At 65.0% G+C, this 54,691-nt stretch carries 58 protein-coding genes and 1 pseudogene (2 of these 59 running past the window's edge); 20 read left to right on the top strand and 39 right to left on the bottom strand.

Annotation, left to right across the window (positions count from 1 at the left end):
- The 3 genes from GGD66_RS16245 to hemH form a co-directional block, all read right to left on the bottom strand.
- Positions 1 to 292: the 5' end (the start) of an SPFH domain-containing protein gene (locus tag GGD66_RS16245; protein WP_183258333.1), read on the bottom strand. Its footprint begins 713 nt before the window's first position; the window shows 292 of its 1,005 coding nt (coding positions 1-292); its start codon is at positions 290 to 292; its stop codon lies off the left edge, out of view.
- Positions 293 to 516: 224 nt separating this feature from the next.
- Positions 517 to 1,494: an ABC transporter substrate-binding protein gene (locus tag GGD66_RS16240; RefSeq protein WP_183258332.1), complete on the bottom strand. Its 978-nt coding sequence runs from the start codon at positions 1,492 to 1,494 to the stop codon at positions 517 to 519.
- 10 nt (positions 1,495 to 1,504) lie between these two features.
- Positions 1,505 to 2,542: a ferrochelatase gene (gene hemH / locus GGD66_RS16235; protein ID WP_183258331.1), complete on the bottom strand. Its 1,038-nt coding sequence runs from the start codon at positions 2,540 to 2,542 to the stop codon at positions 1,505 to 1,507.
- 83 nt (positions 2,543 to 2,625) lie between these two features.
- On the opposite strand from hemH, the gene GGD66_RS16230 reads away from it, so the two are divergent.
- Entirely contained in the window at positions 2,626 to 3,024 is a 399-nt protein-coding gene (locus GGD66_RS16230; RefSeq protein ID WP_018316180.1) for an MAPEG family protein, read from the top strand.
- 105 nt (positions 3,025 to 3,129) lie between these two features.
- On the opposite strand, the gene GGD66_RS16225 is transcribed toward GGD66_RS16230, so the two are convergent.
- Genes GGD66_RS16225 through GGD66_RS16215 form a run of 3 tightly spaced genes read right to left on the bottom strand, consistent with a single transcriptional unit; the run spans position 3,130 to position 6,901 of the window.
- Positions 3,130 to 4,191, bottom strand: a complete 1,062-nt coding sequence (locus GGD66_RS16225; RefSeq protein WP_210321583.1) for a nickel/cobalt transporter — start codon at positions 4,189 to 4,191, stop codon at positions 3,130 to 3,132.
- Positions 4,182 to 4,820, bottom strand: coding sequence for a DUF1007 family protein (locus GGD66_RS16220; RefSeq protein ID WP_018316182.1), 639 nt, complete (start codon positions 4,818 to 4,820; stop codon positions 4,182 to 4,184). The genes GGD66_RS16225 and GGD66_RS16220 overlap by 10 nt, the downstream gene beginning before the upstream one ends.
- On the bottom strand, positions 4,820 to 6,901 hold the full coding sequence (locus tag GGD66_RS16215) for a M3 family metallopeptidase (protein WP_092255533.1): 2,082 nt from the start codon (positions 6,899 to 6,901) through the stop codon (positions 4,820 to 4,822). Before GGD66_RS16215 ends, GGD66_RS16220 begins: the two co-directional genes overlap by 1 nt.
- A 138-nt stretch (positions 6,902 to 7,039) precedes the next feature.
- On the opposite strand from GGD66_RS16215, the gene GGD66_RS16210 reads away from it, so the two are divergent.
- From GGD66_RS16210 to GGD66_RS16190, 5 genes are all read left to right on the top strand, one after another.
- Positions 7,040 to 7,294, top strand: coding sequence for a hypothetical protein (locus GGD66_RS16210; RefSeq protein WP_018316184.1), 255 nt, complete (start codon positions 7,040 to 7,042; stop codon positions 7,292 to 7,294).
- Between the two features lie 690 nt (positions 7,295 to 7,984).
- Positions 7,985 to 9,127: a type III PLP-dependent enzyme gene (locus GGD66_RS16205; protein ID WP_018316185.1), complete on the top strand. Its 1,143-nt coding sequence runs from the start codon at positions 7,985 to 7,987 to the stop codon at positions 9,125 to 9,127.
- Positions 9,128 to 9,256: 129 nt separating this feature from the next.
- On the top strand, positions 9,257 to 9,844 hold the full coding sequence (locus GGD66_RS16200) for a GNAT family N-acetyltransferase (RefSeq protein WP_092255536.1): 588 nt from the start codon (positions 9,257 to 9,259) through the stop codon (positions 9,842 to 9,844).
- A gap of 146 nt (positions 9,845 to 9,990) precedes the next feature.
- Positions 9,991 to 10,380 (top strand): RidA family protein, encoded by a 390-nt coding sequence (locus tag GGD66_RS16195; protein WP_183258330.1) that lies wholly within the window; start codon positions 9,991 to 9,993, stop codon positions 10,378 to 10,380.
- Between the two features lie 68 nt (positions 10,381 to 10,448).
- The gene (locus GGD66_RS16190; protein WP_092255541.1) at positions 10,449 to 11,891 is read left to right on the top strand and encodes a homospermidine synthase; all 1,443 of its coding nucleotides are present in this window, start codon (positions 10,449 to 10,451) and stop codon (positions 11,889 to 11,891) included.
- A gap of 151 nt (positions 11,892 to 12,042) precedes the next feature.
- Here the strand turns inward: GGD66_RS16190 and GGD66_RS16185 are convergent, their stop codons facing one another.
- The 11 genes from GGD66_RS16185 to GGD66_RS16140 form a co-directional block, all read right to left on the bottom strand.
- Entirely contained in the window at positions 12,043 to 12,372 is a 330-nt protein-coding gene (locus GGD66_RS16185; RefSeq protein WP_026201622.1) for a hypothetical protein, read from the bottom strand.
- Between the two features lie 99 nt (positions 12,373 to 12,471).
- Positions 12,472 to 13,188: an MgtC/SapB family protein gene (locus GGD66_RS16180; RefSeq protein ID WP_018316190.1), complete on the bottom strand. Its 717-nt coding sequence runs from the start codon at positions 13,186 to 13,188 to the stop codon at positions 12,472 to 12,474.
- A 121-nt stretch (positions 13,189 to 13,309) separates the two neighbouring features.
- On the bottom strand, positions 13,310 to 14,329 hold the full coding sequence (locus tag GGD66_RS16175) for a WD40 repeat domain-containing protein (RefSeq protein ID WP_183258329.1): 1,020 nt from the start codon (positions 14,327 to 14,329) through the stop codon (positions 13,310 to 13,312).
- A complete protein-coding gene (locus GGD66_RS16170; protein ID WP_092255549.1) occupies positions 14,329 to 15,375 on the bottom strand; it encodes a GTP-binding protein in 1,047 nt (348 codons plus the stop codon). The genes GGD66_RS16175 and GGD66_RS16170 overlap by 1 nt, the downstream gene beginning before the upstream one ends.
- 54 nt (positions 15,376 to 15,429) lie before the next feature.
- Positions 15,430 to 16,293, bottom strand: a complete 864-nt coding sequence (locus GGD66_RS16165; RefSeq protein WP_183258328.1) for a metal ABC transporter solute-binding protein, Zn/Mn family — start codon at positions 16,291 to 16,293, stop codon at positions 15,430 to 15,432.
- Positions 16,294 to 16,299: 6 nt separating this feature from the next.
- On the bottom strand, positions 16,300 to 17,169 hold the full coding sequence (locus tag GGD66_RS16160; RefSeq protein ID WP_183258327.1) for a metal ABC transporter permease: 870 nt from the start codon (positions 17,167 to 17,169) through the stop codon (positions 16,300 to 16,302).
- Positions 17,170 to 17,175: 6 nt separating this feature from the next.
- Positions 17,176 to 17,931, bottom strand: a complete 756-nt coding sequence (locus GGD66_RS16155; protein WP_183236641.1) for a metal ABC transporter ATP-binding protein — start codon at positions 17,929 to 17,931, stop codon at positions 17,176 to 17,178.
- Between the two features lie 2 nt (positions 17,932 to 17,933).
- Entirely contained in the window at positions 17,934 to 18,170 is a 237-nt protein-coding gene (locus GGD66_RS41500; protein ID WP_092255557.1) for a hypothetical protein, read from the bottom strand.
- Positions 18,171 to 18,213: 43 nt separating this feature from the next.
- Complete coding sequence (locus GGD66_RS16150) at positions 18,214 to 18,714, bottom strand: hypothetical protein (RefSeq protein WP_092255560.1); 501 nt, start codon at positions 18,712 to 18,714, stop codon at positions 18,214 to 18,216.
- Entirely contained in the window at positions 18,711 to 19,322 is a 612-nt protein-coding gene (locus GGD66_RS16145) for a permease (protein WP_026201624.1), read from the bottom strand. Before GGD66_RS16145 ends, GGD66_RS16150 begins: the two co-directional genes overlap by 4 nt.
- A gap of 249 nt (positions 19,323 to 19,571) precedes the next feature.
- Entirely contained in the window at positions 19,572 to 20,168 is a 597-nt protein-coding gene (locus GGD66_RS16140; protein ID WP_018316199.1) for a superoxide dismutase, read from the bottom strand.
- A gap of 243 nt (positions 20,169 to 20,411) precedes the next feature.
- Here GGD66_RS16140 and GGD66_RS16135 point away from each other — a divergent pair, with 243 nt between their 5' ends.
- From GGD66_RS16135 to GGD66_RS16125, 3 genes are all read left to right on the top strand, one after another.
- A complete protein-coding gene (locus GGD66_RS16135) occupies positions 20,412 to 20,939 on the top strand; it encodes a GNAT family N-acetyltransferase (RefSeq protein WP_183258326.1) in 528 nt (175 codons plus the stop codon).
- An 83-nt stretch (positions 20,940 to 21,022) separates the two neighbouring features.
- Positions 21,023 to 22,408 (top strand): MATE family efflux transporter, encoded by a 1,386-nt coding sequence (locus tag GGD66_RS16130; protein WP_183258325.1) that lies wholly within the window; start codon positions 21,023 to 21,025, stop codon positions 22,406 to 22,408.
- A gap of 107 nt (positions 22,409 to 22,515) precedes the next feature.
- Entirely contained in the window at positions 22,516 to 22,950 is a 435-nt protein-coding gene (locus GGD66_RS16125) for a DUF2147 domain-containing protein (RefSeq protein ID WP_092255570.1), read from the top strand.
- Positions 22,951 to 22,954: 4 nt separating this feature from the next.
- On the opposite strand, the gene GGD66_RS16120 is transcribed toward GGD66_RS16125, so the two are convergent.
- A complete protein-coding gene (locus GGD66_RS16120; protein WP_183258324.1) occupies positions 22,955 to 24,100 on the bottom strand; it encodes a DUF3095 domain-containing protein in 1,146 nt (381 codons plus the stop codon).
- 223 nt (positions 24,101 to 24,323) lie between these two features.
- Here GGD66_RS16120 and GGD66_RS16115 point away from each other — a divergent pair, with 223 nt between their 5' ends.
- Positions 24,324 to 24,722 (top strand): hypothetical protein, encoded by a 399-nt coding sequence (locus tag GGD66_RS16115; RefSeq protein WP_183258380.1) that lies wholly within the window; start codon positions 24,324 to 24,326, stop codon positions 24,720 to 24,722.
- A gap of 4 nt (positions 24,723 to 24,726) precedes the next feature.
- Here the strand turns inward: GGD66_RS16115 and GGD66_RS41495 are convergent, their stop codons facing one another.
- The 11 genes and pseudogenes from GGD66_RS41495 to GGD66_RS16060 all read right to left on the bottom strand — a co-directional run bounded on the left by GGD66_RS41495 (position 24,727) and on the right by GGD66_RS16060 (position 34,476).
- Positions 24,727 to 24,936, bottom strand: coding sequence for a hypothetical protein (locus tag GGD66_RS41495; protein ID WP_092255578.1), 210 nt, complete (start codon positions 24,934 to 24,936; stop codon positions 24,727 to 24,729).
- 126 nt (positions 24,937 to 25,062) lie between these two features.
- Positions 25,063 to 25,785 carry an SDR family NAD(P)-dependent oxidoreductase gene (locus GGD66_RS16105; protein ID WP_183258323.1) on the bottom strand — a complete coding sequence of 241 codons (723 nt, stop codon included), beginning with the start codon at positions 25,783 to 25,785 and terminating at the stop codon, positions 25,063 to 25,065.
- Positions 25,778 to 27,160, bottom strand: coding sequence for a class I adenylate-forming enzyme family protein (locus GGD66_RS16100; RefSeq protein WP_183258322.1), 1,383 nt, complete (start codon positions 27,158 to 27,160; stop codon positions 25,778 to 25,780). The genes GGD66_RS16105 and GGD66_RS16100 overlap by 8 nt, the downstream gene beginning before the upstream one ends.
- Positions 27,147 to 27,392, bottom strand: coding sequence for an acyl carrier protein (locus GGD66_RS16095; protein ID WP_008543699.1), 246 nt, complete (start codon positions 27,390 to 27,392; stop codon positions 27,147 to 27,149). Before GGD66_RS16095 ends, GGD66_RS16100 begins: the two co-directional genes overlap by 14 nt.
- Before the next feature lie 141 nt (positions 27,393 to 27,533).
- Complete coding sequence (locus GGD66_RS16090) at positions 27,534 to 29,348, bottom strand: long-chain-acyl-CoA synthetase (RefSeq protein ID WP_183258379.1); 1,815 nt, start codon at positions 29,346 to 29,348, stop codon at positions 27,534 to 27,536.
- Positions 29,349 to 29,575: 227 nt separating this feature from the next.
- The gene (locus tag GGD66_RS16085; protein WP_092255584.1) at positions 29,576 to 29,845 is read right to left on the bottom strand and encodes a DUF3551 domain-containing protein; all 270 of its coding nucleotides are present in this window, start codon (positions 29,843 to 29,845) and stop codon (positions 29,576 to 29,578) included.
- A 34-nt stretch (positions 29,846 to 29,879) separates the two neighbouring features.
- Entirely contained in the window at positions 29,880 to 30,158 is a 279-nt protein-coding gene (locus tag GGD66_RS16080; protein WP_026201626.1) for a DUF3551 domain-containing protein, read from the bottom strand.
- 128 nt (positions 30,159 to 30,286) lie between these two features.
- Entirely contained in the window at positions 30,287 to 32,164 is a 1,878-nt protein-coding gene (htpG, locus tag GGD66_RS16075; protein ID WP_183258321.1) for a molecular chaperone HtpG, read from the bottom strand.
- A 123-nt stretch (positions 32,165 to 32,287) separates the two neighbouring features.
- The gene (locus tag GGD66_RS16070; protein WP_092255590.1) at positions 32,288 to 32,695 is read right to left on the bottom strand and encodes a hypothetical protein; all 408 of its coding nucleotides are present in this window, start codon (positions 32,693 to 32,695) and stop codon (positions 32,288 to 32,290) included.
- A 250-nt stretch (positions 32,696 to 32,945) separates the two neighbouring features.
- Positions 32,946 to 33,540 (bottom strand): annotated as a pseudogene (locus GGD66_RS16065) (nuclear transport factor 2 family protein).
- Positions 33,541 to 33,669: 129 nt separating this feature from the next.
- Positions 33,670 to 34,476: a response regulator gene (locus tag GGD66_RS16060; RefSeq protein WP_177237073.1), complete on the bottom strand. Its 807-nt coding sequence runs from the start codon at positions 34,474 to 34,476 to the stop codon at positions 33,670 to 33,672.
- 220 nt (positions 34,477 to 34,696) lie between these two features.
- Here GGD66_RS16060 and GGD66_RS16055 point away from each other — a divergent pair, with 220 nt between their 5' ends.
- Both GGD66_RS16055 and GGD66_RS16050 read left to right on the top strand, forming a co-directional pair.
- Positions 34,697 to 34,927: a NepR family anti-sigma factor gene (locus GGD66_RS16055; protein ID WP_026201628.1), complete on the top strand. Its 231-nt coding sequence runs from the start codon at positions 34,697 to 34,699 to the stop codon at positions 34,925 to 34,927.
- Positions 34,927 to 35,475, top strand: coding sequence for a sigma-70 family RNA polymerase sigma factor (locus GGD66_RS16050; RefSeq protein WP_018316216.1), 549 nt, complete (start codon positions 34,927 to 34,929; stop codon positions 35,473 to 35,475). Before GGD66_RS16055 ends, GGD66_RS16050 begins: the two co-directional genes overlap by 1 nt.
- Before the next feature lie 101 nt (positions 35,476 to 35,576).
- Here the strand turns inward: GGD66_RS16050 and GGD66_RS16045 are convergent, their stop codons facing one another.
- The 8 genes from GGD66_RS16045 to GGD66_RS16010 all read right to left on the bottom strand — a co-directional run bounded on the left by GGD66_RS16045 (position 35,577) and on the right by GGD66_RS16010 (position 44,712).
- Positions 35,577 to 36,275: a nitroreductase gene (locus tag GGD66_RS16045; RefSeq protein ID WP_179731828.1), complete on the bottom strand. Its 699-nt coding sequence runs from the start codon at positions 36,273 to 36,275 to the stop codon at positions 35,577 to 35,579.
- Positions 36,276 to 36,415: 140 nt separating this feature from the next.
- On the bottom strand, positions 36,416 to 37,660 hold the full coding sequence (locus GGD66_RS16040; protein WP_183258320.1) for an acyl-CoA dehydrogenase: 1,245 nt from the start codon (positions 37,658 to 37,660) through the stop codon (positions 36,416 to 36,418).
- Between the two features lie 119 nt (positions 37,661 to 37,779).
- Positions 37,780 to 39,024, bottom strand: coding sequence for an acyl-CoA dehydrogenase (locus GGD66_RS16035; protein ID WP_183258319.1), 1,245 nt, complete (start codon positions 39,022 to 39,024; stop codon positions 37,780 to 37,782).
- A gap of 141 nt (positions 39,025 to 39,165) precedes the next feature.
- A complete protein-coding gene (locus tag GGD66_RS16030; protein WP_183258318.1) occupies positions 39,166 to 40,293 on the bottom strand; it encodes an acyl-CoA dehydrogenase family protein in 1,128 nt (375 codons plus the stop codon).
- A 27-nt stretch (positions 40,294 to 40,320) separates the two neighbouring features.
- Entirely contained in the window at positions 40,321 to 42,192 is a 1,872-nt protein-coding gene (locus GGD66_RS16025; protein ID WP_183258317.1) for an AMP-binding protein, read from the bottom strand.
- A gap of 43 nt (positions 42,193 to 42,235) precedes the next feature.
- Positions 42,236 to 43,042, bottom strand: coding sequence for an enoyl-CoA hydratase/isomerase family protein (locus GGD66_RS16020; protein WP_183258316.1), 807 nt, complete (start codon positions 43,040 to 43,042; stop codon positions 42,236 to 42,238).
- 196 nt (positions 43,043 to 43,238) lie between these two features.
- Positions 43,239 to 43,997, bottom strand: a complete 759-nt coding sequence (locus tag GGD66_RS16015; RefSeq protein WP_183258315.1) for an SDR family NAD(P)-dependent oxidoreductase — start codon at positions 43,995 to 43,997, stop codon at positions 43,239 to 43,241.
- A 55-nt stretch (positions 43,998 to 44,052) separates the two neighbouring features.
- Positions 44,053 to 44,712 (bottom strand): TetR family transcriptional regulator, encoded by a 660-nt coding sequence (locus GGD66_RS16010; protein ID WP_183258314.1) that lies wholly within the window; start codon positions 44,710 to 44,712, stop codon positions 44,053 to 44,055.
- 150 nt (positions 44,713 to 44,862) lie between these two features.
- On the opposite strand from GGD66_RS16010, the gene GGD66_RS16005 reads away from it, so the two are divergent.
- Together GGD66_RS16005 and GGD66_RS16000 are read left to right on the top strand one after the other, a co-directional pair.
- Complete coding sequence (locus GGD66_RS16005; RefSeq protein ID WP_183236657.1) at positions 44,863 to 46,035, top strand: acetyl-CoA C-acetyltransferase; 1,173 nt, start codon at positions 44,863 to 44,865, stop codon at positions 46,033 to 46,035.
- A gap of 117 nt (positions 46,036 to 46,152) precedes the next feature.
- On the top strand, positions 46,153 to 47,697 hold the full coding sequence (locus tag GGD66_RS16000) for an acyl-CoA synthetase (RefSeq protein ID WP_183258313.1): 1,545 nt from the start codon (positions 46,153 to 46,155) through the stop codon (positions 47,695 to 47,697).
- Positions 47,698 to 47,814: 117 nt separating this feature from the next.
- Here GGD66_RS16000 and GGD66_RS15995 read toward each other — a convergent pair whose 3' ends face one another.
- Complete coding sequence (locus tag GGD66_RS15995) at positions 47,815 to 48,357, bottom strand: methylated-DNA--[protein]-cysteine S-methyltransferase (protein WP_179731842.1); 543 nt, start codon at positions 48,355 to 48,357, stop codon at positions 47,815 to 47,817.
- A 138-nt stretch (positions 48,358 to 48,495) separates the two neighbouring features.
- Here GGD66_RS15995 and GGD66_RS15990 point away from each other — a divergent pair, with 138 nt between their 5' ends.
- Complete coding sequence (locus GGD66_RS15990) at positions 48,496 to 49,314, top strand: alpha/beta fold hydrolase (RefSeq protein ID WP_183258312.1); 819 nt, start codon at positions 48,496 to 48,498, stop codon at positions 49,312 to 49,314.
- Between the two features lie 2 nt (positions 49,315 to 49,316).
- Positions 49,317 to 50,129, top strand: a complete 813-nt coding sequence (locus GGD66_RS15985) for an alpha/beta fold hydrolase (protein ID WP_183258311.1) — start codon at positions 49,317 to 49,319, stop codon at positions 50,127 to 50,129.
- A gap of 50 nt (positions 50,130 to 50,179) precedes the next feature.
- Here the strand turns inward: GGD66_RS15985 and GGD66_RS15980 are convergent, their stop codons facing one another.
- Positions 50,180 to 50,635, bottom strand: a complete 456-nt coding sequence (locus GGD66_RS15980; protein ID WP_092255952.1) for a carboxymuconolactone decarboxylase family protein — start codon at positions 50,633 to 50,635, stop codon at positions 50,180 to 50,182.
- A 99-nt stretch (positions 50,636 to 50,734) separates the two neighbouring features.
- Here GGD66_RS15980 and GGD66_RS15975 point away from each other — a divergent pair, with 99 nt between their 5' ends.
- The 4 genes from GGD66_RS15975 to GGD66_RS15960 all read left to right on the top strand — a co-directional run.
- Positions 50,735 to 51,604 carry a sigma-70 family RNA polymerase sigma factor gene (locus tag GGD66_RS15975; protein ID WP_092255632.1) on the top strand — a complete coding sequence of 290 codons (870 nt, stop codon included), beginning with the start codon at positions 50,735 to 50,737 and terminating at the stop codon, positions 51,602 to 51,604.
- Positions 51,605 to 51,782: 178 nt separating this feature from the next.
- Entirely contained in the window at positions 51,783 to 52,460 is a 678-nt protein-coding gene (locus GGD66_RS15970) for a GntR family transcriptional regulator (protein ID WP_183258310.1), read from the top strand.
- 126 nt (positions 52,461 to 52,586) lie between these two features.
- A complete protein-coding gene (locus tag GGD66_RS15965; RefSeq protein ID WP_018316233.1) occupies positions 52,587 to 53,387 on the top strand; it encodes a phytanoyl-CoA dioxygenase family protein in 801 nt (266 codons plus the stop codon).
- 163 nt (positions 53,388 to 53,550) lie between these two features.
- On the top strand, positions 53,551 to 54,691 hold the 5' portion of the coding sequence (locus tag GGD66_RS15960) for an NAD(P)H-dependent oxidoreductase (RefSeq protein ID WP_183258309.1). The gene runs 209 nt beyond the window's last position; the window shows 1,141 of its 1,350 coding nt (coding positions 1-1,141); it begins with the start codon at positions 53,551 to 53,553; its stop codon lies beyond the right edge, outside the window.

Here is a 54,691-nt window from a genome sequence, read left to right as displayed (position 1 = left end):
CGGCGTCGAATACCTGGTAGAAGGCAACGCCGTCCACCGTTACCGTGGCGTTGTCCTTGGTGATGACCTCCTGCTCGGGGATGTCGATCACCTGCTCCATCATGTTGATCTTGCGGCCGACGCGATCGAAATAGGGCACGATCAGATTGAGCCCGGGGCTCAGCGTCTGGGTGTATTTGCCGAACCGCTCGATGGTCCAGTCATAGCCCTGCGGCACCGTCTTCACGCCGGCAACCAGCGTGACGATGACGAGCAACACCAGAACAATCGCGAAAATGTCGAAACCGCTCATATTTCCTCCAAGGCAGGAAAATGCCTATTCCCGCGCTGTCATTGGTCGGGAGTGCAACCCTACCGGTTCAGCGGTCGCAATTCACGTCGGTATCGGGCTAATTCTGCACAAGTCATCCAGGCGGGGAAGGATCACGATATGTATTTGCGGCGGGACCTTGAAAGCGTGCAGCGGAAACCTAGCGGCGAAAATTAACGAATCTGAAAGCGCACGTTGGACCGACTTCATTCAATCACGTCATTCGCGAGTGCGATGAGGCCCGGGGGAAGTGTGACGCCGAACTCCCTCGCCGTCTTCAGGTTGACCGCGAGCTCGAACTTGGTGGGGTTCTGCACCGGCAGGTCGGCTGGCCGCGCGCCCTTCAGAATGCGGTCGATATAGTCCGCGGCGCGGCGGAGCTGCTCGGCGCTGTCGGTGCTGTAGGACATCAGCCCGCCCTCCTCGACGAAGGTGCGGCTCCAGAACACCGCCGGCACGCGCGCCTGCGCGATCGCCGCCAGAAGCTGGCCGCGATTGGCCATGGTGAAGAAGTCCGGCAGGATCAGAAGGCCGCCGTCCCTCCGCGACGCCACCGCTGCTATGGAGACGGCGTCATGCACCGGCGCGGGCTCGACCGTCACCTGAAGGGTCCGTGCGGCGTCCTCGATCGTGCGCAGCATCAGCGGCGCGAACGGGGCGGTGGCGGGATTGTAGACGACGAAGACGCGAGACACCTTTGGCGTGACCTGCGTCAGCATCTCCAGCCATTTGCCGGCCAACGGGCCGTCGTAATCGGTAAAGCCGGTGACGTTGCCGCCGGGATGCGCGAGGTTTTCGACAAAGCCCTGGCTGACGGGATCGGTGACGACGGCGAACACGATCGGGATCGTGGTGGTGCGCTGGCGCAGCTCCTCGACCGAAGGCGTGCCGACCGCCAGCAGGACGTCGGGCCTGAGCGCGATCAGCTCGTCGGCGAGCCGCGCGATGCGCGCGCGGTCCCCGCCACCACTGCGCCAGTCGATCTTGAGGTTGTCGCGCTCTTTCAGGCCATGTCCGGCGAGCGCCTCGAGCAGGACCATGCTGCGCGTCTGGCCGATCGCATCATCGGCAGCCGTGACCGAGAGCACGCCAAGCCGACGTGCCGCGTTCGGTTGTTGCGCCAGGACTGGGACCGGCAGCGCCGCGATCATCCCAAGAAACGCCAGACACTCTCGGCGGTTCATGGGACGCCCATCAGATCCAGCCCTGGAGCTCACGCAGCACCAGGGTGCGGATCACGTCCATGCCCGGGTCGCTGTCGTTGAGGCAGGGGATCGCAGAAAACTGCTCGCCACCATTGTGCTTGAAGATCTCGGCGTTCTCCTGCGCGATCTCCTCGAGCGTCTCCAGGCAGTCGGCGGAAAAGCCCGGCGTCACCACCGCGAGGCGGCGCACGCCTTCCTTCGCGAGCCGCTCCATGGTCTTGTCGGTGTAAGGCTGGAGCCACTCGGCATTGCCGAAGCGCGACTGGAAGGTCAGCAGCAGTTTGGTCTCGTCCATGCCGAGCCGGCGACGCAGCGCTTCGGTGGTGGCGATGCAGTGCTGCTGATAGGGGTCGCCCTTGTCGACATAGGATTTCGGCATGCCGTGGAACGACGCCACGATCAGCTCCGGCTTGAAGGACAGCGTTGCCAGATGCGTCTCGGTCGAGACGGCAAGCGCCTCGATATAGGCCGCATCCTCGTAATAAGGCGGCGTCACCCGCAGCGTCGGCTGGTTACGCAAACGGGCGAGCACGCGGAACACTTCGTCGCAGACCGTCGCCGAGGTCGAGGCGGAATATTGCGGATAGAGCGGGACCGCCAGGATGCGCTCGCAGCCTTTCGCGATCAGTGCGTCGATGCCCGACTTGATCGAGGGATTGCCGTAGCGCATCGCCCAGTCGACCACGACGTGGGCCCGGTCCGACAGGGCGGCGGCCAGCTTGTCGCTCTGCGACCGCGTGATGGTCTTCAGCGGCGACTCGTTCTTCTCGGTGTTCCAGATCTTCTGGTAGTCGAGCGCCTTGGTGCGGGGGCGGCTGCGCAGGATGATGCCGTTCAGCACGAACTTCCAGACCAGGCCCTGGTCCTCGATGACGCGGGCGTCCGAGAGGAACTCCTTCAGGTAGACCCGCACGCCGGGCGCATCGGCCGTGTCGGGCGTTCCGAGATTGATCAGGAGCACGCCAGCGCGCGGCAAGGCGGATTGGGCGGCCGGTCTCGCGGCCTCGATGGGGACGACACTGGTCATGGCTCTGTGGGTCGCGCGTTGGTCCGAACTTGTCAAGATGAGGCCGGTTTCGCTAGGGTCGCACCCAGGCAGGGGAGGCAAAGATGACACTCGCGGAATGGTGCGTCTTTGGAGCGCTGCTGCTCTATCTGTCGACGATCGGCTCGATCAAATGGATCAGGTTTCGCCGCTTCGACAATTCCCGGCCACGCGACCCCGCCTTCTACGAGGACGCGCTCTCGCAGCGCGCGCTCGGCGCGCACCAGAACGGCATCGAGACCTTCCCGTTCTTCGCCTTCGCGGTGCTGCTCGCCGAATTCAGGGATTCGCCGCAGCGGCTGATCGACGAGCTCGCGGCCCTCTTCCTCATCGTGCGCCTTGCCTATGTGCTGACCTATCTCGGCAACCGCCCGACGCTGCGCTCGATCCTCTGGAGCATCGGCTTTGCGATCAATCTTGGGATCTTCTTCATGCCGGCGCTGAAGCGGTTTCTGCCGGTGTGAGGTTTGCGACCGTAGCCCGGATGGAGCAAAGCGTAATCCGGGGTCTTTCCACGGCGGCACTGTCCCGGATTGCGCTGCGCTCCAGCCGGGCTACGAGACCTTCGCCTAGAAACACGTCGTCCGCTCGGCCGCGATGTAGCCGAACAACAGGCCCGCGCCAAACAGCAGCACGACGCCAGCAGCCGCGAATTCGATGCCGCGCATGAACAGCGCGCCGCCGCCGTCGCGCCCTGCGCTGAGGCGGGCGGCGATGTCCTTGGCGGAGACGGCGACGACCGCGATGGCCGCGACCGTGATCGCGGTGCCTAATCCCATCAGGAAGGTGGCGGCGATGCCGGCCCAGAACAGGCCCTGGGCGAGCGCGAACACCAGCACCAGGATCGCGCCCGAGCAGGGGCGGATGCCGACGGTCAGGATCGCAGCGAAGCCGCGCCGCCAGCCACCGGGGCCGGCGAGCTCGCTCGGCGTGGGGCCATGGGAATGACCGCAATGCTCGTCATGGACGTGGTCATGCCCGTGGTGGGCATGATCATAACCGTGATCGTGATGATGCGGCACGCCGGCGATCGCCGGCACCGGCTGGGCCGCCTGCAGCGCCCGGATGAAAATGCGGCCCTTGACCCAGACGAGGCGCAGCCCGAACAGCGCGATCAGGGCGTAACTCGCGATCTCGATCGCCCCTTCCGCCTTGCACATGGTCTTGGCCGTCGCATTCAGCACCCAGGCAGAAATGCCGACGATGAGGATCGCCACCAGCGACTGCATCAGCGCCGAGGCGAACGACAGCGCGATGCCGCGCCGCGCGGTCTCGCGGTTGGCGACGAGATAGGAGGCGATCACTGCCTTGCCGTGGCCGGGGCCGGCGGCGTGGAAGATGCCGTAGGCAAACGAGATGAAGAGCAGCGTCCACACCGCCGAGCCATCGGACTTGGCGGCGCGAATGGTTGCCGACATCTGGCGATAGAATTCCGACTGTTTGGCCAGCAGCCAGCCGATGAGGCCGCTGGCCTCGGGCTGGGCCGCCTGCGCCGGGCGCGGCGCGCCAAAGGGATTTTGCGCGAAGACATCGTGAAGCGCCGCATCAGCCACGCCCATGACGAGGAAGACGGCGGCGCAGACAAGAAGCCCGCAGGCGAGCGGAGAGCGAAGACGGCCGATCAAGGGCAATCCACCGTGATCTTGTTGGCGAACATCATGCCGAAATTCGAGTTCTCGCCGTTCATGAAGGTCTGCTCGTTGAGCTTCTGCGCGCTCGCGGTGCCGTCGCTCGGGCGCTCCAGCTTCATCTGGCAGCCGGCGGGCGCGCCCACCAGTTTCACCGGGCTCTCCTTGGCCATCTGGAAGTCGATGAAGAAAGAGCGGTCGAACACTTCGAGCACCAGCTGCTTGGACTTGACCGGGTTCTTCAGCGGCAGCGTGAAGTGCAGGGTCAGGACCGTATCCTTGTAGTCGAGGAAATAGTCGACCGGCTCCTGGAATCGCTCCTTCTTGCCGTCCGCTCGCGCGAAGGTGAAGTAGGCGTATTCCTTGAGCGACTCGACGTTGGTCTGCGCCAGCGGCCCAAGCTCCTCGCGCGTATAGGCGCCCTTGGTCTTGCTCTCGAGCCCCTGCACCGCATAGGACGAGAACATGTCATCAAACGTCCAGGCGTGGCGGACGCCGGTGATGGAGCCGTCGGCCGCGTAGAGCAGCTCGCTGGTCGCGGTGATCCAGACATGCGGATGGGCCTGCGCCGTGCCTGCCGCGAGCGACAGGCCGGCGGCAAGCAGCGATCCGAACAGGGCGCGCATGCCCATCAGGCCGCCTTCGCGTCATCGAGCAGGCCGCGCCGGCGCAGCAGCGCGTCGGGCTCCGGCGGGCGGCCGCGGAACGCCTCATAGGCGGCCTCGGGATCGACCGATCCGCCCGAGGCGTAGATGTCGTCGTGCAGGCGCTTGGCGACGGCGGGGTCGAAGATGTCACCGGCCTCCTCGAAGGCGCCGAAGGCGTCGGCGTCCATCACCTCCGACCACATGTAACTGTAATAGCCGGCGGCATAATGGTCGCCGGTGAAGATGTGACCGAACTGGGTGGGCCGGTGACGCAGCGCGATCTCCTCGGGCATGCCGATCTTCTCCAGCTCCTTCTTTTCGAAGGCGCGGACATCCTGCGCCGCTTCGGCCGGCTGGGTGTGGAATTCGAGATCGACCAGGGCCGAGGAGACGAATTCGACCGTGGCAAAGCCCTGGTTGAATTTTCGCGCGGCCAGGAACCGCTGCAACAGCTCGTCCGGCAGCGGCTCGCCGGTCTGGTAGTGGCGGGCGAACTTCTGCAGCACCTCGGGCCGCTCCTGCCAGTGCTCGTAGAGCTGCGACGGCAGCTCGACGAAATCGGTGAACACGGAGGTGCCCGACAGCGACGGATAGGTCACGTTGGAGAGCATGCCGTGCAGGCCGTGGCCGAACTCGTGGAACAGGGTGCGGGCATCGTCGGGCGACAGCAGCGAAGGCTCGCCGCCGGCGCCCTTGGCAAAATTGCAAATATTGAGAACCAGCGGCGCAACATCGCCGTCGAGCTTCTGCTGGTCGCGCAGCGAGGTCATCCAGGCGCCGGAGCGCTTCGACGGCCGGGCGAAGTAGTCGCCATAGAACAGCGCCTTGTGCTTGCCGTCGGGGCCCTTGACCTCCCAGACCCGGACGTCGGGATGCCAGACCGGAACGTCCTTGCGCTCCTTGAAGGTGATACCGAACAGGCGCGTGGCGCAGTCGAAGGCGGCGGCGATCATCTGGTCGAGCGACAGATACGGCTTGATCGCGGCATCGTCGAAATTGGCGCGCTGAAGGCGCAGCTTCTCGGCGTAGAAGCGCCAGTCCCAGGGAGCGAGCTTGAAATTGCCGCCCTCTTCCGTGATCAGCGCCTGCATGTCGTCGCGGTCGGCGAGCGCCCGCGCTCTGGCCGGCTTCCAGACCCGCTCCAAAAGGCTCCGGACCGCATCCGGCGTCTTGGCCATGGAGTCCTCCAGCCGGTAAGCGGCGAAGGTCGGATAGCCCAGCAGCTTGGCGCTCTCTTCACGCAGCTTGAGGACCTCGACGATGGTTCCATTGTTGTCGTTGGCATTGCCGTTGTCGCCCCGCGCGGTGAAAGCCTTGTAGACCTTCTCGCGCAGATCACGCCGGGCGGAGCTCTTCAGGAACTGTTCGACTGAGGAGCGCGACAGCGTGACGATGGCCTTGCCTTCCATGCCGCGCTCTTCTGCCGCAGCCTTGGCGCTGGCGACGAAGCTCTCCGGCAGGCCCTGGCGGTCGGCCTCTCCCAGCTCCATGACCCAGTCTTGCTCATCGCCGAGCAGATGATGGCTGAAGCTGGTGCCGAGTTGGGCGAGCCGCTCGTTGATCTCCGCCATCCGCATCTTGGCCTCCTCGGAGAGGCCGGCGCCGGCGCGGTGGAAGCGGGTGTAGGTGCGCTCCAGCAGGCGAAGCTGCTCCGGAGCCAGGTCCAGATTGGCGCGGTTCTCGTGCAGCTGGGCGATGCGGCCGAACAGCACGGCGTTCATCATGATCGGATTCCAGTGCCGTGCCATCCGCAGGGAGACCTCCTTGTCGATCTCCAGGATGGCCGGGTTGGAATGCGCCGAGACGAGGTCGTAGAACACGGCCGCCACCTTGCTCAGCAGCTTGCCCGAGCGCTCCAGCGCCGTGATGGTGTTAGCGAAGTCGACCGCCGCCGGATCGTTGGTGATCGCCGCGATCTCGGCGGAGTGGTCGGCGAAGGCCTGCTCGAAGGCCGGCAGGAAGTGCTCGGGCTTGATCTCGTCGAACGGCGGGGTCGCAAACGGCGTCACCCAGGCCTTCAGCAGCGGGTTGGTCTCGGAGTCCGTAATTTGGCGGGGTTCTGACATCACAAGTCCCGATTTCGTGGCTCAATTGTTGCGGCCAGCTATAGCACGCGATAGGGCTTTTTTGGGCCATTTGCCCTTGCTCCCGGCCGCCTTTTCGGGGAGATTGCGGCCCTCGACAGACTAGGGATCCCTGAGCTCATGAACGCGCCTTCCTCCTCGTCCCGTCAGATCGCCTGGCCAAGCGTCATCACCGTCATCAGCGCCGCCATCCTGATCGGTGCGGAGGTGTTCGGCGCGGCCTTCGCCGGCGGCTGGGCGCTCGCGATCCTGTTCGGCCTCGGCGACCAGGGCACGCACATCCTGCAGGCCGTGCTGTTCGCGCTCGGTGTGCTCGTGATGACCGCGTTCATCCGCGCGGCCCAGCGTGTCGAGCCCTTCACGAAGCGCCGCTGACGCTTCTCGCGCGCGAGAGACGCGCGCGCTGCCGCAGAAAACTTAACGCGTGTTCATCTTCCGCGTCGCTCGCGCAACACCGCGCAAGCAGATGTTAGGCAATTCTGTTCTCAGCCTAAAAAAATTCTTGCGAAGCTGATTCAAAACGCTTATGTGCGCTCTTGCCCAATTTCGCACGTGCCTGTGGTCGTGTGTCAGTCGGTAGGTATCCGGACAAGAGGCCGGACAGCCGCCAAGGGGTGAAGAAGCCGAGGGGCTCTTCGGAAGTGCGGAAGTCGGAAGACGGAAGGTCGCAAGGCCTGAAGGTCGGACGAAGAAGCAAACCCGGAGCGTCCAGCATCTCTCTCAAAGAGATGCCTTGTCGAAGGTGACTTCGCTCTTTGCAACCGTGACTGGCAGCCGGAGGCGAACCGGCGCACCCCGCTCTCAACGGGGGACGCGACTTAAAGCAACGACGGATCGGGCTTTTTTGGTCTCTACCGGCATTCCAACGCCGGCGCGGGCTACTGAAAAGGCTTGTCCTTCATTGCCAGGTGTGCGGGCGGGAAATTCCCAACCAATCCACGGCAGCACAATTCGGTCTAGGGGTCTTTGCCCTGTCGCGTCTCCATCGTGCGGCAGCGGCGTAGCACCCTCGTCCGAGAACCACTTTGAACGAGCTCCGTCGCTGGGGCCGCTTTGGAGAGTGCTATGACCGAACGTATCCAGGAATTCCTGCGCAACCGCCGCAAGGATGGCCTCGACACCGAGCCGTGCCTCGTCGTCGACCTCGAGGTCGTGCGCGACAATTACCAGACCTTCGCCAAGGCGCTGCCCGACAGCCGCGTGTTCTACGCCGTCAAGGCGAACCCGGCACCGGAAGTGCTGGCGCTGCTGGCATCCATGGGCTCCTGCTTCGACACCGCGACGGTCGCCGAGATCGAGATGGCGCTGGCCGCGGGTGCGACGCCCGACCGCATCTCCTTCGGCAACACGATCAAGAAGGAGCGCGACATCGCGCGCGCCTTCGCGCTCGGCATCCGGCTGTTCGCCGTGGATTGCGCCGCCGAAGTCGAGAAGGTCGCCCGTGCCGCACCCGGCGCGAAGGTGTTCTGCCGCATCCTCTATGACTGCGCCGGCGCCGAGTGGCCGCTGTCGCGCAAGTTCGGCTGCGACCCGGAAATGGCCGTCGAGGTGCTCGACGTTGCCAAGCGCCTGGGCCTGGAGCCGTGCGGCATCTCGTTCCATGTCGGCTCGCAGCAGCGCAAGGTGAAGGCGTGGGACCGTGCGCTGGCGATGGCCTCGCAGGTGTTCCGCGACTGCGCCGAGCGCGGCATCAACCTGTCCATGGTCAACATGGGCGGCGGCTTTCCGACCAAGTACCTGAAGGACGTGCCGCCGGTCGTGACCTACGGCCGCTCGATCTTCCGCGCGCTGCGCAAGCACTTCGGCAACCAGATTCCGGAGACCATCATCGAGCCGGGCCGCGGCATGGTGGGCAACGCCGGCATCATCGAATCCGAGGTCGTGCTCATCTCGAAGAAGAGCGACGAGGACGAGGTGCGCTGGGTCTATCTGGACATCGGCAAGTTCGGCGGTCTCGCCGAGACGATGGACGAGTCGATCCGCTACGCCATCCGTACCCGTCATGACGGCGCGGACATGACGCCGTGCGTGCTCGCGGGTCCGACCTGCGACAGCGCCGACGTGCTGTACGAGAAGAGCCCGTATCCGCTCCCCGTCACGCTCGAGATCGGCGACAAGGTGCTGATCGAAGGCACCGGGGCCTATACGTCGACCTACTCGTCGGTGGCGTTCAACGGCATCCCGCCGCTGCGGACGTACCATATCTGATCCGCCTCTTTCTCTGAGGCCTGACGAACCCGGGAGCCGGCTTGCCGGCTCCTCCCTGACAGTTCGATCTGACGACGTCTTGGACAGGCGTGCTGCGCGCACGCCGGTTCAAGCGGGGACTGACGCGCCATGACTGCTTTTCGGAAGCCACAGATCGCCCTCACCTCGAAAGCCGCTCCGTTCGCGATCCGTGCGGAACGTGCTGTCGACGTCGCCGCCCGTGAAGCGCTGCTGGATGCCTGCTTTGGCGAGAACCGCCATGACCGCACCTGCCAGCGCCTGCGCGACGGACGCGCGCCCGCCACAGGCCTTGCCCTGTCGGCGGTGCGCGAGGGCAAGCTCGTGGGAACCGTGCGGCTGTGGCACGTCAGCGCCGGAGGCAGGCCCGCTCTGGTCCTCGGACCGCTGGCGGTGGACCCTGCCTGCCGCGAGCTCGGGATCGGCGCCGCGCTGATGCATCAAGCGCTGGCCGCCGCCCGAGCGCGCGGGCATGAAGCCGTCATCCTGCTCGGCGATGCCCCCTATTATGCCCGCTTCGGCTTCTCGGGCGAGAAGACCGGCGCGCTGGCGCTGCCCGGCCCGTTCGAGCGCGACCGGCTGCTCGCGATCGAATTCCAGGCGGGTGCGCTCGATGGCGCCGAGGGGATGATCGTCCCGACCGGCGCGCCCCTGTCCAAACGGAGGATCCTTCGCGCCCTCCATGCGCACGCGGCCTGAGGGATTGCCATGATGGCGACGACCGAAGCCGCGTAAAGCGGCAACGCTTGGCTGCGCCGTCCTGACGCCTGATCTTTCGGGGTTGCGCAGGCTCGAGAAACGCCCTTTAACCCCGCGAAACACCCCTTTCAGTCGAGGTCCGAAGCATGTCCCGTCGCCTCATCTCCACCGGCTCTCCCCTCGAGAAGACGGTCGGCTACAGCCGCGCCGTGATCGACGGCGATTTCGCCTTCGTCGCGGGAACCACGGGCTTTGACTACACCACGATGACGATGCCGGCCGATGTCACGAGCCAGTCACGCAACTGCTTCAAGACCATCGAAGCTGCCCTGAAAGAGGGCGGATTCGAGATGGCCGATATTGTCCGTGCGACCTACTACGTCACCGACGCCAGCTACATCGACGCCCACTTCGCCGTCTGCGGCGAGGTCCTCGGTGACATCAGGCCGGCGGCGACGTTGCTGGTCGTCAGCGCCCTCGCCAAGCCCGAGATGAAGGTCGAGATCGAAGTCACCGCCAAGCGCCGCAGCGTCTGACAAGCGCCGCAGCGCCTGATCCACCCCTCACCATTTGTTTGCCAGCACGTTCCGGAGAAAACCATCCCATGAGCCCCGCCTCGCAGATCTACGCGAAGATCACCGGTCCCATCGTCATGGTCGGCTTCGGCTCCATCGGCAAAGGCACGTTGCCGCTGATCGAGCGGCATCTCGACTACGACAAGTCCCGCGTCACCGTGATTGATCCCAAGGACGAGGGCCGCAAGGCGCATTGCGAAAAGCACAATGTGCGCTTCATCCAGAAGGCCGTGACCCGGGACAATTACCGCGAGTTGCTGACCCCGCTGCTCACCGAAGGCGGCGGCCAGGGCTTTTGCGTCAATCTCTCGGTCGACACCGGCTCCACCGACATCATGGAGCTCTGCAACGAGCTCGGCGCGCTCTACATCGACACCGTCAACGAGCCCTGGCTGGGCTTCTATTTCGACTCCTCGAAGGGTCCGGAAGCGCGCTCCAATTACGCCCTGCGCGAAGCCACGCTGGCGGCCAAGCGCGCGCGTCCCGCGGGCTCGACCACGGCGGTCTCCTGCTGCGGCGCCAATCCCGGTATGGTCTCCTTTTTCGTCAAGCAGGCGCTCCTCAACGTCGCCGCCGATCTGAAGCTCAATGCCCCCAAGCCGAAGACCAAGGCCGAATGGGCGGATTTGATGCGGCAGGCCGGCATCAAGGGCATTCACATTGCCGAACGCGACACCCAGCGCTCGAAGAAGCCGAAAGAGCCCGACGTGTTCGTCAACACCTGGTCGGTCGAAGGCTTCCTGTCGGAAGGCGTGCAGCCGTCAGAGCTCGGCTGGGGCACCCATGAAAAATGGATGCCCGAGAACGCGCGGACCCATGAAGCCGGCTGCGGCGCCGCCATCTACCTGATGCAGCCCGGCGCCAACACGCGCGTGCGTACCTGGTGCCCGACCCGCGGTGCGCAATATGGCTTCCTCGTCACCCACAACGAGTCGATCTCGATCGCCGACTACTTCACGGTGCGCGACGCATCGGGCAAGGCGATCTACCGGCCGACCTGCCACTATGCCTATCACCCCGCCGACGATGCCGTGCTGTCACTGCACGAGATGTTCGGCCGCGCCGCGAAGATGCAGGAGAAGCACCACATCCTCGACGAGAACGAGATCGTGGACGGCATCGACGAGCTCGGCGTGCTCCTGTTCGGCCACGACAACAATGCCTACTGGTACGGCTCGCAGCTCTCCATCGAAGAGACCCGCGCGCTCGCACCCTATCAGAATGCCACCGGCCTGCAGGTGACCTCTGCCGTGCTCGGCGGCATGGTGTGGGCGCTGGAGAACCCGAAGGAAGGCATCGTCGAAGCCGACGAGATGGATTTCGATCGCCTGCTGGAAATCCAGCTGCCCTATCTCGGCCCAGTGAAGGGGTTCTACACCGACTGGACGCCGCTGACGGATCGTCCGGGACTGTTTCCGGAAGACATCGACACCAGCGATCCCTGGCAGTTCAAGAACATTCTGGTGCGGTGAGGGGCGCGGGCTTCGGCCCCACCCACAGCTGTCATGCCCCGCGAAGGCGGGGCATCCAGTACGCCGCGGCGTCTCGGTTCAATCACTACGGTCTCTGAAATACTGGATCGTCCGCCTTCGCGGACGATGACACCGTTGGTCTATCAGACAGCTACTTCTTCTCGATCGGCGGCGCGATCTTCTCGGCCGGTGCCGGCGGCAGTGCCGGTTTGGTCGCCGCGCCTTGTGTCTGCGGCTCAGGCCGCGCCGGCTCGGGGGCCGGCGTGGTCGGCCGGTCGCCGCCGGGCTTGGCTTCCGCGGGCACCTTGCTCTGCTCGTCAGAGGGCGTGCCCTGAAGCGGCGGTGTCGCCTGCGCCAGCTGCATCCGGCTCTCGGCACGGATCTGCGCGATCGATATGCCCGATATAACGACACCTGCTGCGAACAGCGAACAGGCGATCAGAAGGTCGAGTTTCAGTCTGCGCTTGTCATTGACTGTCATGTCGATCACCGCCTTTGTCCGCGGGATCAACGAAATTGCCGGACCAGGGTTCCGTTCCCGGCGAGGGGGAACTGCAGCCTGCGCGCCAAAACGCCGCGCTCACTCCGTCGTGCTGACTTCCCACGTCGCGTGGCGGACGCCGGGCAGATGCTGGAGGTCGGTCGCCGCCGCGTTCAGCTCGTTCGGGTCGACCGCGCTGGCGACGAGCTTGGCGACAATCTCCAGCATGTCCTCGCCGAGCTCGACGACCTCGATGCCCGCCACCGGATATTTCGCACCCTCGAGCTTGTCGACGAGGCGGTCGCGCATGTCGGGCAGGGCGTCGGCGGCAACCGCGAGCTTGAAATAATAGGTCGCCTCCAGCGCCTTCTCGTTCAGCGGGATGCGGTTGATGGCGTTGACCAGGGGGCGCAGCATGGTGTTGCCGGCGATGACGAAGACGGTCAGCGCCGCCGCCTGCGCTATCATGTCGGCACCGGCGCAGGAGCCGACCGCGGCCGAAGCCCATAGCGTCGCAGCGGTGTTGAGCCCGCGCACGTCCATGCCTTGCTTCATGATGACACCGGCGCCGAGGAAGCCGATGCCCGAGACGACATAGGCGATGACCCGCACCGCGCCGTCGGCGCCGTCCAGCTGCATGGCGAGATCGACGAAGGCGGCCGCGCCGACCGCGACCAGCACATTGGTGCGCAGGCCCGCGGTACGCTGGCGATATTGCCGCTCGGCACCGATCAGCGTGCCCAGCACGAAGGCCGTGGTCAGGCTGATTAGCGTGTCGAGGAAATCAGCAAGCTGGAAGGTCGTCAGAAATCGCATGAATGTCAGTCGCGGTAGGGTGGGCAAAGCGAAGCGTGCCCACGGCTCCCGTCAATGCAAAAAGATCGTGGGCACGGCGCAAGGGCGCCTTTGCCCACCCTACGGCCTAAAGGATGACCGTTTAAAGCTCCAGCATTCCGCCGTCCCCATTTTCATCGGCGAAAGCGAGCAGCGTGCCTTTCGCATTCCAGGCGATCGCGGCCACGGGCGGCGTGCCGTTGCGGCGGACCAGGATCTCGGCGCCATCCTCCAGCCGCACCATCAGCACGGTGCCGTCGCTGTAGCCGGCGGCGAGGATGTCGTTCTTCGGATGGCAGGCGACCACCGACACCCGCGCCTGCAGCGGCGCGAGCATCGCGGGCTCCTTGCCCATCGGACCGTCCTTGCTGGCGAACGGCCAAATGATGACGGTGTCGGCGCCCGAGGTCGCGAGCCCCTTGCCGCCCGCGCTCCAGGACATCGAGCGGACGCGGCCGGGATAGCCGGTCATCCGCATATGCCTGTTGTCGGCAAGCCGCCAGCCATGCAGCGCCGCCTCGTGCATGGTGGTGACCAGGAATTTGTTGTCCGGGCTGAAGGTGACGCCGAGATGCGAGCCGGCCCAGGGCAGGAATTCGGCTGATCCCGCCATGTTCGGAAACCACAGCGTCGCGCCATTGTAATGGGCGATTGCGAGCCGGAGTCCCTTGGGCGCGAACGCAAGCCCACCGACGGTCGAGGGCACCTCGAGCGACTTCTCTTCGGACTTGCCGCTCTTGACGAAAGCCGTCTTGCCGGCCGACCAGGCGTAGGAGCCGTCCGCGTGCAGCGCCACCGCATCGATCCAGCGTCGCTTGGGATCGGTGGCGAGCAGCGTCACCTCGCCCTTGGCGTCGAGCGAGACGACCTTGCCGTCGTCGCCGCCCATCACCAGGCGCTTGCCGTCGCAAGCGGTGGAGAGAATGCCGCCGCTGTGAACAGTGACCGTGCTGATCTCACCTTTGTCATCGACGAACGCGACATTCTCCTCGCCGCCGACGAAGGCGGCGCGATCCCTGAGGAAATGCACCGAGGTCACGCCCATGCCGAGCATAACCGGCTTGACGCGATCGCTGACGGAGACGATCGAGGCGGAATCGGGGGCCGGCGAAAACTCTTTCATCACGAGACGATGCAGCTCTCAAAACCCTTGCGGATGGTCTCTTCCGGCAATTCGCGGCCGATGAAGACGAGGCGGCTCTCGCGCGGCTCGCCCTCCTTCCACTTCCGCTGGTGGTCACCCTCCAGCATCATGTGGACGCCCTGGAAGACGTAGCGGTCGTCGTCGTCGTGGAAGGCGAGGATGCCCTTGGAGCGCAGGATCTTGCCGCCTTCGACCTGCACCAAATTCTGGAGCCAGGGCATGAACACGTTCGGATCGAGCGGCTTGTCGGTCTTGAGCGACAGCGACTGCATGTCCTCGTCGTGATAATGCTTCAGGCCGTGGCCGTGATCATGGTGGTGATGATCGTGGCCGTGATGGTGGTGATCATGGTCGTGGTCATGATCGTCGGCCTCCAGGAAGTCCGGCTCGATGTCGAGGATGCGGTCGAGATCGAAGGCGCCGCGGTCGAGCACGTCGGCCAGGGCCACCGAGCAGCGCTCGGTGCGGTGGAGTTTCGCATAGGGATTGATGCCGCGGATGCGGGCTTCGACCTCGGCAAGCTCGCCCTTGCTGACGAGATCGGTCTTGTTCAGCACGATGACGTCGGCAAAGGCGATCTGGTTCTTGGCCTCGGGCGCGTCCTTGAGCCGATCGGACAGCCATTTGGCGTCGGCCACCGTGACCACGGCATCGAGCCGCGCATTCTTCTGCACGTCCTCGTCGACGAAGAAGGTCTGGGCGACCGGCGCCGGATCGGCAAGGCCGGTGGTCTCGACGATGATGGCGTCGAACTTGCCCTTGCGCTTCATCAGGCCGTCCATGATGCGCACGAGGTCACCGCGCACGGTGCAGCAGATGCAGCCATTGTTCATCTCGAACACTTCCTCATCGGCGCCGATGATGAGGTCGTTGTCGATGCCGATCTCGCCGAATTCGTTGACGATGACGGCGTATTTCTTACCGTGATTCTCCGACAGGATGCGGTTCAGGAGCGTGGTCTTGCCGGCACCGAGATAGCCGGTCAGGACGGTCACGGGAATTTTCTGAGAGGTCGCTTCAGACATAACAACTCCGGACTTCGGGCTTTTCGCGCGACGCGAGGCGGGGTGGCCCCTGCCCTAGTGGTCAAGCGCGCTGGTCAGCGCCTTTATATTGTGCCTGACCATATCAATGTAAGTGGGTGCCGGCCCCTTTTCGCCGGTCAAACCGTCCGAAATCAGGGTCCCGCCGACTTTTGAGCCGGTCTCGGCCGCGATCCGCCGGATCAGCCGGTCGTCGCTGATATTTTCCAGGAACACGGCCGGTATTTTTTGGGCCTTGATCTGGCCGATGATGGCCGCGATGTCGCGTGCGCTCGGCTCGGTTTCGGTGGAGACCCCCAGGGGGGCGATGAACTGGATACCGTATTCGGCGGAAAAATAGCCGAAGGCGTCATGGGTCGAGATCACCTTGCGCCGCTCTGGCGGGATTTTCGCCACGGCCTCGCGGACCTCGCGGTCGAGCGTTTCGAGCTTTTCCAGATAGGCTTTTGCCTGGACCCGGAAGAACTCCGCATCATCCGGGGCGGCCGCCGCCAGCGCATTGGCGATATCGGTCACGTAGACCTTGGCGTTGGGGACCGACTGCCAGGCATGGGGGTCGGCGGCCGAACCGAGCTTCAGCGGCACGATGCCGGCGCTCGCGGTGACCACCACGGCCTTGCTCCCTGCGGACTGCACGAGACGCGGCAGCCAACCCTCCAGCCCGAGCCCATTGACGATGACGAGCTTCGCCTCCGCGATCCGCTTCGCATCGGCTGGCGCCGGCGTATAGACGTGGACGTCGCTGTCGGGGCCGACCAGCGTCGTAACGTTGGCCCGATCTCCCCCGACGTTACGGACGAAGTCGCCGAGGATCGAGAAGCTCGCAATGACGTTGAGCCGTTCCGCGGCCTGCAACGGCGAGGCGATGGTCAGCAAGGCAAGGAGCAGAAGGAAGCGCATCGCCCGTCACGCTTCCAGATGCCGGCCGGGAAACATCTGCCGGACGATGCCGCCGACGCGGCCGAACAGCACGGAGACGATGTAGAGCACCGTCGCCACGAGAATGACCGCAGGGCCTGACGGCACGCGAGTCTGGAACGACAGCACGAGGCCGGCATAGCCGGAAGCCGCGGCAGCGACCACCGCGATGCAGATCATGACGGTGAGATCGCGTGACCAGAACCGCGCGATACCCGCCGGCAGGATCATCAGGCCGACCGCAAGCAGCGTGCCAAGGGCCTGAAAGCCATTGACGAGGTTGATCACGACCAGCGCCAGGAAGGCGAGATGCGCGGGACCACCGGCGCGGCTGACTGTGCGCAAGAACAAGGGATCGACGCTCTCGATCACCAGCGGGCGGTAGATCACGGCGAGCACCAGCAGCGTCACGGTGGCGTTGAAGGCCACCACCAGCAGGGTCTGGTCGTCCATCGCGAGGATGTTGCCGAACAGCACGTGGAGCAGGTCGATATTGGTGCCCTTGATCGAGACGATGGTGACGCCGAGCGCCAGCGAGGCCAGATAGAAGGTCGCGAGCGAAGCGTCCTCCTTCAGCCCGGTCGAGCGCGCGACGACGCCGGCGAGGATCGCGACGGCAAAGCCTGCGATCAGCCCGCCGGCCGTCATCGCGAACAGATTGAGCCCGGAGAGCAGGAAGCCGACCGCCGCGCCGGGCAGGATCGCATGCGCCATGGCATCGCCGACGAGGCTCATCCGCCGCAGCATCAGGAAGACGCCGATCGGCGCACCGGCCAGCGACAATGCGATCACGGCGGCCAGCGCCCGCCGCATGAACTCGAATTCGGTGAAGGGACCGACCAGCGTGTCGTAGAGCATCGGTGATCACGCCGCCCGCGAGCGGGTATCGTCGGCGGCGCAGGCCGCGGCGCTGTCGTCGAACGCCTCGCACATCCGCATCGCCACCAGAAGGTTTTCCGGCGTCAGCACCTCCACCGTCGGTCCCCACGCCACGGGGCCGCGCGCCAGCACCAGCGTCTCGGTGAAATGGTTGCGCACCATCTCCATGTCGTGCAGCGCGGCGAGCACGGTGCGGCCCTCACCGTGCCAGTGCTTGACCAGCGCGAGCAGGTCGGCCGTGGTCTTGCTGTCAATGGCGTTGAAGGGCTCGTCCAGCACGATCAGGCTTGCGTCCTGGAGCAACACGCGCGCGAACAGCACACGCTGCATCTGGCCGCCCGAGAGCGTGCCGATCGGGCGGTTCTCGAAGCCATTGAGGCCGACGGAGGCGATCGCGCGCAAGATCTTCCCGCGCGCCGCCTTGCCGATGCCGCCGAACAGGCCGGTCCCGCGCCACAGCCCGGTGCCGACGAAGTCGAACACCGAGATCGGGAAGCTGCGGTCGATCTCCGCACTCTGCGGCAGATAGGCGATATCGCGAGAGTCGAGCCCGCCGAGATGGATGCTGCCGTCGAGCGGCCGGAGAATGCCGACGATGCCGCGCAGCAGGGTCGACTTGCCCGCGCCATTCGGGCCGATCACGGCGACCAGCGCACCCCGCGCAACCTCGCCGTTGAGATGGTGCACGGCCGGATGCCGGTCATAGCCGAGCGTCACATTGTGAAAGTGGAGCGCCGCCATCGTCACCTCATCGCCAGGAAGACCACGCCCCAGAGCACGGCACAGACGGCGAGCGCGGCCCCAAGGCGCGCGGCCATGGTCATGCGCAGGATCGACCAGGGCGCCGCTTGGGCCGGATGCGGCGAGGCCGCGTCGTGGACATGGGCGTGGGTGTGGTCGTGCCCATGCGAATGCGCGTGGTCATGAGAATGGCCATGGGCATGGTCGTGATGGTGGGCGTGGGACGCGGCGGGAACCATTTCGGAACGTTATATTATAACATAACCCCTGTCCACGCTGGGCTCACGGCTTGCCGATCACCATCGCGATGGCAGCTGCCACGAAAGGAAACGGCACCGACACGGCGCAGCGGAACCAGACGAAACGGGCCGGCATGAACGGGATTTCCCACAAGATCACCCGCTGGAAGGCGAACAGGGCCCAGGCTACGACATAGGCCACCACCTGCGGCACCCCGCCACCCGACTTCAGCGCCACCGTGCCGATGGAGAAGCCGATCACGGGCCCGCCCGGCGTGGCGGCGCCGGCGACCACGGCGGTCGCAACCCCGAGCCAGCCGCTGTCCGGCCCGAGCCAGCCGGTGATCACCTCCTGCGGGATGATCGCGGCGATGTAGCCGGAGCCGATCACGCCCAGCGCGATGCGCGGCACGATGTTGATGAAATCCATCGCGCCTTCGCGCAGCGAGGCCTTGAACACAGGCGGGCCGCGGCGAAAGGCGATCAGGCCGACGCCGAACACCGAGCCCCACAACAGGATGTCGATGAAAAGCGCGGCGCTCATGCCGCGTCCTCGTCGCTTTCGCGCTTCGGATAGAGCCGGACATAGACGAAGCGGCCGAGCGCACCGGCGAGTACCGGCAGCGGCAGCGAGATCAGAATCCGCCACAGCGTGAAGTCGGTGCCCATGATCGGGATTTCCCAGGCCACCGCCCGGCCATAGCCGATCAGGGTCCAGCTCACGACCATGGCGATGGTGGCGCCGAAATCGGCGCCGACTGCGAGCAGCGCACTCGCCACGGGATAGGCGGTGAAGGGACCGCCCGGCAGGATCGCGCCGAAGGCGGTGCCGATCAGCAGCCCCATCAGGCCGGATTTCGGTCCGAGCGAGCGCGAGACCTTTTCGTGCGGCAGGATCTCCGAGATGAAGGCCCCGAGCAGGCAGCCGGCGAGCACGCGCGGCAGGATGCCTGAGAACAGCGACAGATCGTGGGTCAGAATGTCGAGAACGCCGTCGGTGCCGTCACGCCGCCAGACCAAGGTCGCACTCACCGCGACCAGCGCGGCGATGATGATCGTCGACCAGCCGATCGGCTTGCGGACCCGCCCCGGCCGCGGTTCGGACTCCGCGTCCTCGGCAGGCGCCGGGTTCTTCGGGGAAGGTTCTGACAACGGGCTCGGTCGCTCGAGGGTGATGCCGTTCCTGATTAAGGGCGGCGTCCATTCGATGCAAACAGTACGATGACAGACCGGTGCGCGCGCCACGCAGGGCAATTCCGCACAGCAAAAAGGCGGCCGCGCGAGCGACCGCCTTTTGTTTTCTGTCATTCCGGGGCGCACGAAGTGCGAGCCCGGAATCTCGCGCCACAACTTCTGGATTCCGGGTTCGCCCTGCGGGCGCCCCGGAATGACAACGAGGCCTTACGCCTTCTCGAGCAGGGACTCGACGTATTCCCAGTTCACGAGGTTCTCGACGAACGCCTTGAGATAATCGGGGCGGCGGTTGCGGTAGTCGATGTAATAGGAGTGCTCCCAGACGTCGCAGCCGAGGATCGGGGTGGCGCCATGCACCAGCGGATTCTCGCCGTTCGGGGTCTTGGAGATCTCGAGCTTGCCGTTCTTGACCTGGAGCCAGCACCAGCCGGAGCCGAACTGGCCGACGCCGGCCGCCTGGAAGTCGGTCTTGAACTTCTCGAAGCCGCCGAGGTCCTCGTTGATCTTCTTCTCGATCTTGCCCGGCAGCTTGGTGCCGCCGCCATTGGGCTTCATCCAGCTCCAGAAGTGGATGTGGTTGTAGTGCTGGCCGGCATTGTTGAACACCGCGGGGTTCTTGCCGAACGAGCCCTTGACGATCTCTTCAAGGGACTTGCCTTCCCATTCGGTCCCCTTGAGCGCGTTGTTGCCGTTGGTGACGTAGGCCTGATGATGCTTGTCGTGGTGGAATTCCAGCGTCTCCTTCGACATGAACTGGCCGAGGGCGTCATAGGCGTAAGGGAGGGGGGGCAGCGTAAAGGTCATGGGATGTTGTCCGCGACTGATGGGGAACTGGCTTAACGGGGACTCTTATAGAAGGTTCCACCGCCGTTAAATACCTCAGAATTTGCGAAAAGACGTGATGCCACGGCTTGGCCGGATTGCATAACTTCGCAGCACCGAGGGACATTCAACCCGGGCCGATCGCCGGCCGCAGAATATCGTTGCCTTTGAACCGGTTATGACAGAACGAATGAACCGCGCAGCCGCGTTGCGAGAGACAAAGCCATGAGCATCGAGATCGACATTTTGAACGGCGACGCCTCGTTGCCGATCGCAAAGCCGCTGCTCAGCGCGGTCTGGGATCAAGACGCCGCGGAGAAGCCGGCCTGGGCTCACGTCAAATGGGCCAATGCGGACCTGCGCGTGCTGATCGAGACGCCCGAGGACGGTCTCGTCTGCCATGTCGGCATCTACTTCCGCACCGTTATCTGGAACGGGCAGAAGGTCCATATCGGCGGCATCGGTGGGGTCTGCACCCGCGAGGACCGGCGCGGTCGCGGCTATGCGACCGTAGCGATCGACGCGGCGGTTCACACCATTCGCGCCAACGAGGCCGTTCGCTTCGCGCTGCTCTTCTGCGAACCACACAATTTTTCGTTCTACGAGACCCGGAGCTGGCTGCCCTTCAAGGGCGAAGTCTATTGCGAGCAGCCGGAGGGGCGGATCCGCTTCACCGCCATGGCGCCCTACGTCTTCAACATCGTCCGCGCGCCGACGCTGGGCACCATCGACCTATGCGGCCTGCCGTGGTGACCCCTGCGTAGAGTGAGGGCTGCCGCAGGGGCTCGGCCGCCCTATAATATGTCGAGCATCATCTAAAATTCCGCCCGGTGAACATGACGATCGACGCCCCTGCAGACGCCGTCCCGCCGCTTGCGCCGGTCGCCTCCCCGATCGCCAGCCTGCTGACTGCGCCGATCCTGCCGACGCTGCTGCGGCTCGCGATCCCCAACATGATCGCGATGGTCGGCAGCACTTTGGTTGCGATCGCCGAGACCTCCTATATCGGCCGGCTCGGCACCATTCCGCTCGCCGCGATCGCGCTGGTGTTTCCGTTCGCGATGCTGACGCAGATGATGAGCGCGGGCGCGATGGGCGGCGGCGTTTCGTCCGCGATCAGCCGCGCGCTCGGCGCCGGGGATCGTGACCGCGCCGCGACGCTGGCGCTGCATGCCGCCATCATCGGCCTCTGCGGCGGGCTGTTCTTCACGGTGATGATGCTCGTCTTCGGCCGCTCCTTCTTCACCCTGCTCGGCGGGCGCGATCGCGTGCTCGAGGAGGCCAGCGGCTATTCGCAGGTGCTGTTCTCCGGCGCGGTCGCGATCTGGCTCGTCAACACGCTCGCCTCGGTGATCCGCGGCACCGGCGACATGCGCCTGCCCTCGATGACGCTGATCGGCGCCAGCGTGCTCCAGATCGCGCTCGGCGGCACGTTGGGGCTCGGCCTGTTCGGCGTGAAGCCCTTCGGCATGCCGGGGGTCGCCAGCGGCCAGTTGATCGCGTTCACCTGCGCCGCGATCTTCTTCCTCTGGTATCTCGCGTCCGGCCGCAGCCGGCTGCCGCTGAATATTCGCGCGTTTCATTTCGAGCGCGCGATGTTCCTGGACATCCTCAAGGTTGGTGCGGTGGCCTGCCTGTCGCCGCTCCAGACCGTGCTCACCATTTTGATCTTCACGAAGATCCTGGCCACGTTCGGCACCGAGATGCTGGCCGGCTACGGCATCGGCTCGCGGCTGGAATTCTTGCTAATCCCGATCACCTTCGCCTTCGGCATCGCATCGGTACCGATGGTCGGCATGGCGATGGGCGCCGGACAGGTGAAGCGCGCGCGGCGTGTGGCCTGGACCGCCGCTGCAGCTTCCGGATTGACGGTCGGCCTGATCGGCCTCGCCGTCGCGCTCGCTCCATCGCTATGGGTCGCACTCTTCACGCGCGATCCCGGCGTCACCGCCGCCGCGCACAGCTATTTCCACTGGGCCGGCCCGACCTTCGTGTTCTTCGGCATCGGCGTGTCGCTCTACTTCTCCTCGCAAGGCGCGGCGCGCGTCGGCGGCCCCGTGCTCGCTTCCACCGCGCGGCTTCTGATCGTCGCGATCGGCGGCGTCGTCCTCATGATGACGCAGGCGCCGGCCTGGACCTTGTTCGCGCTGGTCGGCGGCGCCATGGCGGTGTTCGGCCTGTCGACTGCGGCCTCGGTCGCCTTCGCGCGCTGGGACAAATGATCGCAGGACATCAACGCAGGCAAATGAACGCAGGAATGTGATTCCAGCCAGCGTTGCACTATCCCGCCGGGCTGCTATGGAGGCGCTCCATTTTCGGGGCCTCTTCCATGACTTCCAGATTCGCTGCTCTCATCGTCCTTCTCGCTGCGCTGCTCGGCGCGCCGGCCGCGCATGCGCAGAGCGCCGATGGGACATGGCTGACCCAGGCGGGTGATGCGCGCGTCAAGATCAGCAAGTGCGGCGGCGGCATCTGCGGCGTCGTCGCCTGGCTGCGCGAGCCCTACGACACCGCGACCGGCCAGCCCGCCACCGACAGCAAGAACCCCAATCGCGAGCTCGCCAGGCGCCCGATGATCGGCCTGCCATTGTTCAGCGGCATGCAGCCGTCAGGTCCGAACAAATGGTCCGGCCAGATCTACAATGCCGACGACGGCAGTACCTATGCCAGCAGCATCTCCGTGACGGGAGCGGATTCGCTGCGGGTCGAAGGCTGCGTCGGCGCGCTCTGCGGCGGCGAGACCTGGACGCGGGCGGGACGCTGACGCTTCACGCCACCATCGCCTTCAGCGCCGTCGCCGCCGAGGCGTAGCCGCCCCGCGCGCCATCGATGAAATGGACGTGATCACTGCGCAACGCCGACGGCGTGAAGCAGGTCATCATGGCGGCGTCCTGCTGGTAGAGACCGTAGCGCACGATACCCTCGCGCGCAGCCGCCGCCAGTCGGTCGCTCAGCGCGCGCTCGAGCTGCGGCGTGCAGTCGAGGATCATGCGCAGGCCGTCGTCAAATTTCCTGAAGTCCGAGTTCTCGACCACCTGACGCCTGTAGACGTTGGGCACGAAACCGCCGACGTTGAGGTCGAAGCGCATGATCAGATAGACGAACAGCGTATAGGCCAGCACGCTGGCGCGGCGCGCGAGCAGCGGACCACCGCGCCTGGTGCGGGCTTCGTATTCCAGCCCCTGCGGCGGCCATTTCAGCGGCGGTCCCTGCGGCGGCACCGGGCGGGCGCCGTCCGGGCTGCGCTCGACGAGATGGATAATGTCCTCGATCACCTTGCGGAAGGCATGCGGGTCGGCGCCGCGCGCCGGCATCACCAGAACCGAGAGGATCAGCCCACGTGAGGCCGGTATCACCTCGAAGCGGCAGGACAGGCCCGAGAGATCGGGCTGCGTGCCCGCCGGCGCTGCCGGCACGGCAAATTCCCCGCGCTTCATTGCGGCATCGGCGAAGGCGAGCCCGCCGCCCGAGAACATCGCATAGGACAGGTTAGCCGACGGCCCGAAGCGCGCGACGCGCACGTCGAGGCCCTGCGCGCGGATGGCGCTGACCGGCACCAGCGCGACCCGCATCGTCAGATCGAGATCTTCCCGCACCCAGGTCGCGGTTGCCGCCAGCGCCTCTCGGGCAGGTTCGAGGTCGCCTGGCGCAACCGCAAAGCTCGCGCCATCGCCGCCGAACACGAAGGGGAATTCGCGCCCCTCCAATGCGTTCATCACCGCCGCGATCACGGCGGCGCCGGCCATGTTCACCGCCTTGTAGCGCTGCGCCGCGATCGCCTTGGTGGAATCGACGATATCGGCGACGCCGATGCTCCAATCGTCCGGCAGCGGCACATAGAGCGCAGGGTCCATCAGGCTGGTGAAGCCGCGGAAGACGGGAATGCCGCCATAGAAGGATTCGCCTGAGGTCATCGGGGATGCCGGATGGTTGGAATGCGAAACAAATACGTGGCAGGATCGATCCGGGTTCGCCGGCCGGCGGCCCTTTCAATCATTGGCCGAAACGGTTCCAGACAACAAGATAGGGCAGCAACAAGATGAGGCCGCGTTGCAATGCCGTAGCGTGTCATTGATCGGCATCAAGCGGCCGGCCGGGAAGAACGGCTATTGTCCTCAGCTCCAAGGGTTGCATGGGATGATCGAGGTGTCCGACTTCGGCAGCAAGGACTCCACCTCTCCGGTCCGCCGGCGCACGGGCATCGACCCGATCAGCGCGGTGAAGATGCCCGAAAGACTGACAGCAGCCGTCGATGCCTGGGCTGAAGCCCATCAACTGACCCGCTCGGATGCGATCTGCAAACTGATCGAGCTGGGCCTGAAGATCGCGCCCCCGGTCCACTCCTCGGCGCATCCGATCGCATCGGACGCCACCAGGATCGAAGAGATCGCGGTCCACGAGATCGAGACGCTGCTCGATCCGGCATTGCCCGTGGACGAACGCGACCGCCGCATCCGCCGCCTCACCGAAGGGCCGCCGGAATTTTCACATGAGCGGATTGACCTGCCGAAAGACCCGCCGAAGCACCGGACGTGAGCTGCTAATGCAGCTTCTCGTCCTGACGCTTGCGCAAGCTATCGAGAGACGCATCATGGCAGCCGACCAGGCGCACGAATTGCTGCGGGTACATTTCGTGGCCATGACCGCCGGAATTCTGGTGCGTCATCGGCGGGCAACGGGCATCGTCCTGCTTCGCGCGGGATTGCTCGGTCCGGCCCTGATTTGAAGCGGTCATGCTGGGCATGGTCATGGACTGCTCCTTGTCGATTAGGGCAGATCGATTGACGTAACCCAATCGATTGCGGGGCATCTTACGACCAAATCCGGCTGGATGTCATTGTGCCGGATCAACGCAATCATGACGGCGGAGTTCCGCCTAGGCCGTATTCCCCGCGTCGACAGTAAACACCGTCCCGGTGACGTTGCGGCCGCCTTCGCCCAAGAGATATTCTACCATGCGCGCGACGTCGTCCGTCTCCGGCAGGCGGCGCAGCGCGCTGCGGCCGGCGATGCGCTTGCGCGCCTCGTCGGACAGATTGTGCGTGAGCTCGGTGTTGATGAAACCCGGCGCGATCGCGTTCACGGTGATGCCGAGCTTGCCGACCTCGCGCGCCAGCGAGCGGGTGAAGCCGGTGGCAGCCGCCTTGGTCGCACCATAGACGGACAGGCCGTTATAGCCGGTGGTCGCGATGATCGAGGAGATGTTGACGATGCGGCCGGCGCCATCGGCCATCATCTGCCGTGCCACATATTTGGTGAGGATGATCGGCGACAGCACGTTGAGCTGCACCAGCGCCTCGATCTCGGAATTATGCATGGTGGCGAGCAGGCCTTCGGTGCCGAGGCCGGCATTGTTGACGAGGCCGTAGGTCGGGCCGAACTCGTCGCGCACGAGTTTTGCAAAAGCCGGAATGGCGTCGATCACGGCAAGGTCGCAGGCGCGGAAATGCAGGCGCCCTTCGGAGCCCGCAATCGCGGCCTTGAGCTCTTCGCTCTCGCGCCGGGCGGCCGCGACCACGTTGTAGCCGGCGCCGGAGAGGCGCTTGCCGATCGCAAGGCCGATGCCGCGGCTGCCGCCGGTGACGAGGACATTATGCATCGGTGCGCGCCAGTTTTCCGGCCGGGGTGACGTCGAGCGCCTCGACGAAGCGGATCACCGCCGGCACCTTGTGGGACGCGAGCTGCGCGCGGCACCGCTCCAGGATCTGGTCGCGGATCTCCTTCGCCCGGGCGGGATCGGTGCCCTCGGTGAGGATCACATCGGCGACCACGATGCCGCCGGTGATCGGGCTCTTGCGCGATTTGGCCCGCGACATCCGCACGTCGGGATGGCGGTTGATGACCGCCTCGATTTCTTCGGGGTGGACCTTCAGTCCGCCGATATTGATGATGCCGCCGCGGCGGCCGACGAAATAGTAGCGCTCGCCGCGCAGCTCGACGATGTCGCCGCTGTCGACAAATCCGTCGTCATCGGTGAGCGCGGCAGCATTGCGGCCGACATAGGCATGCGCGGTGCGCGTCGAACGGATACGCAGCGACCCCTCGACCACTTTCATCTCGACGCCGTTGCGATTGCCGAGATAGTCGGCCGGAAAGCCTTCCAACCCGTCATTGACGGCAAAGCCGACGCCGGCTTCGGTCGAGGCATAGGCGTGACCGACGGAGGAATTGGGGAATGCCGCCTTCAGCCCGTCGAGCACCGCCTGGTCGGCGATTTCACCGGAGAGGCGGACGTAGCGAGGGGCGAACTGCGCGGCCGAACCGCTCATCAGAAGCTTGCGCCAGTGCGAGGGCGTGCCGGAGATGTGCGAGACGCCGCGCGCCTTCAGCCGCGCGACGTGATCACCGAGCGTCTCATGGGGATCGGACAGCACCATCGAGCCGCCGGAAAGGACGGCGCGGAGGAAGATTTGCAGGCCGCCATAGCGGCGGATGTCATAGAAGGTCGCCCAGACCGGCGCCGGGCCGCGCGCGGTGCCTTCGGCAACGATCGCACCGGTCAGCGCCTCCAGCGTGTGGCCGGCGATCTTCGGCACGCCTGAAGTGCCCGAGGTGAGCATCAGCCATTCCGTCGCGCGTTCGGTCTTGGCCGGCGCGGTGGCTTCGAGCGGCAATTGCGCGGTGACGATGAGCGGGACGCCAGTCCCGGCCCAGCGATCGGATTCGTCGGTCACGACGGCGTCGATCTCGGCATCGGCGATCAATGCCTCGAGATGCGACGGATTGAGATCGGGCGGGCACAGCAGCATGCGACGGGCGATGCCGTCGAGCTCGATCATGGCAAGACCCGACCGGAGCTGGTCGGACAATTTGAGCAGCACGGAGCGGCCGGACAATTCGCGCAGGCGGCCGCCCAGGACCGACTGCGACAGGATATCGGTCAGCGACACGCAGGTTTGCGCGTCCGACAGCGTACGGCCGGTCAGCTCCGCGCCGAGATGGTCGCGAAGCGCAAAGATCTCACGCGGGGACATTTTCGTAGGCCCGCACGAAATCGCCCACCGTGGCGGGAAACGCTGCGTCCTCGGAGATGGTGAAGGGGTCGACGCCGGTCTCGTCCTCGAGGCGCGCGACCAGGATGGCGAAGGCGAGCGAGTCGAAACCCGTCTCGTGCAGCGACAGATCGTCCGAGAGCGCGGGAAGCGTGACGTGCTGCTCTTTGGCGATCTGCTGGATCGCGTCAATGACCTTAGACCTTACCGACATGGCTGGCTCGCTTTGTTATCGTTGGTGTTGCGGCGGCTCTTGCTGGCCGCCTCCCCATGGCCGCCTGTTTACCCGACAGAAGTAAATGGCTTCTTGGACAATTCAGATAAAATTGGACCTATCTGCGGATTTTGGCGGGATTTACAGCCTGATCGAGCCGTCCACGATTCGCGCATGGGCCTCGGTATCGAGCGCCACATAGGCCCCGGACTTCGGGTCTGCCATGAAAAGTGGATCGGAGATCGCGGCGGGATCGAAGCCTTCCCGCGACAGATCGCCCTTCTTCTGCTTGAACGTCTCGGTCGCATCAATCTCGCTGGAGATGCGAATGAAGACGGGACGCGCATAGGCCGGTAGGCGTTGCGCCAGATGTGCGGGCAATGCCGCGATGTCGAAGCCTTCGTTGACGACGATCGCGCTCATGCCGGCGCGGCCGTCCGCGCCGGGGATGCTGACGCCGTAAGTTGTGGCATCGACCACGCCGGTGAAATCGCGCATCGCGTCATTCACCTCCGAGGTCGCGACATTCTCGCCCTTCCAGCGGAAAGTATCCCCGATCCGATCGACGAAATGGAAGAAGCCCTTGTCGTCGATCCGCATCAGGTCGCCGGTGCGGAACCAAGCGTCGCCCCTGGTAAAGACATCGCGAAGAATCTTCTTCTCGGTCTCGCCGGTGTCGGTGTAGCCCTCGAAGCGCCCGCCGCCTTCATCGGCGGTGCCGATGCGGCCGATGGCTTCGCCGGCCTCACCACGGGCGCAGGCGAGGCAAAACCCCTCTTCGTTGCGCAGCGGCACGCCGCTGTCGGGGTCGAGCTTGACGAGATTGGCAGGGAAGCGATGCGCCAGCAGCGGTGGGATGCGACCGATCGCGCCGGGCTGCCCCTCGACGTTGAACAGCGAGAAATTGCCTTCCGTCGCCGCATAGAATTCGAGGATGCGCGGAATGGCGAAACGCGCCTGAAAGTCTTCCCAGATGTCACCGCGCAGGCCGTTGCCGCAGACGAGGCGGAGACGATGCCGGTTCTCATATTCCGACGGCGCCGCCTTGAGCAGATAACGGCAGAGCTCGCCGATATATTGAAACAGCGTGCAGTCATGGCGCACGATGTCGGACCAGAAATGCGAGGCCGAGAATTTCTCCGCGATCACCACCGAGCCGCCCGCAGCGAGCATGCTACAGGGCGCGACGATGCCGCCGACCGAGTGGAACAGCGGCAGGCAATCGTAGAGCCGGTCTTGCGGGCTCGCGCCGGTGAGGCCGGCGAACCAAAAGCCCCAATTGAGAATGCGGCGGTGGCTGATGCTGGCAGCCTTCGGCAGGCCGGTGGTGCCCGAGGTGTAGATCAGCAGCGCACGGTCATCGATGGTGACCTCGCCGTGCTCCTCCGGCGACAAAGGAGCGTCGTCCAGCGCCGCGAGGGCGACGTCGATGGCGCGCTCGCTGCGGGCATCGCCATGCGTCCAGACCTTGGCCTGCGTCTTCAGGTGCGGCGTTGCGCTCTCCAGCATCTGCGTCAGCTCCTGCGCAACGATGATATGCGAGGGCTTTGCGACATCGAGGCAATGCGCGAGCGAGGGTCCCACCAGCCTGGTGTTGAGCAGCGCCGCCACACCGCCGATCCGGCTGATGCCGAGCCAGGCCGCGACATAATCGATGCCGTTCGGCATGATCAACGCGACCGTATCACCCTTGGCCACGCCGGCCGAGCGCGCCCAGCGCGCGTAGCGGTTGATGCGCTTCGACAAGCCTTCATAGTCGAGGCTTGCTTCGTCGGTGATCAGCGCGACGCGGTCGGGCTGGCGCTGCGCCCAATCGTCGATGACGTCGGCGAACAGACGCCCCGGCAGCGTCTCGATCCGCGCCGTGAGCTCGATGGCCTTCAGCCATATCTTTGAAGCCGAAGGCGCGCGCGCGACTTTTTGTCGTTCGATGACACCGGGGGTCATGCCGTTGATTCTTTCGGGCCGCCTGCTGACATCAGGCAATCTAGCCCCCGCGCCCTGCCCAGGTGTTAAGAGACAAGGTAAAACTCTGTTAGGGCGCGGTTAACTCTAGTGATCCTTACCGCCGCACGGCAACGCCGGTGAGTTCGGCGGCGTGGTGACGGTCGAGACCGATCGCGCTGGCGCAAGGTGGTCGAGCTGTGGGGGCAGGAAGGAGTAGCGCGCAGCACCTGCCGACGCTAGCCGCTACGCCTGTAGCGCAAGTACGGCGGCGGCGCGTGAACCGGATAATACGGATTGAGATCGCAGATCGCGGATCGGCCATAAGCCGTGGCGCGGCACTGCGGCAACGAGGTGAAGGAGCAGTCGTACCACTCCCCACCTCCCCCGTTTGCACCTGAATAAACGTGCATGCAGACGGGATAGCGCGGATCAAAAGTCTGCGCATGCGACGGCGCGGCTGCGAGCACCGCGCCGGCGGTCACGATCATTCCGAACGAGAAACGCATGAACTGTGTTCCGGTACGAGGCATCGCGGATTCGCTATTGCACCTTCTTGTGACGCCGGCGCGGCTGCGGCGGCTGGTCGAAGGCGTAGTACGGGTTGACGTCGCAGCTGGCCGCGCGGCCCGACGCGCTCGCGCGGCACTGCGGCAGCGAGGTGAAGGAGCAGTCGAAATAATCGCCGCCACCACCGGTAAAGCCGCCGGGCGTATAAACGTGCATGCACACCGGGTAGCGCGGATCGTAGGTCTGGGCGCTGGCATCTGCCGCGACGAACAGCGCGGCAATCGCGGTGAGGGTCAAAATCGACAGGCGCATGGACTTAATCCTCGAATCGACGGCCTCGGCGGATCTGATGCCGGCAGCCTCGTATGGCATAACACCAGGCCGGAGGCGACTGTTCCTAGGGACAGATGACGGCAAGGTGAGCGCTGCGGGCTGCGGCGCTAGGCGCCGAGCCCCTGCAGCACGAGCCGGTTCAGCCTTGCGGCAAACGCAGCCGGATCCTCCGGCAATTCGCCGTCCAGGATCTGCGCCTGCTCGAGCAGGAGCAGGCTGAGATCGTCGACCGCCTTCGAGCCGGCCTGCGCCTTGGTGATCGCGCCCACCATCGGATGGCGCAGATTGATCTCCAGGATCGGCTTGGTCTTCATGCCGCGGTTTTGCTGCGACAGGATGCGCTCGAGCTCGCGGCTCGGGCCCTGGCTGTCGGCGACGAGGCAGGAGGCCGAACTGGTGAGGCGCGTCGAGGCCTTGACGTCGCTGACCCGCTCGCCGAGCGCGGCCTTGATCACGGCGATGGTGGCCGCTTCATCCGCCTCGGGCTCGTCCTTCTTTGCCTCGTCCTTGTCGTCGACGCGCGGAATCAGGTCGAGATTGAGATCGCCCTGGCTCAGCGACTTCAGCGGCTTGCCGTCGAACTCCGACGGCATCGAGGTCCAGAACGCATCGACGGGATCGGACAGCAGCAGCACCTCGATGCCGCGCGCGGTCGCAGCCTCCAGCCGCGGATTGGATTTCAGCCGCTCGATACTGTCGCCGACGAGATAATAGATCTCGGTCTGGTTCGGCTTGAAATCGGCGATGACCTGCTTCAGCGACCGCTTCTCGCCCGATGTCGTGGTGAAGCGCGACAGTGCCAGCAGCTTTTCGCGCCGCTCGAAATCCTCGTAAATGCCTTCCTTGAGCACCGCGCCGAACGCGTCCCAGATCCTGGCGAAGTTCTCCGGATCCTTCTCGGCCAGGCTTTCGAGCTCCGACACGACCCGGGTCGCCACGGCCTTGCGGATCTGCGCCAGCTGCGGATTGTTCTGCAGCATCTCGCGCGAGATGTTGAGCGGGAGATCCTCGCTGTCGACGACGCCGCGGATGAAGCGCAGATACCCCGGCAACAGATCGGCATCATCGGTGATGAAGACGCGGCGGACGTAAAGCTTCACCCGGCCCTTGCGGTTCGGCTCGAACAGGTCGAACGGCTTGGTCGAGGGCGCGAACAGCAGCACCGCGTAGGAGTAGCGGCCTTCGGCGCGGTAATGCAGCGTCATCGCGGGATCGTCGAAGGCGGACGCGATCTGCTGATAGGCCTTCTTGTAGTCCTCCGGCGTCAGCTCGGATTTCGAGCGTTGCCACAGCGCGCTGGCCGAATTGATCTGACGGGGCTCGCCTTCTTCCGGCACCAGCTCGATCGGGAACAGGATGTTGTCGGAATAGGCACCGACGATGCGCTCGATCTCGAAGCTCTCGAGATATTTCTTGGCGTCCTCCTTCAGGTGCAGGACGATCTCGGTACCGCGCGCCAGGCGCGCCGCCTCCTCGTCGCCGGCACGGGCGATTTCGAAGCCGGAGCCGCCGGAGGACGTCCAGGTCCAGACGTCGCTCTCGCCGGCACGGCGGCTGACCACGACGATCCTGTCGGCGACCATGAAGGCGGAATAGAAGCCGACGCCGAACTGGCCGATCAGGCCGAGGCCGTCCTTGGCCTCCTTCAGCTTCGACACGAATGCCTTGGTGCCGGAGCGGGCGATGGTGCCGAGATGGTCGATCAGCTCCTGCCGCTCCATGCCGATGCCGTTGTCGGCGATCGTGAGCGTCCCGGCCGCCTTGTTCGGGATGATGCGGATCGTGAGCGCGTCACCCTCGCCGAGCAGCGAAGGACTTGCGATTGCCTCATAGCGCAGCTTGTCGCAGGCGTCCGACGCGTTGGAGATGAGCTCGCGCAGAAAGATGTCGGTCTCGGAATAGACGGAGTGCACCATGAGGTGCAAAAGCTCGGAAACCTCGGCCTGGAAGGGCTGCGTATGCACAGCCGTGTCTGACGTCGTCATGCGTTTACCCGGTCAAAACGAAAGGGAAGAAACCCGGGATATAACGCGAGCGTAGAGGGGATCAAGTGGACGTGAAGAATCGTCCTCCAAACGGGAGAGCGATCTATCCGGCGCCCGGGCGGATCAGGTCACGCAGCGGCCGGGCTGGAGCAGCTTTGCGACCTCGGTCAGGGAGCTGACCATCGGCTCGCAGGCGATCGTCGGCCTGTTGCGCACCTTCTTCTGGTTCTGGAGCAGCCCCGGCGGCTTGGCATTACCGGTCTCGATCACCGCGGGGACCCGCAGCAGCACCGAGGTGTCGGCGAGGTCATTCAGCCGCATCGAGACGGTGCGGGTCGGAACAGCTGCCTGTTTGATCTCGGCGAGCCGGTCGGCCTTGCCGGTCCGATTGACATTGTGGCCGGGCTTGTCGGCCTTGTCGGCGACCGCCTGCCAGCGGTCTGCCAGATCATGACCCGAGGCCAGTTGCACGGCACCGAGCGTCGCAGCAGCGGCAACGACGCTCAAAAATACCTTATGAATCTGTGACATGGCTGTCGATCCCTCGCCCCATGGCGATCGCGGGAACAACGCCGGTGAAGGATCAGGGGTTCTTAGCGGTTACGATCACTTAACCGTGTGCGACAAATACGACAGCGTGCGCAAAATATTTCGCGAGGGGTGGAACGACTTTCGCAGACTGGAGTCGTCTCAACAGCCGGCTATTCCCCCCTGCCCCATAAGCCGGTGACGTAGGGCGCGACTGTGGTGATGCCAGTCGCGCCTTACTTTTGTCTGGGGTTCACTTCCCCGCCAGCCAGTCGCGCCCTTCGCCATAGAGCTTCTCGACCTCGGGTCCGATCAGGCCCGGCATGTCGCGCTTGACCTTTGTAGCCGATCAGCTCCTGCATGTAGGCGAGGTGGCGATAGCCTTCGGGCAATGCGGCCAGCGCGGTCTGGTCGAGGCGGAGCTCTGCTGCGGGATCGACCGGGTCGATCCGGTCCTTCTCGTAGATCGGCTGGCGGCGGACGATGCCCCACTTCCCCTGCCGCTTCTCCAGGAAATCGTAGAAGCGCCCGGTGCAGACGACGTCGCAGACCACGTCATGCACCGGGGCACGCTGCGAGATCGTCATCTTGCTCTGCGCGATGGCCCGCTCGCCTGCGAGATCGATGCTGGTGCCGCCAAGGAAATGCAGGATGCGCACGCCCCTGGCAAAGCCCTCCTGGCTGACGCGCATGAAATCCCGCGCCGGCCCCTGAAACCAGGTGGCGGACATCCAGCCCTCTTCATGCCAGACCGTGGCAAAGCGCTCCCAGTCACCGGCATCGCGCCAGACCGCCCAGTTCTCGACGAGGTCGCGAATGGCGAGGCGATCGAGGAGTTGCTGGTCCATGGGCACATCTCCGGCTGGGATCAATGCAGGAGGTATGAGCGGCGAAGCCGACGCACGTCAAGCACGGCAGGCGACACGAAAAATCCGGCGTGCCTTGCAGCACGCCGGATCAATTTCGCTTCGCAAATATCAGGCCGCCGGCGCCTTCGGCGTGCGGTTGCGCGAGTTGCGCTGGAAGAACAGCGCCTGGCTCGCCACCGCCGACACCATCGCGGGCTGGAACGGTTTTGAGATCAGGAATGCCGGCTCGGGCCGCTCGCCGGTGAGGAAGCGCTCCGGGTACGCGGTGATGAACACCACGGGCACCTCGAAGGTGCGGAGCAGCTCGTTGACGGCGTCCAGGCCCGACGAGCCGTCGGCGAGCTGGATGTCGGCGAGGATCAGGCCGGGCCGCCTGTTCTTGGCCAGCGCCACCGCATCGGCATGGGTGCGGGCAACGCCGACGACGTTGTGGCCGAGATTCTTCACCAGGCTCTCGAGGTCCATGGCGATGAAGGTCTCGTCCTCGATGATCAGCACGTCGGTGGCGATCTCGGCGGCCATCTCGCGTCCGGCGGCATCCGCAAGCCGCCGCGTCTCGGCGACGTCGGTGCCGAGGATGTAGCCGACTTCCTCTTCCGAGAATCCCTCCAGCGAAAGCAGCAGGAAGGCCTGGCGCGGCAGCGGCGTGATGTTCGACAGCCGCCGCTCCGGCGGCATCGGCAAGGTCGTCACCTCGGAATCATCGTTGACGGAGACCGAATTCCAGATCTGGGTGAACAGCCTGAACAGGCCGGCCCGCGGTCCATGGCTCTCGTCGAGCACCGACGGATCCCCCAGCATGGCTTCCAACATGGCTGCGACATAGGCGTCACCGGAGGCCTGGCTGCCCGTCAGGGCGCGTGCGTACCGGCGCAACAACGGCAAGTGTTCAGCAACAAGCTGTGAACGGGACATCCCCACTCCATTCATCTTCGGGGCCAACCTTGACGTCCAGGCAATCCGAGGGGGGCCCGGGTTCCCCTGCTGGGCTGATTACGCCTCAGGCCAAGAAAAGTTCCGTCTGAGCGGGAACTTTTTATCGAACCTGGAATTGAGCCTATCCAGGGAACGGCTCCCGGTTGAGAAAACCTCTCGATTTTACAGTCACTTAACTCGGGGAAACGTGGAACAGGTCATGAAAGATCTCAAGTCTCAAGCCAGCAGAAGCACGACCCCCGGCAAGGGAGGCCTCACTCCGGAGATTCAATCCCGGATCGGGCACCAGTTGCGCGCCATGTATGATGATGTGGTGCGACAAGGGGTTCCAGATCGGTTCGCAGAACTGATCAAGAAGCTTGATGCGCCGGGAGCGACACCCCACGTGGGACATGAAGGCGGATCCAACGACAACAATGGGAGGGATTAATGCCTCTCACGGACTCCCTGCGTAACGACATCCTGGCGGCCGTGCCCAGTCTGCGCGCGTTCGCCATTTCGCTCAGCGGCAATGCGGACCGCGCCGATGATTTGGTCCAGGAGACGCTGCTCCGCGCGCTCGCCAACATCGACTCGTTCCAGCCTGGCTCCAATCTGCCGGCATGGCTGTTCACGATCCTGCGCAACCTTTTCCGCTCCGACTATCGCAAGCGGCGGCGCGAGGTCGAGGATGCCGAAGGCAACTACGCCAAGACGCTGAAGACACAGCCGTCGCAGAACGCGCATCTCGAGTTCGAGGAGTTTCGCACGGCGCTCGATAAGCTTCCGCAGGACCAGCGCGAAGCGCTGATTCTGGTCGGCGCCTCCGGCTTCTCCTACGAAGACGCGGCCTCGATCTGCGGCTGCGCAGTCGGCACGATCAAGAGCCGCGTCAACCGCGCGCGCTCGAAGCTCGCCGCGCTGCTCTATGTCGATGGCGCCGAGGATTTTGGCCCGGACGAGACCGTTCGGGCCGTGATCGGCGGCAGCGGCGGCTGACGGCCGGCGTCCTCAAGGACTTAGATGAAGATGAAGGCGGCCGTTTCCACGGCCGTCTTCGCGCGCGTCCGACAGCGATAGCGGAAGCTATCGCCGCTTGATCACTCGTCCGCGAAGGTCACGGTCTCGGCCACGCTGGCGCGCGAGGTGCGGTAGCTGTTGACCTTGTGAGCGTCGTCGGCATAGCCGAACGAAATGCCGCAGACGACGCGGCGATCGTCGGGCAGATTGAAATGGCGGCGGATCAGTCCGGAATGCCGCGCGAGTGCCGCCTGCGGAATCGTGCCGAGCCCGAGCGCCTGCGCGGCCAGCATGAAATTGGAGACATAGGCGCCGCAATCGATCGCACCGTAGATGCCGAGAGGCTCGTTGGTGTGGATGATGGCGACATGCGGCGCGCCGAAGAAATTGTAGTTCTCCAGCGCCTGCCTGGCGTAGGCGCCCCTGTCGCCGCGGGCGATGCCGAGCGTGTTGTAGAGCTGAAAGCCGCTTTCGCGGCGGCGTTCGAGATAGACACCGACATATTCGCGCGGCGGGGTGAAATCGTAATCGTCGCCGAGACCGCCTGAGGCCTCCGTGTAGATCAGCTTCCGGAAGCGCTCCTTGGCCTCCCCACTGGCGATGATCACCTGCCAGGGCTGACTGTTGCACCAGGACGCGGTGCGCTGCGCGGTGGTCAGCACATGCTCGATGGTCGCGCGGTCGACCTCTTTGGGAAGGAAGGCGCGGACGGAGTAGCGCTCGTTGAGGAGCTCTTCGAGCACGCCGATGCGATCGTTCTGTTTGACTGTAGCGTCCATGGTTCAGCTCGCGTCGCTTTCTTCGTAGGGTGGGCAAAGGCGCATCGCGCCGTGCCCACCGACAGGCTTGCTCCGGAGCATCTGCATATGGTGGGCACGCTTCGCTTTGCCCACCCTACGAGATACAGCGAGAGGTGAGATCATCGCCCCTTGGTCGGGATCTTGTTATACGGCACGTCCTTGTCGACGCGGATGTCGCCGGGCAGGCCCAGCACGCGCTCGGCGATGATGTTGCGCAGGATCTCGTCGGTGCCGCCGGCGATGCGCATCGAGGGCGAGGACAGCAGCATCTGCTGGAACTGGCCCTGCACCGTCTCCTCGTCATTGCCGGCGAGAACACCGGCCGCCCCCTGCAGGTCCATGGCGTAGGTCGCGATGTCCTGCAGCATCATGCCCGACACCAGCTTGCCGATCGAGTTCTCCGGACCCGGCCGCTCGCCCTTCGACAGCGCCGAGATCGTGCGATAGCTGGTATATTTCAGCCCGCTCGACTTCGCCGCCCAGCTCGCCAGCTTCGAGCGCACCGCGGGATCGTCAATCGCGAGGCCATCTTCCAGCATCAGGTTGGAGCAGAACTCGAACATTTCAGGCACGCCGGTCGCAAGGCGCGAGCCGATCGACATGCGCTCGTTCATCAGCGTGGTCAGCGAGACGCTCCAGCCCTCGCCGACGGCCCCTAACCGCTGGCTGTCGGGGATGACGACGTCGGTGAAATAGACCTCGTTGAACTCCTGCATGCCATTGGCCTGCCTGATCGGACGCACCTCGACGCCGGGGCTCTTCATGTCCAGGAAGAACATGGTGAGGCCCTTGTGCTTGGGCACGTTCGGATCGGTCCGCGCGATCAACAGACCATAGTCGGAGTAATGCGCGCCAGAGGTCCAGATCTTCTGGCCGTTGACGACCCAATTGTCGCCCTTCTTCTCCGCGCGGGTGCGCAAGCCGGCGACGTCCGAGCCGGCAGACGGCTCGGAGAACAGCTGGCACCAGATCTCCTCGCCCGAAGCCAGCTTCGGCAGATAGCGGCGCTTGGCATCCTCGCTGCCGAACGCCATCACGGTCGGGCCGCACATGCCTTCGCCGATCTGGAACGGCTGCGTCAGCTTGCCGTAGACCCCCTCCTCCTGCTGCCAGATCACCTTCTCGATCGGCGTCGCGCCGCGGCCACCATATTCCTTCGGCCAGTGCAGGCAGGCCCAATTGCCCTCGAACTTCTTCTTCTGCCAGGCTTTGCCGACCTCGACGATATCTTGCTTGGCAAGCCGAATGCGCCCGAGCGAGGATTTTGACAGCTCGGCGTACAACTCCCTAGGCGCATTGGCCTCGACCCATTGGCGCGCGGTCTGGCGGAATGCGGCTTCCTGCGGGGTGTCGTCGAAATTCATAACGGCCCTCTCGATCCTTGATCAGTGCGTAGGGTGGACAAAGCGAAGCGTGCCCACCACTTTCCCTCGATAGAATTCGTGGGCACGGCGCGTGCCGCGCCTTTGCCCACTCTATGATTCTAGCCTCTTCCCTTCGTCGGGATCTTGTTGAAGGGCACGTCCTTGTCGACACGGATATCACCGGGCAGGCCCAGCACCCGCTCGGCGATGATGTTGCGCATGATCTCGTCGGTGCCGCCTTCGACACGCGTGCCGGGCGCACGCAGCAGCATCGCCTGGAAACGGCCGGCGAGCTCGCCATCCTCGCCGCTGACGACGCCGCTCGCACCCTGCAAATCCAGCGCGTAGGTCGCAACGTCCTGGATCATCGAGCCCGCCACCAGCTTGCCGATGGAATTCTCCGGCCCCGGCCGCTCGCCTTTCGACAGCGCCGAGATCGCGCGCATGCTGGTGTATTTCAGCCCGCTCGCCTTCACCGCCCAATTCGCCAATTTCGAGCGCACCGCGCGATCCTCGATCGCGGGGCCGTCGTCGAGCATCAGGCTGGAGCAATATTCGAACAATTCAGGAAAGCCGGTCGAGACGGCCGCGCCGATCGCGCTGCGCTCATTCATCAGCGTGGTCAGCGAGACGTTCCAGCCGTCACCGACCTCGCCGAGGCGCTGATGATCGGGAATGCGGACATTGGTGAAATAGACCTCGTTGAAGTCGGAGGCGCCGCTGGCCTGCTTGATCGGCCGCACCTCGACGCCGGGGCTCTTCATGTCCAGGAAGAACATGGTGAGGCCCTTGTGCTTGGGCACGGTGGGATCGGTGCGCGTCAGCAGGATGCCGTAGTCGGAATAATGCGCGCCCGAGGTCCAGATCTTCTGCCCGTTGATGACCCAGTCGTCGCCGTCCTTCTCGGCGCGCGTGCGCAAGCCCGCGACGTCGGAGCCGCCGGCCGGCTCGGAGAACAGCTGGCACCAGACTTTTTCGCCGGAAGCCAGCGGCGGCAGATAGGTCCGCTTATGCTCCTCGCGCGCGAACGCCATCATGGTCGGCCCGCACATGCCGTGGCCGATGATGAACATGCGGGAGAGTTGGCCAAAGGGCCCTTCCTCCTGCTGCCAGATCACCCGCTCGATCGGCGAGGCGCCGCGCCCGCCATACTCCTTCGGCCAGTGCAGGCAGGCCCAACCGGAGTCGGCCTTCTTCTTCTGCCAGGCTTTTGCGACCTCAAGAATGTTGGCGTTCTTGAGCACGGTGCGGCCGAGCGAGGATTTGCGCAGCTCTTCCTCATATTGCGTGGGCGCATTCGCGCTGATCCAGGCGCGGGCGGTGGCGCGAAATTCGGCTTCCTGCGGGGTGTCGTCGAAGTTCATGGTCGTCTTCTTACCTTCGTAGGGTGGGTTAGCCGAAGGCGTAACTCACCTCTTTGGTTTCCTCGTCGACGGAAGTGGTGGGTTACGCCCAGCGGATCGCGCTTCGCGCATCCGCAGGACTAACCCACCCTACGAACCTAATTACGCCGCGTTCTTCTTCCGCATGCGGTCGATCAACTGGTCTTCCCAATAGGACAGGCTCCCCAGCCCCAGCGCCATCGCGTTGGCGCGGCGGTAGTACATGTGGCAGTCGAACTCCCAGGTGAAGCCCATGCCGCCGTGAACCTGGATGTTGTTCTTGGCGCAGTGCTGGAATGCCTGCGTCGCGCTGATGCGTGCGGCAGCAGCGGCTTCCGGCAATTCAGCCGCGTTGGTCGAGAGCGCCCAGGCGCCGTAATAGCTGTTCGAGCGCGCCAGCGTGGCCGAGACATACATGTCGGCGAGCATGTGCTTCACCGCCTGGAACGAGCCGATCTGGCGACCGAAGGCGATGCGGTCGAGCGCGTAGTCGCGGCCCATCTCCAGCGCGCGGTCGGAGCCGCCGACCTGCTCGAACGCACACAATACCGCGGCGCGGTCGAGCACCTGGGTGAGGATGCTCCAGCCTTCGCCGGCGGCACCCAGTGGCTCGGCCTTGCAGTCTTTGAAGGTGATCTCGGCCTGCCCGCGGGTCGGATCGAGATTGGTGAGACTTTTCACCTCGACGCCGCCGGCTTTGAGATCAACCAGGAACAGCGAGATATCACCGTCGCGTCCGCTCGAACCTGTGCGGGCGGCAACCACGGCGAAGTCGGCAATCGCACCATCGGCGACCGGTTTCTTGACGCCGTTGAGCACGCCGTTCGCAGCCGTCAGCTTGACGTTCTTCGGCGCGGGATTGCCCTTGCCCTCGAACAGCGCCAGCGTGCCGATCGCCTCGCCCGAGGCAATCGCCGGCAGCCATTTCTTCTTTTGCGCGTCGCTGCCGGCGATCAACAGCGCTTCGGCGGCGAGATACACGGTCGACGAGAACGGCACCGGCGCGTTCGCGCGGCCCATCTCCTCGGCGATCACGCAGAGCTCGAGATGACCGGCGCCCGCGCCGCCGAACTCCTCTGGGATCGCGACGCCGAGGAAACCCATTTCGGCGAGGCCCTTCCAGAGCTCCTTGTCGTAAGGCGCCTTGCCGTCGAGCGCCACACGCACCGCCTTCGGCGAGCATTTTTCGGTGAGGAATTTGCGCGCCTGATCGCGGAGCTGCTTCTGGTCGTCGGAGAAGTCGAAGTTCATGGCGCGTACCCGTGTTGATGATGTCGATTACTTGAGAACGATGACGTCTTGATCCGGCTTGTCGGCATACAGCCGCTCCACCATTGCGGCGCGGCGCTCGAGGCCGGCGCGCTGATTGATGTAGCCCTTGTCGGTAAGCTCGTTGCCGTCGATCGAGGGCGGCTCGACCATCAGCATGGCCCGCGCGATGATGCGGCTGCTGGCGCCCTCGCACTCCTTGTTGTGAGTTTCCAGCCCGCGCCTGAAGCAGGCGAGCACTTCAGGGTGCTTCACTGCGTCCTCGAAGTTCAGCTCGGGATTGCCGACAAGTTGCCGGCAGGCGTGCAAATTGGGCCAGGCCAGCAGGCCGATGAACGGGCGGTCCTGCCCCGCGACCAACGCATCGTGCACGACAGGCGTCGCAGCTGCGATCGTATCGGTGCGGAGCGAGCCGACATGCACGAAGGTGCCGGTGGTGAGCTTGAAGTCTTCGACCACGCGACCTGCAAAGATGATGCCCTTCACCGGATCGGAATCGTCGACGAAAATGCCGGCATCACCGATGCAGTAAAAGCCTTCCTCGTCGAACATCTGCTTCGTCAGCTCCGGCTGGCCGAAATAACCGGGCGTGACGTTGACGCCGCGCAGCCGCAGTTCGTATTTCGAGCCGCACGGCACCATCTTCAACTCGACGCCGGGGAACGGCAGGCCGATGAGGCCGACGCGCTCGGTATCCCAATAAGTTCCGGTCGAGGTCGGCGCGGTCTCGGTCGAGCCCCAGCCGGTGTAGAACACGATGCGCTCGCCGGTGGTCTTCACCGCGAGGGCCTGCATGCGGTCGTAGAGATCGTCAGGCAGGCGCGCGCCGCCATAGGCCATGATCGAGAGGTTCTTGAAGAACGAGCGGCAGAGCGCGTCGTCCTTCTCCATGGCGGCCGCGAGCGCCGCATAGCCGGCCGGCACGTTGGCGTAATAGGTCGGCGAGATCTCGCGCAGGTTTCGCAGCGTCTCCTCGAACTGGCCCGGCATCGGCCGGCCGTCGTCGATATAGAGCGTGCCGCCATCGACCAGGATCGGATGGAATGCCGCGTTGCCGCCCATGGTGTGATTCCAGGGCATCCAGTCCAGCATGGTCGCAACAGGGCCATCAGGCGAACGTGGCCGCACCTGCATCATCATCGCTGCATTGGCGCACATCATCTTCTGCGTGTTGATGACCGCCTTGGGCATGCCGGTCGAGCCTGACGTGAACAGCAGCTTGCCGACGGTGTCGGGCGTGATCTTCGCGATCGACTCCTCGACGTCCTCGGTCACCGGAGTTGCCGCGAGCTCAGCAAAGCTGACGCTCTTGATGCCCTCACATGGCCGCGCGACGTGAACCACGGTGACGCCGGCGAGGTCGATCGCCTTCAGTGCCTTCTCGAAGGTCGGGCCGTCCTGCACCATCACCACGGCCGGCTTGATCAGGTCGAACAGGTATTTCAGCTTGACGTGATCGTGGCTCATCAATGAGTAAGCCGGCGAGACCGGCGCTGCCGGGACGCGCGCCTGCATCGCGGCCTGCGTCATCAGCGCATGCTCGATCGAATTGCCGGAGAGGATCGCAACGGGGCGGCCGTCGAGTCCGAGGTTGAGCAGACCTTGCGTCAGCGCATCCACAGTGCGCTTGGCTTCGCCATAGGACACCTTGCGCCATTCGCGATTGGGACCACCGCGCTGAGCGAGCCAGATGCGCTCGGGCGCTTCCTTCGCCCATTTCGCCAGCGAGGCCGGGATGTGCTTCTCGTAAGGCTGCAGCGGAATGCGCGACTTCAGCACCACCGTGCCGTCGCTGCGACGCTCGACGTCGATGTCGCGCGCGAGCCACTCGATCTTGCGAAAGGCGGGCTTCGTCATCACGGCCGCCGCGCTTCCACTCATTTTGCGTCTCCCGGAATTATTGTCCTTTGCGGATCGTTCTCGTTCAGCGCTTGATATAGACAGGCTTTCGTTTCTCAAGGAAGGCCCTGATGCCTTCCGAAAATTCCTCGGAACGGCTGCACAGGACCTGGTTGCGATCTTCCATGGCGATAACGGCCTCCAGCGATCCCGCGTCGACACTCATGTTGAGGCATTCCTTGGAGAGACGCAGGCCCACGGGCGAGGCCGTCATCATCGCCTCGACATAAGGCTCGGCCGCGTCATCGAGCCTGTCCTCGTCCACGACTTCCGAGACGAGGCCGACCGCGAGCGCGCGCTCCGCGCCGATGAAGCGCCCCGTGAGGATCAGCTCCGACGCCACGGACACGCCGACCAGCCGCGGCAGGAAATAGCTGGTGCCGATGTCACAGCCGCCGAGGCCGAGCTTGATGAAGGCGCAATTCATTCGCGCCGATCTCGTCGCGATGCGGATGTCGGAGGCCAGCGCCAGCGCAAATCCGCCGCCGGCGGCCGCACCCTGCACCAGCGTCAGGATCGGCTGCGGACAACGTCGCATCAGCATCACGATGTCAGCGATGCGACGCTGCGAATCCAGCGACTCCGTGACGCCGGGCGGCTCCTGTTGTCCGGCACGGCGGGCCATCGCCGCCTTGAGGTCGAGGCCTGCGCAGAAATTCCTGCCGGCACCCTTCAGCACCACGACACGCGTGTCACGGTTGCGTTGCAGGCCCTGGAAATAGTCGTTGAGCGCGTCGATCAGCGCGGGATCGAGCGCGTTGAGGTGCTCGGGCCGATTGAGCGTCACCCGGTCAACGCCGTCGTCATGCTCGATCAGCAGCGGTTGGGACATGGGGGCCTCGTGCATCCGCTCTTTGGGTGGCGGTTATTGCGCCCTCTCCCCTTGTGGGAGAGGGCAAGATCGCTGTCAGCCTAGAGTTCACTTGGGTGAGGGGTCTGTCTCCGCAGACGAGATCGGGGAGAGAGCCCCCTCATCCGGCGCTTCGCGCTACCTTCTCCCACAGGGGGAGAAGGAAGAAGAGCGCCGCTTACCTCGGCGCCATGCGGATGGCGCCGTCGAGGCGGATGGTCTCGCCGTTCAGCATCGCGTTCTCGACGATGTGCACCGCGAGCGAGCCGTATTCCTTGGCATCGCCGAGGCGCGAGGGATGCGGCACCTGCGCGCCCAGGCTCTTGCGGGCTTCCTCGTTCAGCCCCATCAGCAGCGGCGTGAAGAACAGGCCGGGCGCGATGGTGTTGACGCGGATCTTCTGGCTGGCGAGGTCGCGCGCGGCCGGCAGGGTCAGGCCGACGACGCCACCCTTCGAGGCCGAATAGGCGATCTGGCCGATCTGGCCTTCATAGGCCGCGACCGACGCCGTGTTGATGATGACGCCACGCTCTTCACCGACGGGTTCGATCGTGACGAGGCGCTCAGCGAACAGACGCAGGCAATTGAAGGTGCCGATCAGGTTGACGTTGATGATGCGCGCGAACTTTTCGAGCGGGTAGACGCCGTCGCGGCCGACGATGCGCTGCGAGCCGCCGATGCCGGCGCAGTTCATCAGCACCCGCGCAACGCCATGCGCGGCTTCCGCCTTGGCGATCGCGGCCTTGATCTGCTCTTCGCTGGTGACGTCGGCATGGAGCGCCACGCCCTTCACCTCGGCCGCGACCTTCTCGGCATTCTCTTTGTTTTGGTCGATCACGCCGATCTTGGCGCCCTTGGCCGCCATGGCGCGGGCGGTCGCCTCGCCGAGGCCCGAACCACCGCCGGTGATGAGAACGGCTACGTCTTTCAATTCCATGACAGGCTACCTTTCCTTGGACGTTTCTTCTCTAGACTTGAGAGTTGCGGCCGGATCATCCGGCCGCGGCAGCTTCCTCGACTTGCGTGAGGATGCCGCCGCAGATCAGCGTTTCCATGTGCTTGATATATTGCCGGCAGACGTCGTCGGTGACCGGGCCGACGCCGGTCGCGCGAGACATCGCGTGCCGGCCGAAGAACAGATGATCGCAGGCGCCGATCAGGCTGGTGTAGAACAGCACCGGATCGGTCTGGCGGAACTCGCCGCGGCTGACGCCCTCGGCGAGCAGGCGGCGGTGAAAGTCGAGCAGCGGCGCCACGAAGAATTTTGAAACTTCGTCCGCGGAGCCGGCGACGCTCTCATGCAGGAGATAGTGAATCAGCCGGTTCATATAGGGGAACCGGTGATAGGCGCGGATGATGCCGCCGATATGCAGCTTGAGCTTCGCCGTCGCCGTGATCGGCTGCGCCAGCAGATATTCGAGATTGGACATCTCGGTCGCGGCATCCCGCGCGAGCAGTGCCAGCAGCAGCCCGTCCTTGTTGCCGAAGTGATATTTGACCAACGCGGCGTTGGCGCCCGACTTCTGCGCGATGTCGCTGAGCGAAATCTCGATCGAGGAGCGTTCGATCATCAACTCGCTCGCGGCCACGAGCAATTTCTCTGCCGTGGAATTTTTTCCGCTGGGGAGCCTGTTCGGTACGCTGGTAGTCACGGAGATCCCTGAATGCACCTCGATAGGCGCGCAGATAAGCCCAAGCAGCGGCTCATCACAAGAATTAATTGATCGATTGACTAAATGATCTTGCGTCCCTTAAATCCGCCCCGACAAACGACCCAATCAAGAATTCAGGGAGAGACCGACATGGCCGAGGCTTACATCGTCGCCGCTGCGCGTACCGCGGGCGGGCGCAAGGGGGGCCGTCTCGCCGGCTGGCATCCGGCCGATCTCGCCGCAAAAGTGCTGGACGAGTTGGTCGACCGCACCAAGGTCGATCCGGCGCTGGTCGAGGACGTGATCATGGGCTGCGTGATGCAGGTCGGCGAGCAGTCCAACAATGTCGCGCGCAACGCGATCATGGCCTCGAAGCTGCCGGAGAGCGTGCCGGGCACCTCGATCGATCGCCAGTGTGGCTCCTCGCAGCAGGCGCTGCACTTCGCCGCGCAAGCCGTGATGTCCGGCACCATGGACGTCGTGATCGCCGCCGGCGTGGAATCGATGACGCGGGTGCCGATGGGCCTGTCCTCGCAGCTCGCCGCCAAGAACGGCTTCGGCCATTACAAGAGCCCGGGCATCGAGGCGAGATATCCCAACATTGTGTTCAGCCAGTTCACCGGCGCGGAGATGATGGCGGAGAAGTACGGCCTGTCGAAGGATGATCTGGACGAATATTCCTATAACAGCCATCAGCGCGCGATCGCGGCGACCCAAGCCGGTCACTTCAAGAAGGAGATCGTACCGCTCGAGATCACCCGCGCCGACGGCTCCAAGGACACCCACCACATCGACGAAGGCATCCGCTTCGATGCCACGCTCGAGGGCATCAAGGGCGTCAAGCTGATCGCCGAGAACGGCAAGCTGACCGCGGCCAGCGCCAGCCAGATTTGCGACGGCGCCTCGGGCGTCATGGTGGTCAACGAGCGCGGCCTCAAGCAGCTCGGCGTCACACCGCTGGCGCGCATCCATCACATGACCATGACCGGCGGCGATCCCGTGATCATGCTGGATGCACCGCTGCACGCCACCAAGAAGGCGCTGGAGAAGGCCGGCATGAAGATCGGCGACATCGACCTGTTCGAGGTCAACGAGGCCTTCGCCTCGGTGCCGACCGGCTGGCTCAAGACCACCGGTGCAGATCCGGCCCGCCTCAACGTCAATGGCGGCGCCATCGCGCTCGGCCATCCGCTCGGCGGCTCCGGCACCAAGCTGATGACGACGCTGGTTCACGCCCTGCACCAGCGCGGCAAGCGCTATGGCCTGCAGACCATGTGCGAAGGCGGCGGCATGGCGAACGTGACGATTGTCGAGCGACTGTAAGAAAAAACAAAAGCGAGTAGTGAGTGGCGAATAGCGAATGGTGAGTAGGCGAAGAGCGGTTTGCCCTTCTTCCTATTTGCCATTCGCTACTCGCCATTCGCGTTTTGAGGAAACGCCATGACTCACCCCTCCATCCATGCCCGCACCACGCCCGACAAGATCGCCTACCAGATGGCCGGCACCGGCAAGGCGATCACCTATCGCGAGCTCGACGAGCTTTCGAACCAGGGCGCGCATTTGTTCCGCTCGCTCGGCCTCAAGGCCGGCGACCACATCGCGCTGCTGATGGAGAACCGCCTCGCCTTCATGGAGCTGTGCTGGGCCGCCCAGCGGAGCGGGCTCTACTACACCGCGATCAGCCGCTATTTGAAGCAGGACGAGATCGACTACATCATCGCCGATTGCGGCGCCAAGGTCGTGATCACGACGCCGAAATGCGCCGACCAGATCAAGGGCCTGATCAAGGGCGCCGCCGGCGAGCCGATCTTCTACATGATGGACGACCCGCTGCCCGGCTTCCGCTCCTACGACGAGGAAGCAGCAAGCCAGCCGATCACACCGATCGCCGACGAGATCGCCGGCTATGACATGCTGTATTCGTCCGGCACCACCGGCCGGCCCAAGGGCGTCAAGAAGGCGTTTGAAGGCAAGACCATCAACGAGCCGAACCCGCTTCTGCGCGTGCTCTGCGCCGACATGTGCGGCATGAACACCGAAAGCACCTATTTGTCACCGGCGCCGCTCTATCACGCAGCTCCCTTGCGCTTCAACATGATGGCGATCGTGCTCGGCGGCACCTCCATCATCATGGAGCATTTCGACGCCGAGGAATTCCTGACGCTGGTCGAGAAATACAAGGTGACGCAGTCGCAGCTCGTGCCGACCATGTTCGTGCGCATGCTGAAGCTGCCGGACGAGATCCGCGCGAAGTACAACGTCTCCACGCTCAAGGGCGCAATCCACGCCGCCGCCCCCTGCCCGGTCGACGTGAAAGCGAAGATGATCGAATGGTGGGGGCCGATCCTGATCGAGTATTACGCCGGCTCGGAAGGCAACGGCGTCACCGTCTGCAGCTCCAAGGAATGGCTGGCGCATCGCGGCAGCGTCGGCCGCGCCGTGGTCGGCAAGGTCAAGATTCTCGACGAGAACGACGAGGAGCAACCGGTCGGCGAGATCGGCACGGTCTATTTCGCCGACGCGCCTGCGTTCACCTACCACAACGACCCCGAGAAGACGAAGAAGGCCTACAACGCCAAGGGCTGGTCGACGCTCGGCGACGTCGGCTATCTCGACAAGGAGGGCTTCCTCTATCTCACCGACCGCAAGTCCTACATGATCATCTCGGGCGGCGTGAACATCTACCCGCAGGAGACCGAGGACGTGCTGATCACCCACCCCGATGTCGCCGACGTTGCGGTGTTCGGCGTCCCGAACGAGGAGATGGGCGAAGAGGTGAAGGCAGTGGTGCAGCCGCACGACATGAAGCGTGCCGGCAAGGCGCTCGAGGCCGATTTGATCGCCTACTGCAAGGGCCGCCTCTCCGCCATCAAGTGCCCGCGCTCGATCGATTTCGAGCCCGAGCTGCCGCGCACGCCCACAGGCAAGCTGGTGAAGCGGCATTTGCGCGACAAATATTGGCCGAAGACGACGGCGAAGATTTAGGGAGGTCTCGTAGGGTGGGCAAAGGCGCGAAGCGCCGTGCCCACGACCTTTCCATGTTACGACGAGACGGTGGGCACGTTCCGCTTTGCCCACCCTACGGCACGGGTGCAAGCCGCCTCAATCAAACAAACTCGGCGTGTGGTTCACCAGCGCGCCTTCGATCTCGAGCATCTTCAGCTTCGTCACCACGCCGCCATTCGCCGAGAAGCCGCCGGGCTTGTTGCCGGCAGCCAGCACGCGATGGCAGGGCACCACGATCGGGCACGGATTGTGGCCGAGCGCCTGGCCGACGTCGCGCGAGAGCTGGACGCCGCCGAGCTGCTTGGCGATGTCGCCATAGGTGAGGGTCTTGCCGGGCGGGATGGCGCGGGCGATCGCGTAGACGCCGCGGTTGAATTCGGGCACGCCGTCGAGATCGAGCTCGATATCGGTGAGGTCATCCGGCTCGCCTGCGAGCAGTTTTGTCATGCGGTCGATCGCCTGCTGCACCTCGGCGGTCGGCTCGGTCTCAACGGCATCACCGTGGCGCTGGCTGATACGGGTGCGGATCTTCTGCTCACCGCCCATCGGCAATTGCGTGCCGTTGATGCCGCGCGGGCCCCAGGCGATGGCGCAGAGGCCGATCCTGGTATCGAACAAGGCAAAGTGCTGGTCGGTCATGGCTTGGTTCCTGAGCTTGCGTCCCTCGTCGCATGCCCCCAATGTGATCTCGGGCTAAATCTAGGCTTGGAAATAGTTGCGATCCACCCGGTTTCCGGGAATCTTGCACAGGAGTTCCAATCCTTCGCGAGCCCCGGAATGCAAAGCCTCCACGTCAACGGATACGATATGCCCTATCTCGACGTGGGCGAGGACAAAGGACGTGCGCCGCTGGTCTGCGTGCACGGCTCGCTCAACGACTTCCGGGTCTGGGGCTGCGTCCTCGGCCCGCTGTCGCAACGGCACCGGGTGATCGCGGTCAGCCTGCGGCACTTCTTCCCGGCGCGATGGGACGGCATCGGCGACACCTACTCGATCGCCCAGCATGTCGACGACGTCATTGCCTTCATCGAGGAGCTCGACCTCGGGCCCGTCGACCTGATGGGCCATTCCCGCGGCGGGCACATCTGCTTCCGCGTGGCGCAGCGGCGGCCGGATCTGTTGCGGCGGCTGATCCTCGCTGAACCCGGCGGCGAACTCGATGCGAGCCTCGATCCCGACTATGTCGGCGGGCCCTCGTCGCTCCTGGCGCGGTTCACGGCCTCGGCCGAGAAGATCGCGGCCGGCGACGTCGATGGCGGCCTTGCCGTGTTCGTCGACACGCTGGAAGGCGCCGGCACCTGGCCGCGGCTGCCGGCCCTGGTGAAGCAGAACCTTCGCGACAACGCCACCACGCTGATCGGCCAGGTCCGCGACAACCGTCCGCCGTTCTCCAAGGCGGATGCGGAGGCGATCAAGATGCCGACCCTATTCGTCCTGGGGGCGCGAACCAAGGGCCTGCTGCCGAAAGTACTGCATGCGCTCGCTGCGCATGTGCCCTATTCCAAGACCGCGATCATCCCGAACGCGACGCATCCGATGTTCGAGCAGGCGCCGCAGAAATACTCCGAAGTGGTTCTCGACTTCCTGGCGTGCTGATCATGCAGACATTCCGCGTCAACGGTTACGACATGGCCTATCTCGAAGTCGGAGAGGGCCATCCGCTGGTCTGCGTGCACGGCACATTAGGTGATTTCCGCACCTGGTATTCGGTGCTCGGCCCGCTCTCGAAATCCCATCGCGTGATCTCGGTCAGCCTGCGGCATTTCTTCCCCGAACATTGGGATGCCGTCGGCGACGACTACAAGATGGCGCAGCACGTTGCCGACACGATCGCCTTCATCGAGCAGGTGACGCCCGCACCGATCGACCTGATGGGTCATTCGCGCGGCGGCCACATTGCATTCCGCGTGGCGCAGGCCCGGCCTGATCTGCTGCGAAAACTGGTGCTGGCCGAGCCGGGCGGCGATCTCGATGCATCCCTGCCGGTGCCGGAAGGCACGCCCGCGCATCCGCCGCTCGCGGCGCGCACCGCGCGCTCGGTCGAGATGATCCGCGCCGGCGATATCGAGGGTGCGCTGCAGAATTTCTACGAGGGCATCGAGGGTGACGGCTCGTGGCGGCGCGTGCCGGCGGCGGCGAAACAGCAGCTGCGCGACAACGCGCTCACCTTCCTTGGTCAGATCAACGAGCAGCGCCGGCCCTACGCGCTCAGCGACGCACAGGCGATCCGCACGCCGACGCTGCTGATCGGCGGCGGCGCGACGACGGGAAGCCTGTCGGTGATGTGGCGCGTGCTGGCCGCGCACATCGCGGGCAGCCGGACGGCAGTCATTCCGAACGCCGGCCACTGGATGTTCGAGCAGGCGCCACTGGAGTTCGGCGAGGTGGTGAACCGGTTCTTGGCGGAGTAGGTGTTCTCGTCGCCTCTCCCCGCAAGCGGGAGAGGCGAGGGAAAGAGACCTCACACCTTCCACACGCCGACCGGCATCTTGATCGTTGCATTCAGCCGGTTCCAGACATTGATGGTCGCGATCGACAGGATCAACGTTGCGAGCTCGCGTTCGTCGAAATGCTTGGCGGCCTCGTTCCAGGTTGCGTCGGGCACCGGATCCTCGCGGTCGGCGAGGCGCGTGACGGCCTCGGTCAGCGCCAGCGCGGCGCGCTCGGCGTCGGTGAAATACGGCGCGTCGCGCCAGGCGGACACGGCGAACAGGCGCTCGTCGGTCTCACCGAGCTTGCGGGCGACCTTGGGGTGCATGTCGACGCAGACACTGCAACCGTTGATCTGGCTGGCGCGGAGGTGCACCAGCTCCAGGAGCTTTTCCGGCAGCCCCTGCTTGGTCAGATTGCCGAGGGATTGCAGGACATTCATGGCCTCGGGGAGGACCATGACAGGGTGATTCATGCGGGCGTGCATCTTTTTCGTCTCCATCGCTCGAATGTCGAAGGTTCCGGTCACATCGGCCGGATTGGCTTCGTCATGGGCATGACGGATCGCGACGAGGGAATGTGACCGATGACCGAAAAAAACTTCGAAGACGATTTTCTCAGCCACCAGTTTGAAGCGAGCCGGGACCATTTGCGCGCGGTCGCCTACCGCATGCTGGGCTCCGGCGCCGAGGTCGACGATGCTGTGCAGGAGGCCTGGCTGCGGGTCAGCCGCTACGACATGTCCGATGTGGCGAATTTGCGCGGCTGGTTGACGACCGTGGTCGCGCGCATCTGCCTCGACATGCTGCGCGCGCGGAAGTCGCGCAAGGAAGAGCCGATGGGCCCGCATGTGCCCGAGCCGCTCGACGAGACGCGGGAGCGCGAGGCGGAGATGGCCGATTCCGTCGGCGCGGCGCTGCTCGTCGTGCTTGAGACCTTGCAGCCGGCGGAGCGGCTCGCCTTCGTGCTGCACGACATGTTCGCAGTGCCCTTCGAGGAGATCGCGCCGATCGTCGGCCGCTCGGTCGACGCATCGCGGCAGCTCGCGAGCCGGGCGCGGCGGCGCGTGCAGGGGGCGCCGGTGCCCGAGACCGACCTGTCGCGCCAGCGCGGAATCGTCGATGCCTTTCTCAAGGCGTCGCGCGAAGGCAATTTCGAAGGGCTGCTCGCCGTGCTCGATCCCGACGTCGTCTTCCGCGCCGATCAGGCCGCGGTGCGGCTCGGCACGCTACCGGAGATCCGGGGCGCGGATGCGGTCGCGCAACTCTACAAGGGCCGCGCCCAGGCCGCGCGGACGGCACTGGTCGACGGCGAGATCGGCGTTGCCGTCATCCTCGGTGGCCAGCTGCGCATCGCGCTGCGCGTGACGTTCAAGGGCGAACGCATTGCCGGAATCGAGGCGCTGGCCGATGCGGAAGGGATCGCCGCGCTGGAGGTGGAGGTGCTGGAGGGTTGAGGCGGAGGTTTTTTCCGCGAAAACAACCCCATGCACAGTAGACGGGTATAGCGATATCAATGACTTAGTGAAGCCGCGCGGGCGCCCTGGGCCCGGGCGCGCAGCTCGTCTTGACGCCCTCCCCCTCCCGCGATACCTTCGAATACGGAATTCCGTATTCCCTCCAGGAGCTGCCGGCGTGATCCCTCTCGACCCGCTCCCAAACCTGATCGACCAGGTCTATGCCCGCATCCTGGAGGCGATCTCCGACCGCACGCTTGAGCCCGGCCAGCGCATCCGGCAGAACGAGCTCGCTGACAAGCTCGGCGTGTCGCGCCAGCCTGTCTCGCATGCGCTGCACCTGCTGCACCGCCAGGGCCTCGTCGCCGAGAGCGGCAAGCGCGGCTTCGAGGTCACCCAGCTCGATCCCGCGCGCATCCGCCAGCTCTACGAGGTGCGCGGCGCGCTCGACGCGCTGGCCGCGCGGCTTGCGGCGAAGCGCGCCGCCAGCGACGCGGCAGGACGCGCACGGCTGGAGGCTGCGTTCGCCGCGGGGCGCGGCATCGACCGCAACACGACACTCACTGAACTGATCGTGCTCGACGTGAATTTTCACCGCGCGATCTATCAGCTCGCCGGCAATCCCGTGATCGAGGAGACGATCGCGCCGCAATGGCCGCATATGCGGCGTTCGATGGCGACAGTGCTGTCGGAGCTCGACTATCGCGGCAGCGCCTGGGCCGAGCACGCCGATATCGCCGGACACATTCTCGCGGGCGACGCGAAGGCCGCCGAAGCCGCCGCGCTGGCGCATGCGCAGACGGCGGGACGGATGACCGAGGAGAGATTGAGGGCGACGGAGGAAGCGGCGGCGTAGCGATTTGCGCTGTCATTCCGGACGCGCGACGCGCGACTACGGTGCGCAAGTGCGCACCTGAGCTCGGTCCTGCGGACCGCGCGGAGCGACGAAACGACAAATAAACAAAACAGGAGGAAACGACCCATGAAACTGTCTCAGGAGCAATTGGAGTTCTTCCACCGCGAGGGCTGGCTGTTCCTGCCCGAGCTGTTCAATCAGGAGGAGGTCGATCTGCTGGCGCGCGAGGCGGTCGGCATCTACGACGCCAACCGTCCCGAAGTCTGGCGCGAGAAGAGCGGCGCGCCGCGCACGGCGTTTGCCGCGCATCTTTACAATGAGGCGTTCGGCCTCCTCGGCGCGCATCCACGCATGATCGACCCGGTCGAGCAGCTGTTCGGCGAGCCCGTCTACATGCACCAGTTCAAGATCAACGCGAAATCGGCCTTCACCGGCGACGTCTGGCAATGGCACCAGGATTACGGCACCTGGAAGCGCGACGACGGCATGCCGGAGCCGCGGGCCATGAATATCGCGATCTTCCTCGACGAGGTGATGCCGATCAACGGGCCTCTGATGCTGGTGCCGCGCAGCCAGAACGCCGGCGATCTCGAAGCCTCGCACGACCTCGCCACCACATCCTATCCGCTGTGGACGCTGGACGAGGCGACGGTGACGCGGCTGGTCGCGCAGGGCGGCATCGTGGCGCCGACCGGCAAGCCAGGCGGCATGCTGATGTTCCACGGCAATCTCGTCCACGGCTCGGCCGGCAACATCACGCCCTTCCCGCGCAAGATCGTGTACCTGACGCTGAACGCGGTCTCGAACTACATCCGCAGCCCGACGCGGCCGGACTACATCGCACATCGCGACTTCGCCCCGATCAAGACGGTGGACGACGACGCGCTACTGCGGCTTGCCCGTGCGCCGCGGCAGGCGGCGGAGTAAGTAGGTCTCGCGCCCCGGACGCAGCGCAGCGCTTCTTCAGCGATGCGCTGCTGAGCCGGGGCCCATGCCGCGCTGATAGTTTCCTTTCTGGATCCCGGCTCCGCGCAGCAGCACTACGTGCTGCACCGCGTCCGGGACACGACTATTACCAGGACAATCCCCCATGAACCTCTTCCGCCTCCTCCAGGCCCGCGCGTCCGGCGGCAAGCCGGTCCGGGTCGCGCTGATCGGCGCGGGCAAGTTCGGCTCGATGTTTCTGGCGCAGGTGCCGCATACGCCGGGGTTGGAGGTGCCCATCATCGTCGACATCGACCGCGACCGCGCGCGCGAGGCCTGCCGCACCGTCGGCTGGAGCGCCGAGCGGATCGCCGCAACCGTCTTCACCGATGACGGCGTGCGCGCCATTGCCGGCGGTGCCATGGACGTGGTTGTGGAGGCGACCGGGAATCCCGCCGTTGGGATCAGGCATGCGCGCGCCGCGATCGCCGCGGGCAAGCATATCGTGATGGTGAATGTCGAGGCCGACGTGCTGGCAGGTCCGCTGCTCGCCGAGGAAGCGCGCAAAGCGGGCGTGGTCTATTCGCTCGCCTATGGCGACCAGCCGGCACTGACCGCCGAGATGGTCGACTGGGCCCGCGCCACCGGCTTCCGCGTCGTCGCCGCCGGTAAAGGCACAAAGTATCTGCCGGCCTATCACGACGTGACGCCTGACGGCGTCTGGCAGCATTACGGCCTGACCGCAGGCGAAGCGCAGTCGGCCGGCATGAATCCGCAGATGTTCAACTCGTTCCTCGACGGCACCAAATCGGCGATCGAGATGGCCGCGATCGCCAATGCCTGCGCCCTCGACGTGCCCACGGACGGCCTGCTGTTTCCGCCCTGTGGCGTCGACGATCTGCCGCACATCATGCGGCCGCGATCGCATGGCGGCGTGCTGGAGCGGCCGGGCGTGGTCGAGGTCGTCTCCTCGCTCGAACGGGACGGGCGGCCGGTGTTTCGCGACCTCCGCTGGGGCGTCTATGTCGTGCTGGAGGCGCCGAACGACTATGCCGCCGACTGCTTCCGGCAATACGGCCTCAAGACCGACGGCAGCGGACGCTATGCGGCGATGTACAAGCCGTATCATCTGATCGGGCTCGAGCTGAACATCTCGGTGCTGTCGGCCGCGCTGCGCGGCGAGCCGACCGGCCAGGCCAGCGGCTTCCGCGGCGACGTCGCGGCAGTGGCCAAGCGCAATCTGCGCGCGGGCGAGATGCTGGACGGCGAAGGCGGCTATACGGTGTGGGGCAAGCTGGTACCGGCGG

Origin of the sequence: Bradyrhizobium sp. CIR48 (assembly GCF_014198315.1) — a bacterium.
GTDB lineage: Bacteria > Pseudomonadota > Alphaproteobacteria > Rhizobiales > Xanthobacteraceae > Bradyrhizobium.
The sequence above is the reverse complement of the archived record's forward strand: the minus strand, read 5'-3'. Positions and strand labels throughout refer to the sequence as shown.

Bases quoted from the DNA above. Each gene is read 5' to 3' on its own strand.
- GGD66_RS16240 (WP_183258332.1), bottom strand. From the start codon at position 1,494: ATGAACCGCCGAGAGTGTCTGGCGTTTCTTGGGATGATCGCGGCGCTG.
- hemH (WP_183258331.1), bottom strand. From the start codon at position 2,542: ATGACCAGTGTCGTCCCCATCGAGGCCGCGAGACCGGCCGCCCAATCC.
- GGD66_RS16230 (WP_018316180.1), top strand. From the start codon at position 2,626: ATGACACTCGCGGAATGGTGCGTCTTTGGAGCGCTGCTGCTCTATCTG.
- GGD66_RS16220 (WP_018316182.1), bottom strand. From the start codon at position 4,820: ATGGGCATGCGCGCCCTGTTCGGATCGCTGCTTGCCGCCGGCCTGTCG.
- GGD66_RS16215 (WP_092255533.1), bottom strand. From the start codon at position 6,901: ATGTCAGAACCCCGCCAAATTACGGACTCCGAGACCAACCCGCTGCTG.
- GGD66_RS16210 (WP_018316184.1), top strand. From the start codon at position 7,040: ATGAACGCGCCTTCCTCCTCGTCCCGTCAGATCGCCTGGCCAAGCGTC.
- GGD66_RS16205 (WP_018316185.1), top strand. From the start codon at position 7,985: ATGACCGAACGTATCCAGGAATTCCTGCGCAACCGCCGCAAGGATGGC.
- GGD66_RS16200 (WP_092255536.1), top strand. From the start codon at position 9,257: ATGACTGCTTTTCGGAAGCCACAGATCGCCCTCACCTCGAAAGCCGCT.
- GGD66_RS16195 (WP_183258330.1), top strand. From the start codon at position 9,991: ATGTCCCGTCGCCTCATCTCCACCGGCTCTCCCCTCGAGAAGACGGTC.
- GGD66_RS16190 (WP_092255541.1), top strand. From the start codon at position 10,449: ATGAGCCCCGCCTCGCAGATCTACGCGAAGATCACCGGTCCCATCGTC.
- GGD66_RS16185 (WP_026201622.1), bottom strand. From the start codon at position 12,372: ATGACAGTCAATGACAAGCGCAGACTGAAACTCGACCTTCTGATCGCC.
- GGD66_RS16180 (WP_018316190.1), bottom strand. From the start codon at position 13,188: ATGCGATTTCTGACGACCTTCCAGCTTGCTGATTTCCTCGACACGCTA.
- GGD66_RS16175 (WP_183258329.1), bottom strand. From the start codon at position 14,329: ATGAAAGAGTTTTCGCCGGCCCCCGATTCCGCCTCGATCGTCTCCGTC.
- GGD66_RS16170 (WP_092255549.1), bottom strand. From the start codon at position 15,375: ATGTCTGAAGCGACCTCTCAGAAAATTCCCGTGACCGTCCTGACCGGC.
- GGD66_RS16165 (WP_183258328.1), bottom strand. From the start codon at position 16,293: ATGCGCTTCCTTCTGCTCCTTGCCTTGCTGACCATCGCCTCGCCGTTG.
- GGD66_RS16160 (WP_183258327.1), bottom strand. From the start codon at position 17,169: ATGCTCTACGACACGCTGGTCGGTCCCTTCACCGAATTCGAGTTCATG.
- GGD66_RS16155 (WP_183236641.1), bottom strand. From the start codon at position 17,931: ATGGCGGCGCTCCACTTTCACAATGTGACGCTCGGCTATGACCGGCAT.
- GGD66_RS41500 (WP_092255557.1), bottom strand. From the start codon at position 18,170: ATGGTTCCCGCCGCGTCCCACGCCCACCATCACGACCATGCCCATGGC.
- GGD66_RS16150 (WP_092255560.1), bottom strand. From the start codon at position 18,714: ATGAGCGCCGCGCTTTTCATCGACATCCTGTTGTGGGGCTCGGTGTTC.
- GGD66_RS16140 (WP_018316199.1), bottom strand. From the start codon at position 20,168: ATGACCTTTACGCTGCCCCCCCTCCCTTACGCCTATGACGCCCTCGGC.
- GGD66_RS16135 (WP_183258326.1), top strand. From the start codon at position 20,412: ATGAGCATCGAGATCGACATTTTGAACGGCGACGCCTCGTTGCCGATC.
- GGD66_RS16130 (WP_183258325.1), top strand. From the start codon at position 21,023: ATGACGATCGACGCCCCTGCAGACGCCGTCCCGCCGCTTGCGCCGGTC.
- GGD66_RS16125 (WP_092255570.1), top strand. From the start codon at position 22,516: ATGACTTCCAGATTCGCTGCTCTCATCGTCCTTCTCGCTGCGCTGCTC.
- GGD66_RS16120 (WP_183258324.1), bottom strand. From the start codon at position 24,100: ATGACCTCAGGCGAATCCTTCTATGGCGGCATTCCCGTCTTCCGCGGC.
- GGD66_RS16115 (WP_183258380.1), top strand. From the start codon at position 24,324: ATGATCGAGGTGTCCGACTTCGGCAGCAAGGACTCCACCTCTCCGGTC.
- GGD66_RS41495 (WP_092255578.1), bottom strand. From the start codon at position 24,936: ATGACCATGCCCAGCATGACCGCTTCAAATCAGGGCCGGACCGAGCAA.
- GGD66_RS16105 (WP_183258323.1), bottom strand. From the start codon at position 25,785: ATGCATAATGTCCTCGTCACCGGCGGCAGCCGCGGCATCGGCCTTGCG.
- GGD66_RS16100 (WP_183258322.1), bottom strand. From the start codon at position 27,160: ATGTCCCCGCGTGAGATCTTTGCGCTTCGCGACCATCTCGGCGCGGAG.
- GGD66_RS16095 (WP_008543699.1), bottom strand. From the start codon at position 27,392: ATGTCGGTAAGGTCTAAGGTCATTGACGCGATCCAGCAGATCGCCAAA.
- GGD66_RS16085 (WP_092255584.1), bottom strand. From the start codon at position 29,845: ATGCGTTTCTCGTTCGGAATGATCGTGACCGCCGGCGCGGTGCTCGCA.
- GGD66_RS16080 (WP_026201626.1), bottom strand. From the start codon at position 30,158: ATGCGCCTGTCGATTTTGACCCTCACCGCGATTGCCGCGCTGTTCGTC.
- htpG (WP_183258321.1), bottom strand. From the start codon at position 32,164: ATGACGACGTCAGACACGGCTGTGCATACGCAGCCCTTCCAGGCCGAG.
- GGD66_RS16070 (WP_092255590.1), bottom strand. From the start codon at position 32,695: ATGTCACAGATTCATAAGGTATTTTTGAGCGTCGTTGCCGCTGCTGCG.
- GGD66_RS16060 (WP_177237073.1), bottom strand. From the start codon at position 34,476: ATGTCCCGTTCACAGCTTGTTGCTGAACACTTGCCGTTGTTGCGCCGG.
- GGD66_RS16055 (WP_026201628.1), top strand. From the start codon at position 34,697: ATGAAAGATCTCAAGTCTCAAGCCAGCAGAAGCACGACCCCCGGCAAG.
- GGD66_RS16050 (WP_018316216.1), top strand. From the start codon at position 34,927: ATGCCTCTCACGGACTCCCTGCGTAACGACATCCTGGCGGCCGTGCCC.
- GGD66_RS16045 (WP_179731828.1), bottom strand. From the start codon at position 36,275: ATGGACGCTACAGTCAAACAGAACGATCGCATCGGCGTGCTCGAAGAG.
- GGD66_RS16040 (WP_183258320.1), bottom strand. From the start codon at position 37,660: ATGAATTTCGACGACACCCCGCAGGAAGCCGCATTCCGCCAGACCGCG.
- GGD66_RS16035 (WP_183258319.1), bottom strand. From the start codon at position 39,024: ATGAACTTCGACGACACCCCGCAGGAAGCCGAATTTCGCGCCACCGCC.
- GGD66_RS16030 (WP_183258318.1), bottom strand. From the start codon at position 40,293: ATGAACTTCGACTTCTCCGACGACCAGAAGCAGCTCCGCGATCAGGCG.
- GGD66_RS16025 (WP_183258317.1), bottom strand. From the start codon at position 42,192: ATGAGTGGAAGCGCGGCGGCCGTGATGACGAAGCCCGCCTTTCGCAAG.
- GGD66_RS16020 (WP_183258316.1), bottom strand. From the start codon at position 43,042: ATGTCCCAACCGCTGCTGATCGAGCATGACGACGGCGTTGACCGGGTG.
- GGD66_RS16015 (WP_183258315.1), bottom strand. From the start codon at position 43,997: ATGGAATTGAAAGACGTAGCCGTTCTCATCACCGGCGGTGGTTCGGGC.
- GGD66_RS16005 (WP_183236657.1), top strand. From the start codon at position 44,863: ATGGCCGAGGCTTACATCGTCGCCGCTGCGCGTACCGCGGGCGGGCGC.
- GGD66_RS16000 (WP_183258313.1), top strand. From the start codon at position 46,153: ATGACTCACCCCTCCATCCATGCCCGCACCACGCCCGACAAGATCGCC.
- GGD66_RS15995 (WP_179731842.1), bottom strand. From the start codon at position 48,357: ATGACCGACCAGCACTTTGCCTTGTTCGATACCAGGATCGGCCTCTGC.
- GGD66_RS15990 (WP_183258312.1), top strand. From the start codon at position 48,496: ATGCAAAGCCTCCACGTCAACGGATACGATATGCCCTATCTCGACGTG.
- GGD66_RS15985 (WP_183258311.1), top strand. From the start codon at position 49,317: ATGCAGACATTCCGCGTCAACGGTTACGACATGGCCTATCTCGAAGTC.
- GGD66_RS15980 (WP_092255952.1), bottom strand. From the start codon at position 50,635: ATGCACGCCCGCATGAATCACCCTGTCATGGTCCTCCCCGAGGCCATG.
- GGD66_RS15975 (WP_092255632.1), top strand. From the start codon at position 50,735: ATGACCGAAAAAAACTTCGAAGACGATTTTCTCAGCCACCAGTTTGAA.
- GGD66_RS15965 (WP_018316233.1), top strand. From the start codon at position 52,587: ATGAAACTGTCTCAGGAGCAATTGGAGTTCTTCCACCGCGAGGGCTGG.